Genomic DNA, 54,498 nt, shown 5'->3' with positions numbered 1-54,498 from the left:
CGTGGCGCTGGTGGCGTTGTTCTTCGCCTGGCGGCGCATCTACCGGCCGTCAGCCGCCTGCAAACCGGGTGAGGTTTGCGCGATTCCCCAAGTGCGAGCTACTTACAAGCTCATTTTCTGGGGCGTGGCCGTGCTGGTTTTGGTCGCGCTCGGATTTCCCTACGTCGTGCCATTTTTCTATTGATCACAGGAGTTCACCATGAAAAAGCTGCTTTCCGCCCTTGCCCTCGCTGCCGTTGTTGCCCCCGTGTGGGCCGCCACCCAGACCGTTACGCTGTCCGTACCGGGCATGACCTGCTCGGCCTGTCCGATCACTGTCAAGAAGGCGATTTCCAAGGTCGATGGCGTCAGTAAAGTTGACGTGACCTTCGAGACGCGCGAAGCGGTGGTCACCTTCGATGATGCCAAGACCAGCGTGCAGAAACTGACCAAGGCTACCGAGGATGCGGGCTACCCATCATCAGTCAAGAACTGATCATGAAAGACCCGAAGACACTGCTGCGGGTCAGCATCATTGGCACAACCCTCGTGGCGCTGTGTTGCTTCACCCCTGTTCTGGTCATTTTGCTCGGTGTGGTCGGCTTGTCCGCGCTGACCGGCTATCTGGACTATGTGCTGCTGCCTGCGCTGGCGATTTTCATCGGCTTGACCATCTACGCCATCCAACGAAAACGCCAAGCCGATGCCTGCTGCACCCCGAAATTCAATGGAGTAAAAAAATGACCGAAATCACCGTGAATGGCATGACCTGCACATCCTGCGCCACCCATGTCAAAGATGCTTTGGAAAAGATTCCCGGCGTGAATGCCGCTGTGGTGTCCTATCCAGAAAGCCGCGCGCAAGTCATGGCAGACACCGCCGTGAGCCACAACCAACTGCTGGCCGCCATCGCCGCATTGGGTTATCAAGGCTCGATCCGGGTTGGTGATTTCAAAGATGAACCAAAAATCCGTGATGCACTTGAGGGCGCCGGTTTGCATATCGCCATCATTGGCAGCGGCGGGGCCGCGATGGCGGCGGCGCTGAAGGCCGTCGAGCAAGGCGCGACGGTCACGCTGATCGAACGCGGCACCATCGGCGGCACCTGCGTCAATATCGGCTGTGTGCCGTCCAAGATCATGATCCGCGCTGCCCATATTGCCCATCTGCGCCGGGAAAGTCCGTTCGACGGCGGTATTGCGGCAACTGTGCCTGCGATTGACCGCAGCAAACTGCTGGCCCAGCAGCAGGCCCGTGTCGATGAACTGCGGCACGCCAAATACGAAGGCATCCTGGACGGCAATCCAGCCATCACCGTTTTGCACGGTGAAGCGCGTTTCAAGGACGACCAGAGCCTGGTCGTCCGTTTGAACGAGGGTGGCGAGCGCGAGGTAACGTTCGACCGCTGCCTGGTCGCCACCGGTGCCAGTCCGGCCGTGCCGCCGATTCCGGGCCTGAAAGAGTCACCCTACTGGACTTCCACCGAAGCGCTTGTCAGCGACACCATTCCCGCACGCCTGGCCGTGATCGGTTCGTCGGTGGTGGCGTTGGAACTGGCGCAAGCCTTTGCCCGGCTCGGCAGCCAGGTCACGATCCTGGCACGCGGCACCTTGTTCTTCCGGGAAGACCCGGCCATCGGCGAGGCCGTGACAGCCGCTTTCCGCGCCGAGGGCATCGAGGTGCTGGAGCACACGCAAGCCAGCCAGGTCGCCCATGTGAACGGCGAATTCGTGCTGACCACCGGACACGGTGAATTGCGCGCTGACAAGTTGCTGGTTGCCACCGGTCGGGCACCGAATACGCGCAGCCTCGCGCTGGACGCGGCGGGGGTCACTGTCAATGCGCAAGGGGCCATCGTTATCGACCAAGGCATGCGCACGAGCAACCCGAACATCTACGCGGCCGGCGACTGCACCGACCAGCCGCAGTTCGTCTACGTGGCAGCGGCCGCCGGCACCCGTGCCGCGATCAACATGACCGGCGGCGACGCAGCCCTCAATCTGACCGCGATGCCGGCAGTGGTGTTCACCGACCCGCAAGTCGCCACCGTGGGCTACAGCGAGGCGGAAGCGCACCACGATGGCATCGAGACCGACAGTCGCACGCTGACACTCGACAACGTTCCGCGTGCGCTTGCCAACTTCGACACACGCGGCTTTATCAAGCTGGTCATCGAGGAAGGTAGCGGACGGCTCATCGGCGTGCAGGTCGTCGCCCCGGAAGCCGGCGAATTGATCCAGACGGCTGTTCTCGCCATTCGCAACCGCATGACGGTGCAGGAACTGGCCGACCAGTTGTTCCCCTACCTGACGATGGTCGAGGGGTTGAAGCTCGCGGCGCAGACCTTCAGCAAGGACGTGAAGCAGCTTTCCTGCTGCGCCGGGTGAAGAAAAGGAGATGTTCGATGAACGCCTACACGGTATCCCGGTTGGCCCTTGATGCCGGGGTGAGTGTGCATATCGTGCGCGATTACCTGCTGCGTGGATTGCTGCGGCCAGTCGCCTGCACCACGGGTGGCTACGGCCTGTTCGATGACGCCGCCTTGCAGCGACTGTGCTTCGTGCGGGCCGCCTTCGAGGCGGGCATCGGCCTCGGCGCATTGGCGCGGCTGTGCCGGGCGCTGGATGCGGCGAACTGCGATGAAACTGCCGCGCAGCTTGCTGTGCTGCGTCAGTTCGTCGAACGCCGGCGCGAAGCGTTGGCCAATCTGGAAGTGCAGTTGGCCGCCATGCCGACCGCGCCGGCACAGCATGCGGAGAGTTTGCCATGAACAGCCCCGAGCGCATGCCGGCCGAGACGCACAAACCGTTCACCGGCTACCTGTGGGGCACGCTGGCCGTGCTGACTTGCCCCTGCCACCTGTCCATCCTCGCTGCCGTGCTGGCCGGCACAACCGCCGGTGCATTCCTTGTCGAGTATTGGGTCATCACGGCGCTCGGTTTGACCGGCCTGTTTCTTCTGTCACTGGCGCGGGCGTTGCGGGCATTCAGGGAAAGATCATGAGCGCTTCCCGGCCGGATGGATGGACTACGGCGGAGGGCCCAAGCGTTCGAGCGCGGGCAAGGCTTTCTGTTCGCAAAGCCGATGCCGGCGGCGGCATTCGCCGTCTTCGTCAGTCAATGGAGGGGTGCCACCATGAATGCAAATGATCCGACCGCCACCAGTTGCTGCGTGTGCTGCAAGGAAATTCCGCTCGATGCCGCCTTCACACCGGAAGGCGCGGAGTACGTCGAGCACTTCTGCGGGCTGGAGTGTTATCAACGTTTCCAGGCGCGGGCCAGCACTGCGACCGAAACGAGCGGCGAACCGAACGCTTGCGGTTCGCCGCCGTCAAATTGAGACAAACCACGCTTTCGCTACGTCGCCTCATGTCGGCATCAAATTCGGCTGAGTAGCTTCTCGCCATCTGGACGTAGCTCGCCCTTGGGTGAAATATGCCGATACAGGGTCTGCCGCGTGATGCCAAGTTCCTGGCACAGGTCGCCGACCTTGGTCTCTGACTGCCCCATTGCCGCCATCGCCAGCCGCAGCTTGGCGGCGGTCATCTTGAACGGCCGGCCGCCTTTCCGGCCGCGTGCCCGTGCTGAGGCCAGGCCCGCCACGGTGCGCTCGGCGATCAACTCGCGCTCGAACTCGGCCAGCGCGGCGAAGATACCGAAGACCAGCTTGCCGGCGGCGGTCGTGGTGTCAATGGCCGCGCCGTGCCCGGTCAGCACCTTGAGGCCGATGCCGCGTCCGGTCAGGTCATGGACGGTATTGATCAGATGGCGCAGGTCGCGCCCGAGCCGATCCAGTTTCCAAACGACCAACGTGTCGCCTGGCCGTAGTGCCTTCAGACAGCTCGCCAGACCGGGACGATCCTCGCGTTTTCCGGACGCTTGGTCTTCATAGAGATGCGCCGGATCAACACCGGCCGCGACCAGCGCATCGCGCTGCAAGTCCGTCGCCTGGGAGCCATCCGCCTTCGATACTCGCATGTAGCCAATCAGCATCTTGTACCTGTCACATATACGTTCGATTATGTGACAGTTTGCATCGGGAAGCTCTGCACGTCAAAATTTGTCACTTAACCCGTCATTCTGTCTAAGGCATGCAAAGGGTAGGCTAGGCTCATAATGTGACAGAAATTCCGGGGGGATGCCTTCCTTCGCGAAGGTGGCGCGCAACTGTTCCAAGGAAGCGGGGTCGCGCCGACCATAGGAAGCCAACGCGAACAGCGAGCGTGCCGTCTCGGGGTTGTGTCGTGCTTCAATGATGGCCTCATCAATGGCCTGGATTGCACGCTGCCAGTGATCGACGGGTTCGGGCTTCGGCGCTTTCGCCGGCAGGCCACTGGTGAACCCGGTTTGGGGCTCGGACCAGAATAGCTTTGCGTGCTCGCCTGGCGGGCTTATATCCCTCACCTCAATCAAGCTGATTGCCGTTGCCGCCGCCTCCAGCATCTGCAACCGTACTGCCGGGTTCAGGGTTTCATACGGTCGCCACAGACTTTGCCCAGCACGCAGCGGATGCCCGCAGCATTCCCAGATTTGGCGGAGATACCCCGCGTAGGTGCCGCACGTCGAAAGCGGGGTGTTCAGCTCATCGAGCAGCGTGCGTAGCAGCCTAAACCACAATCCGGCGTGGATGCGTCGGCGCGGCAACTCCACGTGGCCGGTCGTCAGTGCCTGCCAGGTACGCTGGTCCATCGCCGCAATCGCGTCGCTGGCAGTGCGCGGTTCGGCGTCGGCGTTCTCCCAGCCGAGAAACCGCCCTGGCACGCCCCAATAGGATTCCAGCCAGCAGCCATGCAGTGGGCAGCTCAGCATCAGGGGCAGCTTCCACGCGAGCAGTACGGCTTGGTTCTCCGGATCGTTCAGGCAGAGCGGACAGGCGCGGTGTATCGGTTGGGTGGGCAGCCAGGCACGCCAGCTCGTGATGGATCGCGTCTTACGGCGGAGTCTCGGCAGCAGTACCGAGAGCTGGAACGCATAGGTTTCCAATGCGGCTGGAATCTGATCATCAAGGCTGTCCAGTAGCCAAGGCACCCAGCCGGCGAAACTCATGCAGCGCAGCCGATCCAGCTCGATACCGCTCCGCTGGGAGAGCATCGCCAGCAGCGCCAGTGGTGGCGCGGTGTCCAGGTCATCAACCTGGCCGTGACCAAGATCGTGCTCCAGCAGCTCGGACACTTCCATGTGATAGCAAAGGGCCACGCGGTTGAGCCACGAAGACAGGGCTTCGGCTTCCCTGGGTGCCGGATGCAGTGGCCAGCGTGGCGCTGGCTTCACATCAGTTCCCGCTCGAATTGCCGCCGCCGCTCGCTGGGACCGGTGTAATCGGCCATGCTGAGCGTGCGGTGGTTGATCGCTTCCTCACCACTCTCCACGGCGGCCACGGCCGCCGCCATCAATAGGTGCGCCAGCTCGCCAATAGTGCCCTCGCTGCGCGTGAGCAGGTAGCGAGCCATGTCCAGCGTGGCAATCGACGAAGGTCGCCGCAGCGGGAGCGAAGCCGCGAAGCTGGCCAGCAGTGAACAGGAATCGTCGTTGGCCTCCCACACCGGCAGCATCATCGGCTCGAAGCGATTTTCCAACTGGTCATCCGAGCGGATGGCCAGGTAGGCGTCGCGTGTGCCCACACCGACCAGCGGGATGCGCAATTCGTTGCCGAGGAAGCGCAGCAGGTTGAGGAATTCCCGGCGGTTGACGCTGTTGCCGGCCAGGACGTTGTGCAGCTCGTCGATCACCAGCAAACGCACACCGAGCTTGCGCAGCAGTGTCAGCGCCAGTTGCTCTATTTCCGGCAGCCGTGGGCGCGGTCGCAATGGTGCTCCCATCGCCGCGAGCAGCGCGACGTAGAAGCGGATCACCGATGGCTCGGACGGCATCTGCACGACCAATACCGGGATGTGCTCCTGGTCGGCGTCGGAGCTGGCCGGGTGGGCGCGGCGGAACTTCTCGACGATCATCGACTTGCCGTTGTTGGTTGGACCGACCAACAGCAGGTTGGGCATGCGTTGTTTGTTTGGCCACGTATACAGGGCTTCCAGCCGGTTCAACGCCTCGACTGCTCGCGGATAGCCGATCCAGCGGTCGGCGCGAAGGCGATGGATGCGCTCGTCCGCCGGGAGACGGGCCAAGCCCTGGGCCGCCGGCAGCAGGTGGGACAGGTCGATGATGGGATATTCGTCCACGGCTACCACTCCTCAATCTGGTCGAACGGTTTGGCAGGTGGCTGGTTGTCCGCCTGCGGGTCTGCCATGTCCGTGTCCGCTGGTGGCGTGGTTTTGACAGGTTGTTCCGTTGACTTGAGATGCTGGCGTCGATCCGCGTCGCGCCGCGCCTTGCGCGTGGCTTTCTGCGCAGTGGTCACGATTTCGCGCATCTGCCCGATCATGCGGAACAGCGCCGACTCATCCACCTGTTCGCGCCCTTGCTGCCGCAATTTCGCCAGCGCCTGCCGTTGTTCCCAGAGGGTGACAGCCGGGTGCGACAAGGTACGGTATGGAATTTCCAGATAGTGCTGCCCCTCCGGCTCCAGCACCCAAATGCGGCTGATGTCGCGTGGGTCGCGCCGGATCAGGAACGCAGGCAGGCGGTCGCGCCGAGCTATCCACGGCTTGAGCGCATCGGCGTAGTAGTGGATGTGGTCGATGACGAAGCCAGTGCGGGTCAGGGTGCGGCGGAGGACGGGCAGGAAATCGACCAGAAAAGCCGTGGTGCGAGTGATGACGGTTGGAACGCCGGTACGCGCGACAGCTTCGGCCCAGCGTGCGGCCGGCGGTTGGAGCAGGCCGTTGTGCACGGAGCCGTGATAGGTGCCAACCGCCAATGCGAGCCAGCGTTCCAGCTCGCGCAGTGTCAGGGCGGCCATCTTCTCGGAGGCGTATTCCCCGCGCTGGTCAGGGTTGGAGAAGGTCGTCCCCGGCAATTCGTCGTGGATCATTTGCATCGCCGTGCCGATGATCCGTTCCACGATGCCGCCATAGTGCGGCTGCCCGAGAGGCCGATAGTCCAACCGGATGCCATGCTGCTCGCAGCCACGGCGTAGCGCCTCGCTCTTGAATTCGGCCGCGTTGTCCAGGTAGAGCAGCGCGGGCTTGCCGCTCATCGGCCAGTCCATTTCCACGTCCAACCTTTCCAACCAAGGGCGCTTGTCGCAACCGGCGTGTGCGAGGCACAGGCCGACCGAGACGGCAGATGGCGCTTCTAACGTGACCACCATGCCAACCACGCAGCGGGTGAACACGTCGATGGCGAGGGTCAGGTACGGACGGCCAATCGGTTGCCGGTCGCGCTCGTCCACCACGATCAGGTCGATGACTGTGTGGTCGATCTGTACCTGCTCCAGCGGTGCGGAGACTGGCGGAGGAACACCGCCAACACCTTGCAGGATGCGGGACGCATCCTGGCCTTCCCGAAGTCGAGTGGTCTTGAGTGGATCAAGGCTGGCGATCCGCAACGCGACCGTGTTGCGCGCCGGCATCCGCAGCTTTTGCAGCTTGCACACCCGCGCAACTTCACGGTGGAACGCCGCCAAGCTGCGCTTCTGCTTGGTCAGGAAGCGCTTTTGCAGTAGCTCGCGGATGATTCGTTCGACCGACTCCGGCAAGCGGCCTTTACCTTTGCCACCGCTCGACTGTCCAAGAGCCAAATCAGTGACCAGCCCCGAACCTTGCCGGGCACGGCGGATCAGGACGTAGACCTGCCGCCGGGACAGACCCAGCGCCTGGGCTGCTGCGTCGGCCGCTTCATGCCCGACCGTCTCCGACTGCGCCAACGGCCCAATGATCTCCGCGCGGCAGCGAGCACGCTCCCATGCCTGTTCTGACAGGGTGGCTACGCCGCGCTCGGCAATCGGTACGGTATCGGTCGCCATGCTCGCCTCGCTTTGGTGCACACGAGTATTGAGCATAGACGAGTTTCGTGCAGAGGAGTCCTGATATCGGGCTGTCAGGAGCCGTATGCACAGCAGGCTTCATGTCTCGTTGATTGGTGCAGTCGTCTTCTGAAAATGACATTTACTGACACATATTGTTAAGGAGGCATGTTTTGCGAGGTCAACGCATCGGCTATGTCCGGGTCAGCAGTTTCGACCAGAATCCAGAGCGTCAGCTCGATCAGGTCCAAGTGGACAAGCTGTTCACCGACAAAGCCTCGGGCAAAGACACACAGCGGCCGCAGCTCGACGCCTTGCTGTCGTTCGCCCGCGAAGGCGACACTGTGGTCGTGCACAGCATGGACCGTCTGGCCCGCAACCTGGACGATCTGCGCCGGCTGGTGCAGACGTTGACCAAGCGTGGGATACGAATCGAATTCGTCAAGGAATGCCTGAGCTTCACCGGCGAAGACTCGCCAATGGCGAACCTGCTGCTGTCGGTGATGGGAGCGTTCGCGGAGTTCGAGCGGGCGCTGATCGGCGAGCGGCAGCGCGAAGGGATCGCATTGGCCAAGCAGCGCGGTGCGTACCGAGGTCGGAAGAAAGCCTTGGTAGGCGACCAGGTTGTCGAACTGCACCGCCGCGCAGGTTCTGGCGAGACAAAAGCCGCGCTCGCGCGGGAATTCGGCATCAGTCGCGAGACCCTGTATCAATACTTGAAGGTGGCGCCAGCGGCTTAACCCGGTCTTCGGACCACTGTGCATTACATATGCAGCGAGATCGCGTCAACTATTCCACTCAACGACGCCCTCGCGCATTTGTAGCGCATCGATCCCTTGGTCGCGCAGCAGCCTGACTGCATCGGACGACATCAAGCAGAATGGACCGCGACAATAAGCGATCACAGGCCGGTCCTTCGGCAATTCGGCCAGGCGGTTCCTCAGTTCAGCCAGCGGCATCGAGCGTGCAAACGGCACGTGGCCAACCGCGTATTCCTCGCCCGGACGCACGTCAATCACGATCACTTCGCCGGATTTCGCCTTGTTCAGCAGTTCGTCGCGGCTATTGCCGACCCACTCATGGGTGGCAGCAGAAAGCTGACGCAGCGCATCCTGCAATTCAAACAATCGGTCCTCAGCGAGAAGCCGAAGCGTCACCCATAGCTGTCCCACCTCGGCGCTGGCCAGCCGGTAGATGATGTACTTCCCCTGCCGTTCAGCTTCGACAAGGCGCGCGGACTTCAATTCTTTCAAGTGCGCGCTGACCAGCTTTGCACTAATGCCCGCTTCCAGCGCCAAGGCCTCAACGGTCTTAGGGGACTGCCCCAGCAATTCGATCAGCTCTAGACGCTTCGGGCTGGCCGATGCCCTGGCGATACGTGCTACTTGCTCGTACAGGGCGTCCTTGATGGTTCTATTCGTTGTCATAGGCAGGAGTGTCAGCATTTCGTAGTCCCAGGTCAAGGCCACCGGCAATTTAGTCTTGCAGGAATGGCAAAGATCAATTAGATTCCAATGATCGTTAGATTGTTGGTTCTTTCACTTTACGAGGCAAATTCCAATGCAGGCACTGTTCATTCTGAACGTCGCGCCATACGGCAGCGAGCTCACCCACAACGGCTTGCGGCTGGCCGCAGCACTGGCCAAGCGTGGACACAATACGGTGCGCATCTACCTGATGGGCGACGCGGTTGGCACCGCAAAAAGCGGACCGAAGTTGTCGGAAGGGCAGCCCAACCTGCAAACAATACTGGGGCGGATTGGCACCACCAGCCAAGACAACATCGGCGTATGCGGTGGCTGCATGGATGCACGTGCGTTGCAGGACGGCGAACTGATCGACGGGGCACATCGCGGCACGATCGAGCAACTGGCGGATTGGTCCGAATGGGCGGACAAGGTTTTCGTATTTTAGGAGGTTGCAATGTTTTTCAAACAAAGAACAAATGACGACGCCTCGATCTCGTACTTCTTCGGTTGCGGGGGGCAAGGCAAGGGCATTGCGCTCGACGTGCTGGCCGGTGACGAAGCATGGTATATGGACCAGGCACGCAAGCTGAATGTTGAAATCGCCTATGTGTTCGATTCACATATCCACGCCGACCACCTGTCCGGCGGCCGAATGCTTGCCGAACTGAGCGGCGCGGCATACTCGCTACACGAAAGCAATATCGGCAAGACCGCATTCCCGTTCACGCCGGTAAAGGACAAACAAGTAATTGATGCGGGCAATACGCGCATCCAGGTCCTGCATACGCCGGGACACACGGAAGATAGCATTTGCTTACTGGTCTCGGATCGCCGCCGCGCGGAAGCACCATGGTTCATCCTGACCGGTGACACACTGTTCGTCGGTTCGGTCGGCCGTCCGGATCTCGCGGGACGCGAACAAGAAATGGCGGCCAAGCTCTGGCATAGCCTGCATGACCTGTTGCTGAACTTGCCGAATGAGCTGGAAGTTTTTCCAGGGCACCAAGCAGGAAGCGCATGCGGCGCAGACATCTCGGGAAAGCCGTCGTCAACGGTCGGCTTCGAAAAGCACTGGAATTCATTGCTATCCCTAGAGAAGGAGGCATTTATAACGACTCTCACGTCCACGATCCTACCGCGCCCCGCCGAGATGGAACGGTTTGTCGCCGCCAATCTCGGCCAATTTGAGTTTGTATGAGCATGGACCCGGTGATGCCATCGGCGGCGCATTCCCCGGCCGCCATTGGCCTACGACTCGGACTGCGCGCGAACTGGCGCCAATTCAGCTTGCTTGTAGTCGTCAACGCATTTGTCGGCGCCATGGTCGGGATGGAGCGCAGCATCTTACCCGCCATTGCCGAACAGGAATTCAAGCTGGTCGCCCACATGGCGATCCTGGCGTTCATAGTCGTCTTCGGTGTTGCCAAGGCCATCACTAACTATTTCGCCGGCCGTTTTTCCGACGCCTACGGACGCAAAGTAGTGCTGGTGATTGGCTGGCTGATCGCCACGCCCGTTCCCTTTTTGCTGATGTGGGCCCCGTCATGGAACTGGATCTTACTGGCCAACGTTTTTCTCGGCGTAAGCCAGGGGCTGACCTGGTCGACCACGGTAATCATGAAGATCGATCTCGCCGGTCCCAAAAATCGGGGCACGGCGATGGGCATCAATGAATTCGCGGGATATTTCGCCGTCGGCGCAGCGGCGCTGGCGACCGGCTGGATTGCCGCCCATTATGGCCTGCGGCCGCAGCCATTCTACCTTGGCGTGGCGTTTGCAATGATCGGCTTACTGCTTTCGGTTTTAGTCGTGCGCGAGACGCGCGGCCACGCACAACTGGAGGCCGCAATGGCCTCGACACGCGGTGCGGCCATCGTGCCGTCGCAACGCGCTATCTTCTGGCAGACCAGCGTACGCGACCCCAACTTGTCGTCGATTAGTCAGGCCGGACTTGTGAATAATCTCAACGACGGCATGGCGTGGGGGTTGTTCCCCTTTGTGTTCGCCGGCGCTGGCATGACCCTAACCCAAATCGGAACCCTTGCCGCGATCTACCCTACCGTATGGGGAGTGTGTCAACTCTTCACCGGCGCGCTGTCGGATCGGATTGGTCGTAAGGGATTGATCGTGGTGGGGATGTGGGTGCAGGCAGCCGGCATCGCCATTATCGCGATCCAGTCTTCGTTCGAATGGTATGCGACGGGCGCCGTGCTGTTGGGGCTCGGTACCGCCATGGTCTATCCGACGCTACTCGCGGCCATCGGCGACGTGGTCAACCCGGCCTGGCGCGCTTCGACCGTCGGCGTCTACCGTTTTTGGCGGGATCTCGGCTACGCCATCGGGGCCTTACTGGCGGGCGTTGTGGCCGACCTGTACGGTGTGGTCAGCGCGGTATGGCTAGTCGCAGCAATCACGTTCCTGTCGGGCGTGATCGTCGCAGTTCGAATGCGCCGTTGACTCTCCATTATGCTATAACGCGCGGCTAGTCGCATGGCTGCACAAGGGGCCAGAAATGACCAGCCATTGCCACCAGCGAGACACTGAATCGAATGCCACGCCGCTCACTACTTTCTGAAACCGAACGCGCCAGTTTACAAATTCTGCCCCAAAGTCAGGATGACCTGATTCAGCAATACAGCTTCACGGATGCCGACTTGGCGTTGATCCGGCAACGTCGTGGCGCCGCCAACCGCCTCGGCTTCGCGGTGCAGATGTGTTTGCTGCGCTACCCTGGTTATGCGCTGTCAAGCGACACCGCGTTGCCCGAGCCGGTGCTCCACTGGATCGCCAAGCAGGTGCGCAGCGACGCTGGGGCTTGGCATGAATACGGCGAGCGGGAAAAAACGCGCAATGAACACCTGCACGAGCTGCGCGCCTACCTGGGGCTGTCGGCGTTCGGGCTGCCGGACTTCCGTAAGCTGGTGCACAGCCTGGCCGACCTCGCGATGCAAACGGACAAGGCCATGGTGCTCGCCGCTCACTCCCTTGAAACGCTACGCCAGAAGCGGATCATCCTGCCAGCGTTGACCGTCATCGAGCGGGCCTGTGCCGAGGCCGTGACGCGGGCTAACCGGCGTATCTACCGCGCGCTGATTGACCCGCTGGAGCGCCACCACAAGCGGTCCCTGGACAATCTGCTCAACGTGGCACCTGACATGAGTATCACCTGGCTCGTGTGGCTGCGCCAATCGCCGCTCAAGCCCAATTCCCGTTACATGCGCGAACACATCGAACGGCTCAAGGTGTTTCAGTCGCTGGCCTTGCCTGAGGGGCTTGGCCGCCAGATCCACCAGAACCGGCTGCTGAAAATGGCTCGCGAGGGTGCGCAGATGACACCGCGTGACTTGGCGAAGTTCGAGGATGAGCGCCGCTATGCGACATTGGCTGCACTGGCGATCGAGGGCATGGCCACCGTGACGGACGAACTGGTCGACCTGCACGACAGAATCATGATCAGACTGTTCAGCGCGGCCAAAAACAAGCATCAGCAGGACTTCCAGAAGCAGGGCAAGGCCATCAACGACAAGGTTCGCCTGTACAGCCGAATCGGCCGCGCTCTTGTCGAGGCCAAGGAATCCTGCATGGATCCGTATGCCGCGATCGAAGCCGTGCTGCCGTGGACCGACTTCACCCAAAGCGTGACCGAGGCCGCAGAGCTGGCCCAGCCCGAGACGTTCGACCACCTGCACCTTGTGGGAGAGCAGTACAGCACCCTGAGGCGCTATACGCCCGAGTTTCTGGACGTGATCAGGCTGAAAGCCGCGCCGGCCGCGCAAGCAGTGCTTGATGCAATCGACGTCCTCCGCGAGATGAATATGACCGGGGCGCGCAAGGTGCCCGACGATGCGCCGATCACATTCGTCAAAGCGCGCTGGAAGCCGCTGGTCATCACCGACGATGGGCTTGACCGCCGTTTCTACGAAATCTGCGTGCTGTCGGAGCTAAAGAACTCGCTGCGGTCCGGCGATATCTGGGTGCAGGGCTCGCGCCAGTTCCGCGACTTCGAGGAATACCTGCTGCCTACGGAAAAATTCGGCGCCATGAAAACGGCGCGCGAGTTGCCGATCGCGGTCAACCAGGACTGCGACCAGTACCTGCACGACCGCTTGCTGCTGCTCGAACAACAGCTGGCCACCGTCAATCGGCTCGCGCTGACGAACGAACTGCCCGATGCGATGATTACTGAGACAGGACTGAGGATCAGTCCGCAGGATGCCGTGGTGCCTGACGAGGCCCAGGCGCTGATCGACTTCGCCAGCAGCTTGCTTCCCCGGGTCAAGATCACCGAACTGCTGATGGACGTGGACGACTGGACCGGATTCACGCGCCACTTCGTTCACCTCAAGAGCGGGGAGCAGGCCAAGGACCGGACATTCCTCATGTCCGCGATCCTGGCCGACGCCATCAACCTCGGTCTGACCAAAATGGCGGAATCGAGTCCTGGCGCCACTTACGCAAAACTGTCCTGGTTGCAGGCCTGGCACATCCGGGACGAAACCTATTCTGCCGGCCTGGCTGAACTGGTCAACGCCCAGTTCAAGCACACATTCGCCGCGCACTGGGGGGACGGCACAACGTCGTCGTCGGACGGCCAGCGCTTCCGCGCGGCCGGTCGGGCCGAAAGCACAGGCCACATCAACCCCAAGTACGGCGCCGAACCTGGCAAGCTGTTCTACACTCACATTTCCGACCAGTACGCGCCGTTCAGCACCAGGGTTGTCAACGTCGGCGTGCGCGACTCGACCTATGTGCTCGACGGCCTGCTGTACCATGAATCAGACCTGCGCATTGAGGAGCACTACACCGACACAGCCGGTTTCACCGACCATGTGTTCGCACTGATGCACCTCCTGGGCTTCCGCTTCGCGCCGCGCATCCGCGATCTGGGCGACACCAAGCTATACGTGCCGGGCAAGGTGGGCGATCACCCGGCCTTGCGGTCGATGATTGGCGGCAGTCTGAACATCAAGCATCTACGCGCACACTGGGACGACGTGCTCCGCCTGGCCGCCTCGATCAAGCACGGTACAGTCACCGCGTCGCTTATGCTGCGCAAGCTGGGCAGCTACCCGCGCCAGAACGGCCTTGCGATCGCGCTTCGCGAGTTGGGGCGGATCGAGCGCACGCTATTCATCCTGGACTGGCTCCAGAACGTCGAACTGCGCCGGCGCGTGCATGCGGGCCTGAACAAGGGAGAGGCGCGCAACGCACTGGCCAGAGCGGTCTTCATTCATCGGTTGGGTGAGATCCGCGACCGGACATTCGAGCAGCAGCGGTACCGCGCCAGCGGCCTGAACCTGGTGACGGCCGCCATAGTTCTGTGGAATACGGTGTACCTGGAGCGGGCGACACAGGCTTTGCGCGAGTCTGGCAAGCTGCCCGACGCCGGTATGCTGCAATTCCTGTCTCCGTTGGGCTGGGAGCACATCAACCTGACCGGAGATTACGTCTGGAGGCAGAGCAAGGCGGTCGACGAGGGCAAATATCGGGCGTTGCGGGATTTCAAGAATCGGTAATAGGCTTAGCGCCCGATTTTTTCCGTTTTCCCTATTCGCCCCATATTTACTACAATGAAAGGAGCATGACATGGTGATCAAAATTGATTTTACGGTGATTGGCGAAGAAAAAATGCACTGCGCAGGTTGCGAGTCGCGCGTGCGTCTTGCCCTTTCGCGGCTGGCAGGCGTCCAAGAGGTTCTGGCGAATGCGAAAACCCAGCATATAGCGGTCGTCATCAATCCTGACCAAGTCACAACCGAGGAAGTGCAGGCGCAGCTAAAGGATGCGGGATTTGAGGCCGCTGTCTCAACTCTCTAACGCCAAGGACGAAAGGTGTCTGAGGAAATGGTGGAAAAATGAGCAGGAAGAAACGTACTCTAGATGATGACGTATTGGCGGCATTTAAACGGGCATGTCACGAGGAAGACTGGCAGATTGCCGAGCATTTGCTCCAGGCGCTCGAGATACTGGCATGCCGAACGGACGACGAAGACGACCTACAGCGTGCTTATCTGGAGTTCACCCGCTCACTCAGCGGCAGGCCATTGCACTAACATCTTTGAGGCATTAAATGGGAGCACCAAACACAAAAATATAGCTTGCCGCTGGGATACTCGCAGTGGTCAAGGCGACGCCGCCGGATTTCCCTCTGCGGCATGGTACGGCCGTTCTCGACTCTGTTCTGACTTGCCCGAAATGTGGCTTTTCGAGGATGGAGGCAATGCCAGTCAATGCATGTTCGTTTTGCAACGAAAATCACAATCAAGCGGAAATAGCATTAATGGCGGCGATGCTCCGTTCGCGCCATCTCAATCATCTCGGCTAAGCATGGCGTCAAATTGCCTGATGACTTCTGCCGGCAGCGGATCGGCCAATGTACGAAAGTAGCGCTCATTGACTTGGTTCCGGATCCGAAATCCGGTTCTATTTAATCGGCTGAACGCTGACAACTCGTACTACCGCGCAAATGTCCTTGCTGTCCACCGACGCGAAAAACTGGCAACGCCAAGCGGAAGAAGTTAACCGCATGGTCGTAAAAATACAAGATGCGCAAAAACCGATGCGATCACGACGCAAACGGAAGGCAGAATAGGCAATCCAGCGTCTTGTTCAACTTTACCCTGCGAATCGATTAATGCTAAAAACAATATAAAAATCGCCTTCCTTATTACTTTTATGCTTATGCGTCATTACTGGCTTTTAATCCGGCTTACTCCCTATAGGGGCAGCTCACAAAACGGAAAAAATCGTACGCTAAGCCGCAGTCGCCTCTCGACTACGTCACGGTGGCACTACGAGGTTCTTTCTTCCCTTGCAGAGACGCAATCAGCGGGCAGGAAACATTCCCCTTCCGCGCATGGCAGGCGCACACCAGATCAGACAGCACGGCCTCCATGCGCGCCAAGTCAGCCATTTTCTCGCGCACGTCCTTAAGCTTGTGCTCGGCCAGGTTACTGGCTTCCTCGCAATGGGTGCCATCCTCCAGCCTCAACAGCTCGGCGATTTCATCCAGACTGAAACCCAGCCGCTGGGCTGATTTCACGAACCGCACTCGCGTCACATCCGCCTCGCCATAGCGGCGGATGCTGCCATAGGGCTTGTCCGGCTCCGGCAACAAGCCCTTGCGCTGATAGAACCGGATGGTCTCCACGCTGACCCCGGCCGCCTTGGCGAAAATGCCGATAGTCAGCTTCTCCACATTGTTTCTCATATCGCTTGACTCCGTACATAACTACGGAAATAAGCTTAAACCATTTGGAACACGTTCGCCATTGCTCTTTTCTAAGTCGAGGAACCAAGAATATGAATATATCGACCGAATCGCGACTGGGACTCAAAGCGGCGGTGACGTGTGCGCAGCAGAAGCTGGCGTACGCGTTTCCGTTGCAGGCACGGATCGAAGACGCGCATCCCACGCTGCAGTCGACCTATGCCAGGATTCTCGGTCATTGGATACACGAAGCAGCACCGCCTGCAGCGAGGATCTTCCCACAGGCGGTGCTCGACGCGCTGTGCGCGATGGACGCCATCGCCATCGGCGAGCAAGGCATCGGCTGCTATCCCTTCAGCGCTCGCCAGACTGAAATCCACGTTCATTTCGCAGGCAAGAGTGTCCATGCCATGTGCGCGATCGATGCGCTCGCGATTCCACGCATGGTGCGGCAAGCCGCGCGCATCACAGCCCGGTGCGTGGTTTGCCGCTGCCACCTCGCCTGCTCGCTGGCGGCGAACGGCAGTGTGGAGAAGGAACATCAGAATCCGGAGGCCGCACGCGTCGTCTGGGAATCTGGTGCGGGAGAAGGACAAGCATGCTGCAACAGCCTATGCGTCAATATCAATTTTGTCTGCCGGCATTGCACGACTTCCCCTGGCGCACTCATCTTTTCTTTGCCACAAGCGGCTGCCATGGGTAATGCCTTTTTCTCGTTCCAAAGGAGGCTGCTTGGCCACTATTCCACATGACGAGGCATGCGAGCGGCTATCTGTGCCCGATGCGCGAAGGATGGCGGGGTGCGTTTTCGCTGCTGTGCGTACAGCACGAAAAATGTTTCGCATATGACTTGACTCTGTACCTGACTACGGAAGTAAGCTTAGTCTACCCAATTTAGATTCGAAAGGACAAGCGCATGTCTGAACCACAAAACGGGCGCGGCGCGCTCTTCGCCGGCGGGCTGGCCGCCATTCTCGCTTCGACCTGCTGCCTCGGCCCGCTGGTCTTGGTCGCGTTGGGGTTCAGCGGGGCATGGATCGGCAACCTGACAGTGTTGGAGCCGTATCGCCCGATTTTCATCGGTGCAGCGTTGGTGGCGCTGTTCTTCGCCTGGCGGCGCATCTACCGCCCGGCGCAAGCCTGCAAGCCGGGCGAGGTGTGCGCGATTCCGCAAGTGCGCACCACCTACAAGCTCATTTTCTGGTTCGTCGCCGTGTTGGTCTTGGTCGCGCTTGGTTTTCCCTACGTCATGCCATTTTTCTACTAATCAGGAGTTCATCATGAAAAAGCTGTTTGCCTCCCTCGCTCTCGCCGCTTTCGTTGCCCCCGTGTTCGCCGCCACTCAGACCGTCACGCTGTCCGTGCCTGGCATGACCTGCGCCTCTTGCCCGATCACTGTCAAGCACGCGCTTTCCAAGGTTGAGGGCGTGAGCAAGACCGACGTAAGTTTCGACAAGCGCCAGGCCGTCGTCACCTTCGACGATGCCAAGACCAACGTCCAGAAGTTGACCAAGGCGACCGAGGACGCGGGCTATCCGTCCAGCCTCAAACGCTGATCCGTTAACCGAACTCGGGAGCGACACATGGGACTCATCACGCGCATCGCTGGCAAAACCGGCGCGCTCGGCAGCGTCGTTTCCGCGATGGGCTGCGCCGCCTGTTTTCCTGCCATCGCCAGCTTTGGCGCGGCCATCGGACTGGGCTTCTTGAGCCAGTACGAGGGGCTATTCATTGGCATCCTGCTGCCGATGTTCGCCGGCATCGCGTTACTCGCCAATGCTATCGCTTGGCTCAATCATCGACAGTGGCGACGCACGGCGCTCGGCACGATAGGCCCGATCTTGGTGCTGGCAGCGGTGTTTTTAATGCGGGCTTACGGCTGGCAGAGCGGTGGACTGCTCTATGTCGGCCTGGCCTTGATGGTTGGGGTGTCGGTCTGGGATTTCATCTCGCCAGCACATCGCCGCTGCGGGCCGGACAGCTGTGAATTGCCAGAACAACGTGGCTGACGGCAACAGCCGTAGCCACCACAGAAAAGGAAAAATACATGACCACCCTGAAAATCACCGGGATGACCTGCGACTCGTGCGCGGCTCACGTCAAGGAAGCCTTGGAGAAAGTGCCCGGCGTGCAATCGGCGCTGGTGTCCTATCCGAAGGGCACAGCGCAACTCGCCATTGAGGCGGGCACGTCATCGGATGCGCTGACTACCGCCGTGGCCGGACTGGGCTACGAGGCAACGCTTGCCGATGCGCCACCGACGGACAACCGCGCCGGCCTGCTCGACAAGATGCGCGGCTGGATAGGGGCCGCTGATAAGCCCAGTGGCAACGAACGCCCGTTGCAGGTCGTCGTCATTGGTAGCGGTGGCGCGGCAATGGCGGCAGCACTGAAGGCCGTCGAGCAAGGCGCGCACGTCTCGCTGATCGAGCGCGGCACCATCGGCGGCACCTGCGTCAACGTCGGCTGCGTGCCGTCCAAGATCATGATTCGCGCCGCCCACATCGCCCATTTACGTCGGGAAAGTCCGTTCGACGGCGGTATCGCGGCGACTGTGCCTGCGATTGACCGCAGCAAACTACTGGCCCAACAGCAGGCGCGCGTCGATGAACTGCGCCATGCCAAGTACGAAGGCATTCTGGACGGCAACCCGGCCATCACCGTTGTACATGGTGAGGCGCGTTTCAAGGATGAGCAGAGCCTGGTCGTCCGTTTAAACGATGGTGGCGAGCGCGTGGTAGCTTTCGACCGCTGCTTAGTCGCCACGGGTGCCAGCCCGGCCGTGCCGCCGATTCCGGGCCTGAAAGAGTCACCCTACTGGACTTCCACCGAGGCCCTGGTCAGCGACACCCTTCCCGAACGCCTAGCCGTGATCGGCTCGTCGGTGGTCGCGCTGGAACTGGCGCAAGCCTTCGCCCGGCTGGGCAGCCAGGTCACGATCCTAGCTCGCAACACGCTGTTCTTCCGCGACGACCCGTCCATCGGCGAGGCCGTCACAGCGGCCTTCCGTGCCGAAGGGATCAAGGTACTGGAACACACGCAAGCCAGCCAGGTCGCGCATGTGAACGGCGAATTCGTGCTGACCACGGGACACGGTGAAGTACGTGCCGACAAGCTGCTGGTCGCTACCGGACGGACACCGAACACGCGCAGCCTGGCACTCGACGCGGCGGGGGTCACCGTCAATGCGCAGGGTGCCATCGTCATCGACAAGGGCATGCGCACCAGCACGCCGCACATTTATGCGGCTGGCGACTGCACCGACCAGCCGCAGTTCGTCTATGTGGCGGCAGCGGCCGGCACCCGTGCCGCGATCAACATGACCGGAGGGGATGCTGCCATCAATCTAACCGCGATGCCGGCCGTGGTGTTCACCGATCCGCAAGTAGCAACCGTGGGCTACAGCGAAGCGGAAGCGCATCACGACGGGATCGAAACCGACAGTCGCACGCTCACGCTCGACAACGTGCCGCGTGCGCTTGCCAACTTCGACACACGCGGCTTTATCAAGCTGGTCATCGAGGAAGGTAGCGGACGGCTCATCGGCGTGCAGGTCGTCGCCCCGGAAGCCGGCGAATTGATCCAGACGGCTGTTCTCGCCATTCGCAACCGCATGACGGTGCAGGAACTGGCCGACCAGTTGTTCCCCTACCTGACGATGGTCGAGGGGTTGAAGCTCGCGGCGCAGACCTTCAGCAAGGACGTGAAGCAGCTTTCCTGCTGCGCCGGGTGAAGAAAAGGAGATGTTCGATGAACGCCTACACGGTATCCCGGTTGGCCCTTGATGCCGGGGTGAGTGTGCATATCGTGCGCGATTACCTGCTGCGTGGATTGCTGCGGCCAGTCGCCTGCACCACGGGTGGCTACGGCCTGTTCGATGACGCCGCCTTGCAGCGACTGTGCTTCGTGCGGGCCGCCTTCGAGGCGGGCATCGGTCTGGACGCGTTGGCGCGCCTGTACCGGGCGTTGGATGCTGCGGACGCCGATGAGGCGGCCGCGCAGCTTGCCGTGCTGCACCAGTTTGTCGAACGCCGGCGCGAAGCGTTGGCCGATCTGGAAATGCAGCTGGCCACCATGCCAAGCGCGCCGGCGCAGCACGCGGAGAGTCTGCCATGAACGGCCCCGAGCACTTGCCGACCGAGACACACAAGCCGTTTACCAGCTATCTGTGGGGCGCGCTGGCTGTGCTCACCTGTCCCTGCCATTTGCCTATTCTCGCCATTGTGCTCGCGGGCACGACGGCCGGCGCGTTCATCGGGGAACACTGGGGTATTGCGGCCCTCACGCTGACTGGCTTGTTTGTCCTGTCTGTGACGCGGCTGCTGCGGGCCTTCAGAGGTCAATCATGAGCGCTTCCCATCCGATTGAATGGACGGTGGCGCAACTGGTGCAAGCGGTTGTGCGCGGTCAGCTTGAATTGCACTACCAGCCGGTTGTCGATTTGCGCAGTGATCCAGCCAGTTGCGGCAAGCGGACTGCAACGCGGGACAAGGCTTCCTGTTCGCCAAGCCTATGCCGGCGGCGGCATTCGCCGCCTTTGTCAGTCAATGGAGGGCCGCGGCGATGAATGCAAATGATCCGACTGTCACCAGTTGCTGTGTGTGCTGCAAGGAAATTCCGCTCGATGCCGCTTTTACCCCGGAAGGCGCGGAGTACGTCAAACACTTCTGCGGGCTGGAGTGCTATCAGCGCTTCCAGGCGCGCGCCAAGGCAGCGAACGAAATCGGCACCGCCCCGAAGCCTGCGACTCGCTACCGTCAGACTGAAGCATCCCCTATCCTGATGTCAGGATAGGCCACTTTGCAACGTCAGAATAGAGTTAGCTTTCGTGTTTGGAGGCATCTTGCAGGATCAACGCATTGACTACGTCCGGGTCAGCAGCTTCGACCAGGACCCGGAACGGCAATTTGAGCATGTCGAAGTCGGCAGGGTGTTTACCACATGGCGTCGGGCAAGGACACCCAGCGGCCTGAACTCGATTCGCTGCTACGTACCGTTGTTGACCAAACAAAGCAGGGCCATTGACAAAATAGCCATCACAGTGCAATGTTTCGAATCCTCCAAAAGACATGACACACGATTGATCGATCACGATGAGTGGCGTCCATGAAACGGCCTATCCACGCTTAAAGCTTGAGTTCACAGAACGCGAGCTGATCGCCATTTACTCCCCAACGTCAGCCGAATTGAAATTCGTGGCCTCGCAATACCGTCAAGTCTCCCAGCAAGTATTTCTTCTCGTCCAACTGAAACTGCTCCAGCGCCTGGGCTATTTTGTGGCGTTGTCGAGCGTGCCGACGGTGATTGTCGAGCACATCTGTTCCCGCGCCCAGCTGCGCGTGCCGCGCAAGTCGGCAATGCTGAAATACGACCAGTCCGGCAGTCGCTACCGACATCACAAGTCCTTGCGTGAGTATGTTGGCATTCGTGTGCTCGACGCTGCGGGGGAGACCTGGCTGCGTGAACAGGCGTTGCAGGCGGCGCAAACCAAGCAGGAGCTGCCTGACATCATCAACGTACTGATCGAGGAACTGATTCAGCGTCGTTTTGAATTGCCGGGCTTTACCCAGCTATTCCGCCTGGCGCGCAACGCGCGGGCAACGGTCAACGATCGCATCTACAAGGCCGTCGTCGGCGCCTTGCCGGCCGAGGTGGTCGGACGGCTCGACCAACTCATGGAAACAGGCCCGACGCGTAGCTTGTGGGACAGCCTGAAACGCGAACCAAAACAGCCGAACGTGCGGGAAGTGGCCGATTTCCTGGTGCATATCGATACCATGATCGGGTTGGCCGAGGATTTACCGGACACCGACCATATTCCGGCTACCAAACGCGAACAGTTGGTGCTCGAAGCCAGGGCGCTCGACTTGGCCGAAATGCGGGCATTGAAGCCGCTGAAGCGCTACACGCTGGCGGTTCTGTTGATCCAAACGCAGTTGTGCAAGGCGATGGACGATATCGCCGAAATTTTCATCAAGTCCATACGCAGCATGCACAACGCGGCTGAGGAACGCTTGCGTCAGTATCACTTGCAGCAGTCCGATCAGGTTGAGCGCCTGATCGGACAGTTCCGCGAAGTGCTGACGGTATTGAGCGAAGACGGCACCGGCGACCAGCGCGTCGCCCGCATTGAGAAATCCCTGGATGGCGACATCGACGGTTGGATTAACGAGTGCGATGAGCATATGGCCTATGCGGGCAACAATTACTACCCGTTCATGTTGTCCGGTTACGCCGCCAAGCGCAGCCTGCTGTTCAAGTGCCTTGAAGCATTGACGCTGCGTTCAAGCTCACAGGATGACAGCGTGCTGCGGGTGATCGCCCTGGCTCAACGATATCGATCAAGCCATCGAGAGCAATTGTCCATTGCGGAGACAGGCCTCGACATTCTGACGCTCGACTGGATGCCGGAGAAATGGCGTAATCTGATATTCGGCAAGCGCCAAAGCACGCCGCCAACGCATTTCCATCGCAAATATTTCGAGCTGGCGGTATTTTCCGAGGTGATGGACGAATTGAAGTCCGGCGACCTGTACGTGGAGCATAGCGGCGATTATGATGATTATCGCAACCACCTGGTGAGTTGGGAAGAATACGACAAGGAAGTGGAGAACTACGGCGAGCTGGTCGGCCTACCGATGGAACCGAAAGCGTTCATTAGCAGCTTGAGCGAGCAGCTGAAAACCTTGTCCAGGGAGGTCGATAAGCGCTTCCCGGAAAACGGCAGCGTCGATATCGATGAAACGGGCCTGGTCATTCGGCGTGCGGAGCGGCAAAAGCCGCCGCCTGAGCTGGAAATGGTGGACGAAGCTATCCGGGCCCAGATGAACGATGTCAGCATCCTAGACGTGTTGACCGAGACGGAAAAATGGTTGGATTTGCACCGGCTGTTCGGCCCGCTGTCTGGATTTGAAACCAAGGTGGATGATCCACGCAAACGCTTTATCACGACGCTGTTTTGCTACGGCTGCAATTTAGGTCCAACCCAAACGGCGAAATCCGTCAAAGGCTTGAGCCGCAAGCAAGTGGCGTGGTTGAACCTCAAGCATGTCACCGAGCAGCGCCTGGACAAGGCAATCATGAAAGTCATCAATGCATACAATCGATTCGCGTTGCCGCGCTACTGGGGATCGGGCAAGAGTGCGTCGGCCGACGGCACCAAGTGGAATATGTACGAGCAGAATCTGCTTTCCGAGTACCACATCCGATACGGCGGTTATGGCGGCATCGGCTACTACCATGTGTCGGACAAATATATTGCACTATTCAGTCACTTCATTCCGTGCGGCGTCTACGAAGCGGTGTATATCCTCGACGGGCTGATCAACAATCAATCGGACATTCAACCTGACACTTTGCACGGCGATACGCAGGCGCAAAGCACTCCTGTCTTCGGGTTGGCTCACCTGTTGGGAATTAACCTGATGCCGCGCATCCGAAACATCAAGGATTTGCTCTTTTACAGAGCCGACCGGGGTGATCATTACGACCATATCGACAGCCTGTTCCGTGGCACCATCGATTGGGAGTTGATCGGCCGGCACATGAAAGACATGTTGCGAGTCGTCATTTCGATCAAGGCCGGCAAGATCGCACCATCGACCATTCTCCGCCGGCTGGGCACGGCCAGCCGCAAGAACAAGCTGTACTACGCGTTCCGCGAGCTGGGCAGGGTGGTACGAACGCAATTTCTGCTGAAATACATCAATGACGCGGAGCTGCGGAAAAGCATCCACGCGGCGACCAACAAGAGCGAAGAGTTCAACGATTTCGTGAAGTGGCTGTTTTTTGGCGGCGACGGCATCATCTCCGAGAACATCCGGCATGAGCAGCGCAAGGTCATCAAGTACAGCCACCTGGTGGCCAACATGGTCATCCTTCACAACGTCCACGGCATGTCGCGGGTGCTGAAGGATCTGCAGGCGAAGGGATATGTATTGACAGAGGAGATATTGCGCGGCACGGCACCATACCGGCGGGAGCATATCAATCGGTTTGGGGAATATCCGCTGGATCTCGATCGGGAGTTCGAACCAATCAATTACAAGTTAGATTTCGCCATATAAATCATCAAGTTAGATCACTTTTGGCGAAAAAAACCGTAATCCCGGCCGTCCCTCCTACAGGGTTCGCCACCAGCATTGACGCGATGGCCGTGGGCGTCAGCCTGGCTTTTATCGATAATAATATTCTGATAACGGCTGCGGTCATTGGCTTGGCGACGTTCCTGATGGTGACGCTGGGTGTCATGGTCGGCCGGTTGATTGGCAAGGTGGCCGGCAAATGGGCGGAGATTCTTGGCGGGCTGGCACTGGCTGGCGTCGGCACCGCCATTCTGTATGAACATCTGACCCTATAAAAGCCGCGAGCGGTCCGGGCTGCGCCGGGTCCTTATGTATGCAACTGGTTTATTTCCACGGTGATATGGACAAGTTCTTCATGAACGCTCAGTTGCCGCCGAATTTGGTCGGGCGTGATCGGACTCGACGTGGCGAGCGAGACGATGCACGCATATTGTCCTTTGCCGACCCTCCATACATGCAGGTCGGTGATCCGCACTGCGGGAGATTGACGCAAGACTTCGCGGATTTCGTTCACCACCGGAGCATCCATTTCCGCGTCCAACAGGACGCGCCCCGTCTCACGCAATAGCCCCCGCGCCCATAGGGTCACAAGGACCGCGCCTACAATCCCCATGACGGGATCGAGCCAGGCGGCACCCCAAAGCTTTCCTCCCAACAGCGCCACTATCGCCAGAACCGAAGTCGCCGCGTCGGTAATGACATGCAGATATGCTGAATGCAGGTTCAGATCGCGATGATGATGGTGCGCTGTCCCCTCTGCGGCGTGGTGTGCGTGATGATGTCCGTGATCTTCCCGCAGCAGCCATGCGCAAGCCAGGTTCACCACCAAGCCGGCGATGGCTATAGCGATCGCCTGGTTGTAGTGGATGTCGCTTGGAGAGAAAAGCCTTTCGACCGATTGGAAAAGCATTAAACCGGCCACGCCCAACAATATGATGGCGCTGGAGTATCCGCCTAGAATTTCGATCTTCCAGGTTCCAAAGGCGAAGCGGCCATCCCCTGCGTAGCGCCTGGCGGCGGCATAGGCAAGGACGGAGAGCCCAAGCGCCAGGGCGTGCGAGCTCATGTGCCAGCCATCGGCAAGGAGCGCCATGGAGTTGTACCACCAACCGCCTGCTATCTCGGCGATCATCATGGCTGCCGTCAACCATACAGCCCAGCGAGTCCTACGCTCGGCAACAGGATTTCCTTGATCAAATACGTGGGAATGCTGCCAACGATGGGCTGATGTGTGAATCATGGTGAAACTCTCGGGTTTATGTCGCTATATACTATACCCCAGTATCCTATTATTGAAAGTGAGATTCGAATGGCGCACACAGTCAAAGACAAGAACCGGCTCTTGGCACGGGTACAGCGCATTCATGGACAAACAGCGGCCCTGAAAGCAGCGATAGAAGCAGAGAACGAGTGTCTTGGCATCCTCCAGCAAATCGCAGCGATCCGCGGAGCGGTACATGGCCTGATGGTTCAGGTGCTGGAAGGCCAGATTCGCGAGCACATCGCCGCGGAGGGTTTGTCAGCGGCAGAGCGCGAACAGGAGGTCAGCCAACTGGCTGCCGTGCTGCGATCCTACCTGAAGTAAACATAGCCTTCGTATTACTTCCGCTCAGGCCGTTTGAGCCATTCGTTTGCACACCTCGGCACACTTTAAACAAGCCTCAGCGCAACGTTGGCAGTGGTCTGTTTGGTGCTTTGCGCATTCATCTGCGCATGCTTGGCAAACATCCGCACACAGCAGGCAAAGGACTGAAGCGAACTCGCTTTCCCTAGCCATATAACTGGCCGCCAGGCGACAAATTTGTGCGCAATCCATATCGAGCTTTATGCAGCGCGCCATGCTTTTGACATCTTGTTCCGCAAGACACGAAGCGGCACAGTGGTCGCATTCCGTAGCGCAGGCGTAACAAGCGTCGATGCACGATTGAAACTTTTTTTCATGAGGCATAGTGGTCTCCAACGAGGTTGTGCCGCAGGTAGTTGCGTGGTCCGCTTTGCGAAGCCACCGGCTTCCTCCAGCAATTTGGATGCCGGAGTCGCAAGCAGTTTGCGTTGACGGGCAAAGTATCGAGAGCTCACTTGTTAGGCCTGGCCACGCAAAGCGCGGCAAGCTTGTCGAACGGCACCAGAACGATAGCCAGGCCGACGAGGATGGCCGCCATGCCGGCAAGGCGTAAGTTCGTAAATTGTTCGCCGAACACGAATGCCGATGATGCCGCGCCGACACAGGGCGCAAGCAAGGCAAACGGCGTTACCGTTGCGGTTGGGTATGTCCGCAACAGCTTCCCCCATACGGCGTAAGCAAGCACCGTGGCCACCACGCCCAGGTACAGCGTAGATGCAATGGCTTGCCACGGAGCTGCCATCAGGGAGGATGGCAATGCGCCCCACTCCTCCGTCATTCCGGAAATGGCCAGGGCGGGAAGCGGCGGCACCAGACTGATCCAGACCACCAGATGGAGCATGTCCACTGGCGGAAGGCGCTTCAGAAGAATGTTCCCAATGCTCCAGCTCAGGGCTGAAGCCAGAACCAGCAACAGTCCGACGATAGTCAGTCCGTTGCCGACGGTCAGGCCGATCATGGCCAGGCCCGCCAGCCCGGAAATCATCCCGATCGACTCTCGGGCGGTGGGGCGCTCCTTCAGCACCAGCACCGCCAGCATCACCGTGAACATGCCTTGGGTTTGGCTGACAACCGATGCGAGCCCAGGAGGCATGCCATTGGCGATGCCGAAGAACTGAAGCAGGAACTGGCCGGTGAACAAGGTCAAGCCGATTCCAACCAGCCTATGGATTGGTACCTTGGGCCGAGGCAGCAGCAGCGCCGGCGCGCACGCAATAAGGAATCGCATTGCGGTTAGCTGAGGCGGCGAGAAACTTCCAAGCGCGATCTTGGTCGCTACGTAAGCCAGTCCCCAGATACAGGCGGCGCAGACAGCCAGGAAGATATGGAAAGGTCTCATGTTGCTGCTCCTGTTTTTTCCGATTTCAGCGCCAGCCAGAGCCATGCTATTAAAACTAATATACTAGTTTTATAGTTTTAATAGGCGATAAAAAGATCAGAAAGCGATATAGATGAAAAGGCTGAGGGTCATGGACGGCACACCCATGATGAAGCAAAGCCCGCACAGGGTTTTCACGACGAAAATACAGGCAGCGCCACACCCTTGCAGCAGTCTTTCTTGACAAAGATCAGCAGCTCGTTCAGGGCATCGAAGTTTGCCGCACACGTGATGGTTCGGCCTTCCTTTCTCTGGCTTACAAGCTTCGAGCGTACCAACTCACGCAGGTGAAAACTCAAAGTGGAGGCAGGGATATCGAGCATCGATGCGATCTGGCCAATCGCCAATCCTTCGGAACCGGCCTTTACCAGCGCCTGGAAGATTTCCAGGCGATTGATATGACCCAGCGCCGCAAAGCGGCCCGCGTAGATTTCAGTTTTCATCCCGTTATTATAACTATATTCGTAGTTATCTAGTTTTTTATCGTTTCCGCTTCCTGCTCCATGGCGCGTTCCGCCAAGCGGGCGACCTCTGCGGCCACGCCCTTGCGTTCGCTGTAGCGATTGGTCAGGTAGTCGCTGCGATCCCGGACCAGCAAGGTGAACTTGATAAGCTCCTCCATCACATCGACGACACGGTCGTAGTACGGCGAGGGTTTCATGCGCCCGCTTTCATCAAATTCCTGGTAGGCCTTGGCCACCGACGATTGATTGGGAATCGTGACCATGCGCATCCAGCGCCCAAGTACGCGTAGCGCATTTACCGCGTTAAAGGACTGAGAGCCGCCGCTGACCTGCATCACAGCCAGGCTGCGGCCTTGTGTCGGGCGCACGCTTCCCTCTTCCAGGGGCAGCCAATCAATCTGGCTCTTGAATACCCCCGTCAAGGTGCCATGGCGTTCGGGACTGCACCATACCTGCCCTTCCGACCAGTTTGACAAGGCCCGCAGTTCGGCGACCTTGGGGTGGTCGGGGGCAACGCTGTCGGGCATTGGTAGGCCATGCGGGTCGAAAATTCTGGTTTCCGCGCCCAGGCGGGTCAGGATGCGCGCCGCTTCTTCTGTAAGAAGTCTGCTGTACGAGCGTTCGCGCAACGAGCCGTAAAGCAAAAGAATGCGGGGCGGATGCATTGCCCCGCTCTGCAAGAAAAGCTTGTCGTGAGTGGGCGTATCCAATAGGGCCTCATCGACCATGGGCAGGGTCAAATCGTCGGGTGAAAAATAGGTGGACATCAATGTTCTCGGGCAAATAGAAGAAAGCTGAGCGTGCCAAATGATTTTATTTGGAATTCCTTGACGGTCAGCGCAGCCGTTGGCCGCGCTCGTCAATGACAAGTTCGCCATCTTCCTTCGTAAATGGACCTTGCTGCGGTTCCGGAAGAATGCCCAAAACCATCTCCGAAGGCCTGCATAAACGTACCCCCAGTGGCGTTACAACAAAGGGGCGATTCATCAGGATGGGATGCTCTTGCATCGCGTCAAGCAGTTGCGCGTCTGTGAGCGCCGTATCATCCAGGCCCAATTCCATGAACGGAGTGCCTTTTTCGCGCAGTGCCTGGCGCACCGTCAAACCGGCGCGTTGAATCAGATCGGCAAGCGCTTCACGTGATGGCGGCGTTTTCAAGTATTCGATTACGGTGGGTTCTATACCGGCATTGCGGATCAAACCCAGCGTGTTGCGCGAAGTCCCGCAGGCGGGATTATGGTAAATCGTGATGTTGCTCATGGGGATTCCTTAATTTCGACATTTCGAGTATTATTGATCAATGGAAACGAAAAGTATAGTCCGCGCCCTAGCCGCCATCGCCCACGAGTCCCGCCTGGAGGCCTATCGCTGCTTGGTGCAAGCCGGTCCAGCCGGATTGCCGGCTGGGCAGCTCTCGGAGCTGCTTGGCATTGCGCCCTCTTCACTCTCTTTTCATCTGAAGGAATTGGTCAATGCCGGACTGTTGTCATCCCGTCAAGAAGGACGTTTTGTCTTTTACTCAGCCGAGTACAAAGCCATGAATTTGCTTCTGGCCTACCTTACCGAGAACTGCTGCGGCGGAAACCCATGCTCGCCGGTAAGTCTTGGCACCTGTACGGGTGTTCAGAAATCCCGCTCCTAGCCACTCACTTCTGTACTGGCCGCTAAGCCGGCAACACTCAACCGAGGAACTTCTGCACCATGTCGGATAAAGCCTACAACACCCTGTTTCTATGTACAGGTAACTCGGCACGCAGCATCATGGCTGAAGTGCTGCTTAATTCTTTTGGCCATGATCGCTTTAAAGCATACAGCGCTGGCAGCCGCCCTGGCGCCCATGTAAACCCGCTTACCATCGAAGTTCTTCAGTCGGCGCGCCTGCCGGTTGATGGTTTGCGCAGCAAAAGCTGGGATGAGTTCGCTCGACCGGAGGCGCCGAAAATGGATTTTGTGATCACCCTCTGCGATAGCGCGGCCGGGGAAGAATGTCCACTATGGCCTGGCCAACCGATTACCGCGCACTGGGGCTTTGAAGATCCGTCAGCTTGCAAGGGAAGCACCGAAGAACAGCGAGGCCGCTTCGACAAGATTTTTCGCCAAATCGCAAACCGGATCAAGATTTTCAATAGCCTGCCGTTGACGACACTGGATCGTGTGGCGATCAAACGCGAACTCGATGCACTGGGCAATCAAACCACTCAATCAGGCGCCGTCGCTACTGAATAATTCCGCTGCACCCGTGGGGTAGTTCAGCGCGGGCCTCTCGCGCGGGCTAGCCTTCCCAGCGCCGGCTCCATCTTATTTTGTATCGCATATATGAATATCCTTTTCCTGTGCACAGGTAATTCCTGCCGGTCTATCTTGGCCGAAGCAACTTTTAATCATCTTGCTCCGGCAGGCTGGAAGGCCATGAGCGCTGGCAGCCATCCCACAGGCCAGGTGCATCCCCGGTCGTTGGCGCTGCTCGGGCGCGAAGGCATTGCGGCTGATGGCTACTTCAGCAAGCTCTGGGATAAGCTGCCGCTTACTCCGGATGTCGTCGTCACTGTTTGCGCCAGTGCCGCGGGCGAAACCTGCCCCGCGTACCTGGGCCCGGTCATACGGACTCATTGGGGCGTCGAGGATCCTGCCCACGCAACGGGCACCGACGAAGAGATCGATGCGGCGTTCAATACCGCGTATCGCATTCTGCGCACCCGTATTGAAGCATTCCTGGCGTTGCCGCTAACTGACTTGAAAAGCGATCCGGCACGCTTTAAGAGCGAACTGGATCGCATAGGCGGCCTTCTTCCTTAACGCATTGCCTACCCGCGTTTTGTGAACCGACGCTTTCATCTTCGGTGCCCTCTGCCCAGGGCGCCTTCCCGTTTGTTGTAAAGAGAGACCTCACGTGCTTGCTGCGCTATCGATTTTTATTGTCACCATCGTTCTGGTTATCTGGCAGCCACGCGGCTTGAACATAGGTTGGAGCGCCGTCATCGGCGCCGTGCTGGCGCTGGCCTTTGGGGTGGTCGGCTTTAGCGACATACCTGTTGTCTGGCAGATAGTCTGGAACGCAACCGGCACGTTCGTGGCCATCATTATTATCAGTCTGCTGCTGGATGAAGCCGGTTTTTTCGAATGGACGGCGCTGCACGTCGCCAAGTGGGGCGGTGGGCGCGGCCGTCGCTTATTCGCATTGATTGTCTTGCTGGGCGCCGCGGTGTCCGCGTTCTTTGCCAATGACGGCGCCGCCTTGATTTTGACGCCTATCGTCATGGCCATGCTTTTGGCGTTGGGGTTCAGCCCAGCGGCCACACTGGCCTTCGTCATGGCGGCAGGCTTTATTGCCGACACGGGCAGCTTGCCGTTCATCGTCTCCAACCTTGTCAACATCGTATCCGCGGATTTTTTCGATATCAGCTTTGCCCGCTACGCCGCAGTCATGGTTCCCGTCAACATGGTCTCCGTTGCAGCCACTTTGCTGGTTCTCCTGCTGTATTTTCACCGCAGTATTCCGGTTCGCTACGACGACAGCCAGCTTAAGCAGCCGAAAGCGGCGATTCGAGATCTGGCGACCTTTCGTGCGGGCTGGGTCGTGCTGGGGCTGCTGCTGATCAGCTTTTTTACCCTTGAGGGATTCGGCATACCGGTCAGTGCCATCGCCGCACTGGGGGCATTGGCGTTGCTCGTCGTCGCAGGCCGCGGCCATGTCATCGGCACACGCAAGGTGCTGCGTGAAGCGCCCTGGTCCATCGTGATTTTTTCCTTGGGTATGTATCTGGTTGTCTATGGCATGCGAAATGCCGGGCTGACGGAAATGATCGCGGCTTTGCTGGACTATTTGGCTGGCCACGGCTTATGGGCGGCCACCCTGGGCACAGGCGTGCTGACCGCCCTGCTCTCGTCCATCATGAACAACATGCCTACCGTCCTGGTGGGTGCGCTTTCGATCGATGCCAGCCAGGCAAGCGGAGCAATCAAGGAAGCCATGATCTATGCCAATGTCATCGGCAGCGACCTGGGTCCCAAGATCACCCCTATCGGCAGCCTGGCAACGCTGCTGTGGCTGCACGTCCTGGCGCGCAAGGGAATGACCATCACCTGGGGATACTACTTTCGGGTTGGCATCGTGCTGACATTGCCTGTGCTGCTCGTTACCCTGGCGGCGCTTGCCGTACGCCTGGGCCTGTCATGATCACTCCATACGCGCGGCGCCGGAATCCCGCGCGGCTGCCAGCGTCGCGTTGTCGATGACAAAGCGGTACTTCACGTCGCCTTTGAGCATGCGTTCGTAGGCTTCGTTGACCTCATCGGCGCGGATCATCTCGATATCCGCAACGATGCCGCGTTCGGCGCAGAAGTCCAGCATTTCTTGCGTCTCGGGGATGCCGCCGATCATCGATCCCGCCAGGCTGCGGCGCTTCGTGATCAGGCTGAACACGTCGGGCGAAGGATGCGGCGTGGCCGGGGCACCAACCAGAGCCATCGTGCCATCGCGCTTGAGCAACGCGAAGAAGGCGTCCAGATCGTGCGGCGCGGCGACGGTATTGAGGATGAAGTCGAAACTCTTGGCATGCGCCGCCATTTCGTCGGCATTGCGCGAGACCACGACCTCGTCCGCTCCCAGAGCCGTAGCCGCCTCGCGCTTGGATACCGAGGTGGTGAAAGCGACCACATGCGCACCCATGGCGTGCGCCAGCTTGATGCCCATGTGTCCCAGGCCGCCGATGCCGACCACGCCCACTTTGTGGCCGGGCCCCACCTTCCAGTGGCGCAGCGGCGAATACGTGGTGATGCCCGCGCACAGCAGAGGGGCCACGGCGGCCAATTGAACCTCGGGGTGGCGGATGCGCAGCACATAGCGTTCATGCACGACGATGCGCTGCGAATAGCCGCCCAGCGTATGGCCGGGAGCGTCCGCTGTGGGGCCGTTATACGTGCCAACCATGTGATCGCAATAGTTCTCCAGCCCGTCGGCGCAGTCCCCGCAGTGCCGACAGCTATCGACGATGCAGCCGACCCCGACCAGATCGCCCGTCGCAAACCCCGACACCTGCGCGCCCACGGCGGTGACACGGCCGACAATCTCATGCCCCGGCACGCAGGGAAACAGGGTGCCGGCCCATTCGGAACGCACTTGGTGAAGGTCGGAATGGCAAACGCCGCAGTAGGCAATGTCGATTTGCACATCGTGCTCGCCCGGCGCGCGCCGGGTAATGTCCATGGATTCGAGAGGCTGATCTCCCGCATGGGCGCCGTAGGCTTTGATGGTCATGGTGGAAAAACTCCTATATCGATTGGAAAGAGCGCGAGGTCAGCATGGCAAGCAATGCCGCTGCCAGCAATACGATTGCCGCCGCGACGAAGGTGGCGCGATAGCCGCTTCCATCGAACAGCATACCCCCAATGGTGGAGCCCAGCGCAATGGAAAGTTGAACCATGGCCACCATCAGGCCGCCGCCGGCTTCGGCATCCTTGGGCAGCGACGCGGCCAGCCACGACCACCACCCGACCGGAGCGGCCGTTCCCACCAGGCCCCACAGGCCAAGCAGAACAAACGCCATCGTCACCGAGTCGCCAAAGGCAATCAAGGCCAGACTGATGGCGGCCATCGACAGCGGGATGGCCACCAGCGTGCGATACATGCCCTTCTTCAAGAAGCCCCCGATGAACATCGTACCGATAAAACCGGCAAGGCCGATCGCCAGCAGAATCATCGACAGCGTTGACAAGTCCACGCGGGTGACGGTCTCCAGGAAGGGCCGCACATAGGTAAACAGCATGAACTGCCCCATGAAGAACGTGCCGACTGCCAGCATGCCCAGAACGATCAAACGGTTCTGGAACAGCCCGAGGACATTTCCCGAACCCGCCATGCGCGGTGCAGCCTTCATGGAAGGCAAGCTGAACCATTGCCATGCCAGGGCGATCAGCGCCACGGGCACGAGGCAAAGGAAGGCGCCGCGCCAGCCGATGACACCGCCGAGATAACTTCCCAGTGGGGCCGCCACCACGGCTGCCAGCGCATTGCCGCCGTTGAAGATGGCCAGCGCCTTGGGCACCTTGTCGGCCGGCACCAGCCGCATGGCCAGCGCCGCCGACATGGACCAGAACCCGCCGACCACCACGCCGATCAGCGCGCGGCCGAGCATGTAGGTCATATAGTTGGGCGACAGCCCGATGATCAGGCCCGAAATACCCATCAGCCCCGTCAACAGCAGCAACAGGCTTTTACGGTTCATGGAGCCCGCGAGCGTTGACATGAAAAGACTGGTCAGCACCGCGAAGGCGCCGGAGATGGCAATGCCATAGCCCGCCCAGCCTTCTCCGACCTGCAGATCGGAGGCGATGGGCGTCAGCAAGCTGACGGGCATGAATTCTGAAGCGATCAGCGTGAACACGCACAGCGTCATCGCGAAAATGCCGCTCCAGTATGCGGATTGATGTTCGAACTGATGACGGGCGGGCTTGTTGCCCGCCGAAATCTCGGAAACTGAAGTATTCATGGAACGTTTATGCCAGGTTTTGGGTGAAGAACGAGGCCAGCTCATCGGTAATGAACAATAGCGGCCCCTTCATGCAGACATCTTGACGTATCTATGGCGTTCTGATTAGTGGGTGCAATCCGGATGCGGTTGTGAGAAAATTTCATTAATGAAACACAACAAAGTCAATGACCTGCAAGCCTTCGTGGCCGTGGCTCGAGACCGCAGCTTTACCAAAGCGGCAGCAAAGCTGGGCATTACGCCTTCCGCGCTTAGCCATGCGATGCGGGCGCTTGAAGAGCGGCTCGGGGTGCGCCTATTGGCGCGCTCCACCCGCAATGTGGCGCCTACTGAAGCGGGAGACAGGCTGATGCGCTCGATCGCGCCGCTTTTCGATCAGATCAGCGCGGAGCTCGAGACGTTGAGTGAATGGCGAGACACGCCAAGGGGCACCATCCGCATTACCTGCACGGACGATCAAATCGAGCTGTGCATACGGCCCAGGCTGGCGCAATTCCTGAAAGACTATCCCGACATCACTCTGGAATTCTATGTGGACTATGGGTTCACCAATGTCATCGAGGAGCGTTTCGACGCTGGCATACGCCTGGGTGAAGCGATTGGCAAGGATATGATCGCGGCTCGCATCGGGCCGGATTGGCGTTTGGCCGTGGTCGGATCCCCTGCTTATTTCAATCGGAATCCGCCCCCAAAGACGCCTCATGATTTGACCCGTCATGATTGCGTCAATATTCGGCATCGGCCGGCCGGCGCCATTTACGCGTGGGAGTTCGAAAAGGACGGCCAGGCCTTTACCGTCAAAGTCGAAGGGCAACTGGTCTTCAACAGCATCATGCATGTCCTTAACGCCGCTGTGGACGGAATCGGCTTGGCCTACGTGCCTGAAGAGCTGGTCGCGCCTTATTTGGCCGATGGCCGGCTCAAAGAGGTCCTTCCCGACTGGTGCCCCTATTTCCAGGGCTACCACTTGTACTATCCGAACAGGCGCCAGGCCTCCCCGGCCTTCTCGGCCTTTGTCGAAGCGCTCCGGTATCGCGGCTAGGCTAGCTCCCCGGCGAGCCCGTAACCGGAAGGACGATGCCGGTGATATAGCTCGAGCAGGCGGCAGAGGCCAGAAATACATAGGCGGGCGAAAGCTCCTCGGGTTGCGCGGGCCTGCCCAGAGCCGTTTTACTGCCGAATGACTTGACTTTTTCGGCCGGCTTATCGGCGGGGTTCAGCGGCGTCCACACCGGCCCCGGCGCCACGGCATTGACCCGTATCCCCTTCTTCGCCAGATTGGCGGCCAAAGACATGGTGAATGCGTGGATGGCCCCTTTCGTCGTGGAATAGTCCAGCAGCTCGGCATTGCCGCTCAATCCGGTGACCGACCCGGTATTGATGATGGCCCCTCCTTCCTTCAAATGGCCCAGAGCCGCCCGGGCCATGTGGAAGTATCCGTAAACATTGGTACGCATGGTTTCATCGAACCGTTCATCGGTGATGTCCTCCAGCGTCGATGCATGTTCCTGGAACGCGGCATTGTTGACCAGGACATCCAGCTTGCCGAAGGCCTGCACTGTTTGCGACACGGCATCGCGGCAAAAGCCGGCGTCCTTCACATCCCCCGCGATCAGCAGGCAGCGTTTTCCTTCGGCCTCGACGCAGCGCTGCGTTTCCCTGGCGTCTTCGTGCTCGTCCAGGTAGACCACCGCCACATCGGCCCCTTCCCGCGCGAACAGCACGGAGACCGCCCTCCCTATCCCCGAATCCCCGCCGGTGATGATCGCGGAGAGTCCTTCCAGCTTGCCGCTGCCCTTGTATGCGGGCGCCTGGAACTGCGGAGCGAGTATCAGGTCCTTCTCGTTGCCGGGTTTTTCAAGATGCTGGGCGGGCAGCGGAGGTTCGGGGTGCTCCCGCGCGCCCGTCTGGACGGCGCCGCCGCCCTGGCTCGCCCCTCCTTTGCCGGATTGCCCGGCGTCCTTTTGTTCCTGTTCTCGCTGTATGGCGCGCTGCTGTTCCACTGTCTGCTCGGCGCCGCGCTCATTGCTGTCCTGGTTCTGGCCCATGAAGTCGCTCCTCGATCTGGATGTTCACCTTGGTGATGCCAGCAAATCGCAGGCCCGGTCGCGATGCGGCGTGCGCCGTCCTTGGCGGCGGCGCTGGCGCAATCGGCATCCAGGCGCGACAATTGCTGTAGCCAAGCCGGCCGATGCTCGGCCCTGTTCGCGCCATCGCGGGAGTTTCAATGAAATATGTTGATTACTATCAGATTCTGGGGATTGAGCGCAACGCCACCCAGGCCGACATAAAGAAGGCCTATCGCAAGCTGGCCCATCAGCATCATCCCGATGTATCCAAGGAAGCGGGGGCCGAAGACAAGTTCAAGCAGGTGGCCGAAGCCTATGCCACGTTGAAAGATCCTGAAAAGCGCGCCGCCTACGATGCGCTGGGCGCCCGGCCCCAAGGCGAAGACTTCGTGCCGCCGCGCGAATGGCGGGACTATTTCCACGAGGCGCCGCAAGACTTCGACGATGTGGACCTGGCGGATCTCCTTGCGGCGTTCGCGGCGGCGCAGGCCGGCGGACGGCAAGGCCAGGCACGGCGGCCCTTGCATGGGCAGGACTTCGAGATGGTGTTGCCGGTAAGTCTTGAGCAGATTTATAGCGGCGCGGAAACCGACATCAGTGTCGCGGTGCCGGATTACGACGCACAAGGCCTGCTGCACCGCGTGCCCCGGACGTACAGGGTCCGCATACCGAAAGGCGCCGCCGACGGCCAGCGCCTGCGCCTCCCGGGCAAAGGCGGTAGCGGGCTGCATGGCGGCAAGCCGGGCGATCTTTACCTGGTCATGCAAATCAGTCCGCACACGCTTTACCGCTTGGACAAGCGCGATCTGCATCTGGATCTTCCGCTCAGTCCCTGGGAAGCCGTGCTGGGAGGAAAGGTCCAGGTCCCTACGCTGGGAGGGCCGGTGGAAATGACCATACCGCCGGGAACGGTGGCCGATCGCAAACTGCGCCTGGCCAAAAGAGGCATGCCAGACGCCAGCGGGGCACAAGGCGACCTGTACGTTACCGTGCGTATCGACGTACCCCGCACGCCCACCGAACAGGAGCGCGAACTGTTCAGCCAGCTTGCCTCCGTCTCGCGTTACGACCCTCGCGCGCAACTGAATTCAGGGAAGCAGCCATGACTATTCGAACTGTAGAAGCCGTATGGTTGAACACATCCGATATCTGCTCGCTGGAACACATCATGGAGGTATCGGGGCTTGCCCGCGACGACATCCTGAACTTGATCGAAACAGGCATCCTGACGCCGTCCAACGATGATCCGCACAACTATTTTTTTCACACCGAGTGCATCGTCGTGGCGCGTACGGCCCGCCGGCTGCGCGACGACTTCGAACTGGATGAGCAGGGCCTGGCGATAGCGATGAGGCTGCTTGGGCGCATCAAGGATCTGGAGAGCGAACTGGCCAGCTTGCGCAGCCGCGTACGGCCTTTTACCCGGCAGCCTTAACGCCGGATTTCCAGTGCGCAAGCGATTTGCCCGCTACACTTGTGCTCTCACTTCTTACCGAGGCATCGTCATGGCACAAAACCATTCCTCAAGCGTCCGCCGTTTTTTTGTGGGCGCCCTGATTGCGGCCGCCGCTGTGGGCACCGTATCGATACCGGTGGTTGCAGAGGCGCAAGCACCCGCCTAGCTCATGAGCCAGGTTCCGGGATACTACCGCATGGCGCTGGGCGGAATTGAGGTCACCGCGCTGTACGACGGACACGTTTCATTGAATCCCGGGATTCTGAAAGGCGCAAGCCAGGAAACCATCCAAGACTTGCTGGCCCGCATGTTCGTCCCGCTTTCTTCGGATGGCGTCCAGACCGCGGTAAATGGCTTTCTGATCAATACCGGGAAAAACCTTATTCTGGTCGATGCCGGCGCCGCCAAGTGTTTCGGACCCACGCTGGGCGCCATCACCGGCAATATCCGCGCCGCGGGATACGAGGCCGACCAGATCGATACGGTATTGCTGACCCATTTGCATGGCGACCATGCCTGTGGCTTGAGCGCCGACGGCAAGGCGGCCTTTCCCAATGCCACGGTATATGTGGCGCAGGAAGAGGCCGCCTTTTGGCTGAATCCGGATGTGGCGGCGAAAGCGCCGGCCGATGCGCAACCTTTCTTCAAGATGGCCCAGGCATCGGTCGCGCCTTATGTTGCAACGGGCAAGCTGAAGAAATTCAAGGCCGGAAATACCGTCATGCCCGGCGTCGTATCGGTGCCGCTGCACGGCCATACGCCGGGACATGGCGGATATCTGTTCGGGTCGGAGCAACAAAAACTGCTGATCTGGGGCGATGTGATCCATAGCCACGCCGTGCAATTTTCGCACCCCGAAGTGTCCATCGAATTCGATGTCGATCAGCCGCAAGCCGTTGCGAGCCGCAAGAAGGTGCTTGAGCAGGCCAGCGGCGAAAAGCTATGGATTGCCGGCGCCCACCTGCCCTTTCCCGGGCTGGGCCACGTCCGGCGCGATGCCGCGGGCTATGCGTGGGTGCCCGCCGAATATTCCCCCTTGCCTGAGGCGGCAAAATGACGGGACTCAGGCCACCGTCTGCGGCAGCGGGATGAATTCGGCATTGTCCTGGGTGGGCAGCGCAATGCGGCCGGCGGTCCAGTCGGCCTTGGCCTGCTCTATGCGATCCTTGCGCGAGGACACGAAATTCCACCAGATATGGCGGGGGCCCAAGGGCTCGCCGCCCAGCAGCATAATCCGGGTGGCTTCCAGGGCGGTAAGGTACGGCGCTCCGCCCGCCGCGAAGACCGCCATCTGTCCCGAACGGTATTGGACGCCGTCGATGTCGACACGGCCTTGCGCCACGTAGGCGGCGCGCTCGGCGTATCCGGAAGGCAGCTCCAGCCTTGCGCCAGGCTTCAATTCCGCATGCAGGTAGAACAGCGGCGAATGCACTTTGGCCGGGCTTTGTACGCCGTAGGCGCTGCCCGCGATGATGCGGCCGCTTACGCCCGCTTCGTTGAAGGCAGGCAGCGCGTCGGCGGCATAGTGGTCGAAGGCCGGGTCGTCCTCTTCGTTGTCTTCAGGCAAGGCAACCCAGGCCTGGATGCCGTCGATGCGGCCGCCGCCCTGGCGCATGCCGTCGAAACGTTCGGAATGGCTGATTCCCGACCCTGCCGTCATCCAGTTCAATGCCCCGGGCAGGATGTCCTGCTGGACGCCCAGGCTGTCGCGATGGGTCATCTGCCCTTCGAACAGATAGGTAACCGTGGACAGTCCGATATGCGGATGCGGGCGGACATCTATCTGCTCGGAAACGGGAGCGGGCAGGTCGTGCGGGCCCATGCGGTCGAAGAAAATGAATGGCCCCACCATCCGGCGCTGGCGGTAGGGCAGGACGCGCCCCACCTCGAAGCCTCCGCCGATATCATGGACGCGTGTGTCGATAACCTGGTCGAGCATCGTGTTAACCTCATTCAAACATTATTGAAGGCCAGCCGCTTGGGCAAAAAACCCCGCCGTCTTGACCTGTATCAAGACGCCTGCCCCGATTTGGCGTTTAAATGAAGCATAGGGCATTGCCGCTTTCACGACAACAATGCCGATTATTTGTCCCACTCGTTTTTATCGGAGATCTTTCCCATGTTAGTTAAAGCCACTTTCGCCGCCCTGCTTTCGATCATGGCTGTGCCCGCCATGGCTGCCGCGCAGTGCGAAGCCACCATAGAAAGCAACGACGCCATGCAATTCAATACCAAGGAAATGACGGTCGACAAGAGCTGCAAGGAGTTCACCGTGCACCTGAAGCACGTCGGCCAGTTGCCCAAGGCCGCCATGGGCCATAATTGGGTGCTGACCAAAGAGGCCGACAAACAAGGCGTCGCGACGGACGGCATGGCCGCGGGCCTGGACAAGGATTACGTAAAAGCCGGCGATACCCGTGTCATCGCTCATACCAAAGTCATAGGCGGCGGCGAATCGACGTCGGTCACGTTCGACCCAGCCAAACTGGCGGCTGGCGAAAACTATGCCTTCTTTTGCTCTTTCCCCGGGCATTGGGCCATCATGACCGGCACGCTGAAACTGGCCGGCTGATTGTTTTTGCTTGCTCTTCCCGCCCGCCGGACGAGGCAGGCGGGAATCTAGGGTTGCTTTACCGTGATTTCAATGCTTTGGTAATAAGCCGCTAGATTCTCTATGTCGGCATCCGAAAGGCCGGCCGCCATCATCGACATCACTTCGTTCTTCCTGGCCCCCGACTTGAAGTCGCGCAAGGCCTTGGCCAGATAGATTTCACTCTGCCCGGCAAGGTTGGGCGCGTCCGGCACGGTTGCCATGCCGGACGCGCCGTGGCACACCGCGCACTGCATCGCCTTGGCGCGCCCCGCCGCCAGGTCCGCGGCCATGGACGGGCTTGCCGCCAGCAAGGCCGCCAAGATCCCAGCCATGCGCATCAAGCCAGGCTTACTTGCCCTCATATGAAATCCGGTAAATGGCCCCGGCATAATCGTCCGACACCAGCAGCGAACCGTCGGGCAGCACCGCAACATCGACCGGACGGCCCAGATATTCGTTATTCGCGGTCAGCCAGCCATCGGCGAATACCTCGGTCTTGTCCGCCGTACCGTCCTCCTTCAGGCTGGTGAACATCACACGCGCGCCTATCGGCGTGGTCCTGTTCCATGAACCATGCTGGGCCGAGAAAATGCCGCCCCGGTACTTTTCGGGGAACATCTGAGCGTTATAGAAGGTCATGCCCAGATCGGCGGCATGCGCGTCCATCTCGACCTGCGGAAAGACGACATTCGCCGGTTCCGGATCGTCCTTGTACTCCATCGTTCTGGTATGTCCGCCGCCATATATCGGGAAGCCGAAATCCTGCCCGACCTCGGTGGCGCGGTTCAGCTCTCCGGGAGGAATGTCGTCGCCCATGCCGTCGACCTGGTTGTCGGTGAACCACAGGGTCTTGTCTTTTGGATTGAAATCCAGGCCCACCGAGTTACGCACGCCATGCGCGAAGACCTCGCGGTTCTTGCCATCGGCATCCATGCGGATGATGCCCATCATGCCCACTTTGTTATAGAGCTCGAGCTTTTCCTTGGGCGGCACATTGAACGGATTGCCCATGGTGATGTACAGCTTCTTGTCCGGACCGATGCGGCAAGTCCGTGCGCCATGATTGAAGCTTTCATCGGCCACCGGAATCAGCTTGCCCTGGGGTACGACCACGCCGGCCGCCACATCAGGCCCTTCGTAGAAGAACTCCGCGGCGGGAAACGCCAGCACGCGATTATGCTCGACGCTGTACAGGATGCCGTCGGGCGAAAAGCACAGGCCGTTCGGCACTTTAAGCGAAACCGAAGGGGCAAAGCGCTTGACATCGTCCGCAACCCGGCGCTTGGTCCGGTCGGTCACCGACCAGATACTGGTCTTGCGCGTTCCGACGAAGACCACGCCGGTGGACGGACCGACAGCCATGTGCCGTGCGTCGGGTACGATGGCATACAGGGCGATCTTGAAGCCCTCGGGCAGCTTTATATTCTTCAGGTTGTTCTTGATCGAGTCGGGGCCGGGCCCTGTTTGCGGCACTGGCTGGACATCCAGCGATGCGCCCGTGGTGTTCATGTTCATCAACTTCTGGACATTATCCTGAGCCAGAGCGCCGCCTGTTGCAAGGCCGAGTGCAAGACCGGCAGCGATCGCTGATAATCGTTTTCCGATGTTCATGTTTGTCTCTCCCGTATTATCGAGGTTATGGTGCCATGCTCTCCGGCAAGCGATTCGATGCTACTCCCAATCGCTTTTTTTGAACTCGGTTATTCGGCCGGCGCGAGCGCCCCGCGCGTTTATTTTGCAAGCAAAGTTAACCGGCGCCACGGCTTATAATTCCGCCATGGCGATATCGACGGGCGCCATGGAACCTAGCAGTGGAATCCCATGAAAAAAACCGATCTGGAAAAGAACAAAGCGTTGAAAATCGTCGAAAAGATGAAAAAAGGAAGCACACCCGCCCGCTATTCCGCCGCCTCCGGCGCCGCGCCGCTGGATCGCCGCGAACAACGCAAGCTGGATCAGGCTAAAGGCCTGGTGTCCTTCCCCTTGAAGCTCAAGGAAGAAATCGTCCAGGAAATCCGCAAGCGCGCACAGGAACAGAGCGTGGATATCAACGAAGTAGTCGGCAGCCTGCTTGAAGCCGCCCTGGCTTCCCCGCAAGCAAGCACGGCCAATAAATAGAAACAGGGCCGAATCGTTACTATTTTTCGCTTCCTGTCCAATTAAGTAACAGCCTGGGCGGACGTCCGCCATCGCCCAAGGCGCCGTGCATCGGCGCCACAGTCTTGTTCAGTACTTGCATTTGTCATGCCGCCGTCATGCGGCATTGCTGTAATGCCTTTCATTGCTCATTTAGTATCGGTATCGGAGTCGATGGAAGAACACACTACAAGCCGCCTGTATCGGGCCATATGGATTTCAGACCTGCACCTGGGCACAGCCGGATGTCAGGCCGAACCGCTGCTGGACTTCCTGAAGCAGCACGAATCCCAGACGCTGTACCTGGTCGGGGACATCATAGACGGCTGGCAACTGAAGAAAAAATGGCTATGGCCGCAGTCGCATAACGACGTCATACAGAAAATCCTGCGCAAAGCCCGCAAGGGTACGCGCGTCGTATTCATACCGGGCAACCACGACTCGTTCGCGCGTCAGTACGCCGGCGAGCATTTCGGCGGCATCGAGGTGCAGCACGAGGCGGAACACACCACGCTGGATGGCAAATGCCTGCTGATAACCCATGGCGACCTGTTCGACGGCGTCATCCAGTATGCACCCTGGCTGGCCTATCTGGGAGATCGGCTGTATTGCATGGCGCTTACCTGGAACGTCTGGTTCAACCGGGCCCGCGCCCGCATGGGTCTGGGCTACTGGTCCCTGTCGCAATACTTGAAGCACAAGGTGAAGGACGCCGTTTCGTTCATTACCGCCTTCGAAGAAGCATTGGTCAAGGAGGCCAGGCGCCGAGGTTTCGACGGCGTCGTATGCGGGCACATTCATAAAGCACAGATCCGCGAAGTGGACGGCCTGCTTTATTGCAACGACGGCGATTGGGTCGAAAGCCGGACCGCCTTGGTCGAGCACCTGGACGGCCGCCTTGAAATCATTACCTGGATACCCGAAGCCACGGCAAAAGCCGGAACGTTCAAGCCGGCAGCCGCCGCCTCGCATTCCGTCGACACAGGAGCATCGCAATCTTGAAGATTCTTATCGTTACCGACGCCTGGGAACCCCAGGTCAACGGAGTGGTGCGCACACTTACGCAGACGCGCCTGGAACTGACCCGCATGGGCCACGAAGTCGATTTGCTGACGCCGCTGGAATTCCGCACCCTGCCCTGCCCCACCTACCCGGAAATCCGGCTGTCGCTTTTCCCCCGCCGCAAAGTCGCCGCCCGATTGGATGCCTTCCGTCCCGATGCGCTGCACATCGCCACCGAAGGACCGCTGGGCCTGGCGGCGCGCGCCTATGCACGGCGCCACGGCCTGCCTTTCACCACGGCCTATCACACCCGTTTTCCGGAATACGTCCATGCCCGTACGCGCATTCCCTTACCGTTGACCTACCGCTTCCTGCGCTGGTTTCACGGCCCGGCCCGCGCCGTCATGGTTCCCACTCCGACCGTCAAGCGCGACCTGATTGCTTTCGGTTTCCCGGAATCGCAAGTCGTGCTTTGGTCGCGCGGCGTCGATCTGGAAATATTTCAGCCAGGCCCTCCATTGCCCCATGTCCAGAAGCCGCCGATCTTCCTGTGCGTGGGCAGGGTTGCGGTCGAGAAGAACCTGGAGGCTTTCCTGCGCCTGGACCTGCCCGGCACCAAGTGGGTTGCCGGAGACGGACCGATGTTGGAGACGCTGAAGCAGCGCTACCCCGATGCGCATTTTACGGGCGTCCTGGATCAGGAAGGCCTGGCCAGCCTGTACAACGCCGCGGACGTGTTCGTGTTCCCCAGCCGGTCCGATACGTTCGGGCTGGTGCTTTTGGAAGCAATGGCTTGCGGCTGTCCGGTGGCGGCCTTTCCCGTCACCGGGCCCATCGATGTCCTGGGCGACTCCAGGGCTGGCGTTATGGACGAGGATTTGCGCGCCGCCTGCCTGAAAGCCATGGACATTCCGCGCAGCGAGGCGCGCGCGCATGCGGAAAAATACTCATGGCGCGCATGCACGGAAACATTCCTGTCCTACCTGCATCCAGTGGAAGGAGGCGGCCAGCGAACCGCCGCGGAGGCGGACGACGGCAATGCGCTGGCGCGCGAGCCGCAGGTCTAGTTTCCCGACTGTTTGCTTGATAAGGCCGACACGCCGTCGGGCTGGGCAAGATCAGCCAGAATAGGACAATCCGGCCGGTTGTCGCCTTGGCAGCAATCGGCCAGATGCTCCAGTTGGTCGCGTATCGACTGGAGTTTTTCGATATCGCTGTTCAGCTCGGCGATATGCTGGCGGGCCAGCTTTTTGACATCGGAGCTCTTGCGCGTGCTGTCTTTCCAGAGGCCGACCAATGTCTTGATGCGCTCCAGCGAAAAGCCCAGGTCGCGCGACCGCTTTATGAAACGCAGGGTTTGCACGTCTTTGTCGGCATATTGCCGGTAGCCCGAGTCGCTGCGATACGCGGCGTCCACCAGCCCTATGCTTTCGTAGTAGCGGATCATCTTGGCCGAAACACCGGACGCGCTGGCCGCCTGGCCGATAGTCATCATGTTCACTCCTGCCGTTGCGGGTTTGCCGCCATGACCTTGGCCATGGCTTGTGCACCGCGCTGCGCGGGCGGCCTGAATCCGCGCAGCCGCAAGGCGTTGCCCAGCACGAACACACTGGAAAGCGCCATGGCGCCGGCCGCGAATACCGGTGAAAGCAGTGTTCCATTAAGCGGGTACAGCATGCCGGCCGCGACCGGAATGAGCGCCGTGTTATAGGCGAAGGCCCAGAACAGGTTCTGGCGTATGTTGGCAATCGTCGTTTTCGACAAGGCGATGGCATTGGGAATGCCGCCCATGTCGCCCGACATCAGCACGATGTCGGCAGCCTCGATGGCGATGTCGGTTCCCGTTCCGATGGCCATGCCGACGTCGGCTTCCGCCAGGGCGGGCGCATCGTTGATGCCGTCGCCCACGTAGGCCAGCAGGCCATGCTCCTGCTTGAGCCGCTTGACCGCCTGGACCTTGCCTTCGGGCAGCACCTCTGCAATGACCTCGTCGATGCCCAGCTTGCGGGCAATGGCTTCGCCCGTGCGGCGATTGTCGCCGGTAATCATGGCCACCTTCAGGCCCAGATCATGCAGCGCCCGGATAGCGGCCTCCGTGCTCTCCTTGATGGGATCGGATACCGCGATCATGGCGGCCAGCCGGCCGTCGATAGCCGCATACAAAGGTGTCTTGCCTTCGTCGGCAAGGCGGTCGGCTTCTTTGGCGAAGAGGTTCACGTCCAGGCCCAGTTTTTGCATATAGCGATCGGCGCCGACCTGCACCGGCCGGCCCGCGACCTGCGCGCGCACGCCATAGCCGGTAACGGACTCGAAGACATCCAGCGGGTCCAGGGCCAGTCCTTCGGCCTGCGCCGCCTGGACGATGGCACGCGCAATGGGATGTTCGGACTTGGCCTCGACGGCGGCCACGGCTGCCAGCACGCCGGCCCGCTGGAAGCCGTCGGCCAGGATGAGGTCGGTCAGCTCGGGCCTGCCCTTGGTCAGCGTGCCGGTCTTGTCCACAGCCACGACCCGGACCTCCTTGAGCGTTTGCAGGGCCTCTCCCTTGCGGAACAGGACACCCATCTGCGCCGCCCTGCCCGTGCCCACCATGATGGACGTGGGCGTGGCCAGCCCCATGGCGCAAGGGCAGGCAATGATCAGGACGGCCACCGCGTTGACCAGCGCAAAGGTCAGCGCGGGCGACGGGCCAAAGATCAGCCAGACAATGAAGGTCAGTGCGGCAGCCGCCATGACGGCGGGTACGAACCACATCGTTATCCGGTCCACCAAGGCCTGGATAGGCAGTTTCGATGCCTGCGCCTGCTCGACCATGCGTATGATCTGCGCCAGCACGGTGTTGCCGCCGACCTGGGTCGCGCGCAGCATCAAGGCGCCGTTCTGATTGACCGTGCCGCCCGTCAGCGCCGACCCCACGCCCTTTTCCACAGGCAGGGGTTCGCCGCTGATCATGGACTCATCCACGAAACTGCCGCCCTCGACGACTTCGCCATCGACCGGTATGCGTTCGCCGGGGCGCAGTTCCAAAAGGTCGCCGACCGCGACCTGTTCGATGGGCACTTCCACGATCAGGCCATCGCGCGATACCCGCGCTGTTTTCGCCTGCAGGCTAACCAGGCGCTGAATGGCTTCGGACGTGCGGCCCTTGGCCCTGGCTTCCAGGTAGCGGCCCAGCAGGATCAGGGCGACGATGACCGCGGCCGCCTCGTAGTAGACGTTGACCGTGCCCGCCGGCAGCAAGCCGGAAAAGAAGGTGGCAACTACGGAAAACGCATAGGCTGCGCCGGCGCCCATCGCCACCAGCGCGTTCATGTCGGGCGCCCGCCGCAACAAGGCCGGAATTCCTATTGTGAAGAAGCGTCGGCCGGGAAAGAACAGCGCAAGAGACGTCAGGACGAATTGCACATTCCAGTTGGCCTGCCGGCCTATGGTCTGTTCGATGAAATGATGGAAGGCGGGCAGCAGATGCGAGCCCATCTCCAGGATGAATACCGGCAGGGCCAGCGCAACGGCGATCAGCACATCGCGCTTGAGCCGGGCCTGCTCGGCGGCCTGCCGCGCGGAAAGCTCATCGGCGCCGTTCTGCTCATCTCCGACGATGGTGGCTTCGTACCCGGCTTTCTGCACCGCCTTCAGCAGATCGTATGCGGGTATGCCCTCTTGAACCATGACCTGTGCGCGTTCGGTTGCCAGATTGACGCTGGCCTGCGTGACGCCGGGCACGGCTTGCAGCGCGCGTTCCACGCGCCCGACGCAGGACGCGCAGCTCATGCCGCTTACGGATAAATCGAGTGTGGACATTGTTTATGGCCCCCTGAAAGACTATGCTTGGCAGCCCATGCTGCAGCTCAGGGTTAGAATGTAAACCTTACCATGATGGTAAGGTCAAGGCCTGTAAAGCGCAAGGCCGCGGGCAAGGCTCAGGCCGTCATGCCAACGGCATTCATGATCAGCCTTAATGCGTACGCCGCCACCGCCAGGACGGCGATGCTGGCAGCCCAGATACCGACCAGCCACATAATGCGCCGGCGCCACGACGCCTGGCTTTTATGCTTGGCCTCTTGCATCAGTGATAGCCCTCGCCGGTAACCACCTTGCCGCGAAACACATAATAGGACCAGGCTGTGTACATAAGGATGAGCGGCACGATGAGCAATGCGCCGACAAGGGTGAAACCCTGGCTTTGAGGCGGCCCGGAGGCATCCCAAATGGAAATGTCGGGAGGGATGATATTGGGCCACACGCTGATGCCCAGCCCGCTGTAGCCCAGGAAGATCAGGGCGAGCGTCAGCAGAAAAGGCCCCGCGTGCGGCTCGTTGTTCAGGGAGCGCAGCAGATAGTATGCGGCCAAAAGCACCAGGACCGGCACCGGAGCGAACCAGAACATGTTGGGCAGGCTGAACCAGCGCTCGGCAATGGCGCCATGGGTAAGCGGAGTCCAGACGCTGATGATGGCGATGACGCCCAGCAAGACCAGCGTAAGCGGACGCGCCAGCTCGCGCATCCGATCGTACAGGTCGCCATGGGTCTTGAGTATGAGCCATGTGCAGCCCAGCAAGGCATACGCCGCGATCAGCCCCAGGCCGGTAAAGATGGAGAACGGAGTGATCCAGTCCAGCGCGCCGCCGGCGTAGCCCCGATCGACAACGGGCAGCCCATGCATATAGGCTCCCAGCGTTACACCCTGAAAGAACGTGGCCGTGATGGAGCCGAAAATGAATGCCTTGTCCCACCAATGCCGCCGATGCTCATGCGCTTTGAAGCGGAATTCAAAGGCCACTCCGCGAAATATAAGGCCCAGCAGCATGAAGATCAGCGGCAGCATGAAGGCGCTGAGAATCACCGAATAAGCCAGCGGGAAAGCCGCCAGCAGCCCGGCGCCGCCCAGCACCAGCCATGTCTCGTTGCCGTCCCAGACGGGCGCCACGGTGTTCATCATGATGTCCCTGTCTTCCTTGCCGGGAATGAAGGGAAACAGTATGCCTATGCCCAGGTCGAACCCGTCCATGACGACATACATCAGGATGCCGAACAGAATGATGATGGCCCACAACAGCGCCAGATCGATGCCCATGGCGTTCACCCTTGGTCTGTGCGGCTGCCTGCCGCGATGTCGTCGGAGTCGGGCGCGGCCGAGAACGGCCGGCTGGGCGTATGGGCTTCGCCCGGCCCGCCCTCTTGGGGAGCATCGGTGTGCGGTCCCTTGCCTATCAGCCGCAAGATATATACGGTGCCGGCCCCGAACACAATGAAGTAGATCACCACGAACAAGGCCAGCGTCACGCCCACCTCGAGCGCGCCGTGACGGGTAACGCCATCGGCCGTGCGCATGACGTTATAGACGATCCAGGGCTGGCGGCCGATCTCGGTGGTGAACCAGCCCGCCAGCATGGCGATCAGGCCCGCGGGACCCATGTATAGCGCGAACCGCAGCAAAGGCGTCGACGAATACAAGCGTCCGCGCCGCCGCGCCCAGGCCGCCCAGAACGCCAGTCCTATCATCAGGACGCCCAGGCCGACCATGATCCGGAACGTCCAGAACACCACAGTGGAATTGGGTCGGTCCGCACGCGGAAACTCCTTAAGTCCCGCGAACTGCCCGTCCCAGCTATGCGTGAGGATCAGGCTGCCCAGACGTGGAATTTCCAGCGCGAAATGGTTTTTTTCCTGGCTCATGTCCGGCCAGCCTATCAGCGTCAGCGGCACGCCTTCGCCAGGCTTGTTTTCCCAATGCCCCTCGATCGCGGCGATCTTGGCCGGCTGATGCTTGAGCGTATTCAAGCCATGGAAATCGCCTACGACGGCCTGCAGCGGCGCCACGAGCAGAAGCATCCACATCGCCATGGACAGCATGGTGCGTATCGCCGGAGTGTCGTTGCGGCGGAGCAGGTGCCAGGCCGCCGCCGCTGCCACGATGAGCGCGGTCACCAGGAAAGCGGCCAGGCCCATATGCACCAGGCGGTAGGGAAAAGAAGGATTGAAGATGACCGCCAGCCAATCGGTGGGAACGACTTGCCCATTGATGATTTCGTAGCCCGCCGGCGTCTGCATCCAGCTGTTGGAGGCCAGTATCCAGGTCGCCGACAGCAGGGTACCCAGCGCAACCATGATGGTGGCGAAGAAATGCAGTCCCGGGCCGACGCGCGTCCAGCCGAACAGCATCACGCCAAGAAAGCCGGCCTCCAGGAAAAAGGCCGTCAGGACCTCGTAGGCCAGCAAGGGGCCGGTGATGCCGCCGGCGAAATCCGAAAAATAGCTCCAGTTGGTGCCGAATTGATAGGCCATCACCAGGCCCGACACCACGCCCATGCCGAAGTTGACCGCGAAGATCTTGATCCAATAAAGATAGAGTTCGCGATAGACGGGATTTTTGGTTTTGAGCCAGCAGCCTTCGAGCACCGCGAGGTAGCTGGCCAGGCCGATGGTGATCGCCGGAAAGATGATGTGAAAGGATATCGTGAAACCGAATTGAATCCGGGCCAGCATCAATGCATCGAAATCCATCCACCGCTCCTTGTCCGGGCACGAAGCGCAAAACCGCCAGGCGCCAACATGCACTAGAAGGGGCCACTTTACATGATGAGGCCGGCAACCGTAAATGGATAATTGCAGGCATGCCGCTTGCTGTAAGAGATTTCCAATAATCCAAGCGGGAGAGTACCCATGTTACGCAAGACCAGCAGCCTGAAAGGCTATGCAATACAAGCCACCGACGATGAATTGGGCAGCGTCCGGGATGTGTATTTCGATGACGAGCAATGGGGCATCCGCTATCTGGTGGTGGAAACCGGCACGTGGCTGTCCAAGCGGTCCGTGCTTATCTCGCCCTATTCCATCAAGGGTGTGGACGACCTGGAGGAAACCGTGCATGTTTCGCTGACGCGCGACCAAGTGGCCAACAGCCCCGATATCGATACGCACCAGCCGGTTTCACGCCAATTGGAAAGCCAGTTTTCGCAGTATTACGGTTTCGGCAACTATTGGAATGGCCCTTACCTGTGGGGCGTCGGTGGTTATCCCGTTTACCCCTTGCCCGAATCAGGCACGGTTCCGCCAGTGGATATGCGCCCCGACGCGGTCGCCGAGCGTGCCGCCGATCGCCCCGAGGACGTGCACTTGCGCAGTTGCAAGGACGTCACCGGCTACAACATTGCCGGCACGGACGATGAGATCGGCCACGTGGAGGATTTCATTTGCGACGACGAGGCATGGGCCATCCGCTATCTGCTCGTCGATACGCGCAACTGGTGGCCCGGCGGTAAAAAAGTGCTGCTTGCCACACACTGGATAGATCGTATCGATTGGACCGACTCCACCGTCCAGACCGCGCTGACCCGCCAGCAGATCAAGGACAGCCCCGAGTACGATGAGAGCCTGCCGCTGGATCGCGACTACGAGACGCGCCTGCATCGCCACTATGGCAAAAAGGCGTATTGGGATTAAGGCAGCTTGGCGGCCAGTGTGGGCGCCGGCGACGCATCGGCCTGCAAGACGGCCGAGCCGGTGAACGAGTTGCCGCCATGCGCGGGTGGAGGCTCGAGCAGTACGGCGGCGCCCCACACGCCATGGCTGCGCGTTTGCATCCAGTAGGCCTGGCCGTCCTGGGCGGCGCGCGCCGCGATGCGCAAAACGCCCTGCCCCGAATGCAGCGCGGGAGAGGACGCCAGCCCTGTGCCCAGGCGCAGAGCCTTGCCCGCTTCCGCCAGCCATAAGGTCCCCGTCGAGGCATCCACCGCCGCGGCGACGACGTCGCCCTGTTCATTCGTGCCGACCACCGGCTGGCCGGAGTAAGAAAAGCCCATGTCGATGGCGGCCGTCCATGCATCCAGCGCTCCGCCCGGCGAGCGCTGCACCGCAGTGAGCATATGCCCGCTGACCCGATCGCGCAGGAACAGTTCGATACGTCCTTCGGCGTTAAGCATGGCCGCGAGGCCGCCGTCCGCTATTGGTAAAGGAAGCCGGCTCCACGCCGTCCATGCAGTTGTCCCGGTCTTTACATCATCGTTCGCTGTGGCGGAAACGATCTGTGTGCTGGCCCACACAGCACCTTCAGCATCGCATGCAAAGACCGCATAGGCGCCGTCCGCGTCCGTGGTCAGCGCGGCGGCGGGCCGCGCTTGAGCCAGGGCGGGCAATGCGGCCCAGTCCGGCCAGGCCTGCTTGGCGCCGTTGTATTGGCTGAAGTGAAATAAGCCATCGTTGCCCAAGCCGACCGCCGCGGGCGCTCCCCGCGTGGCAAGTGCTGGAAGCCGCAACAGGCGGGATCCCTCGATCGGGCTCCAGTCCTGCCAGCCGCCCTGGGCGCTTTGCCGCTTGGTCCACACCCGGCCATTGGCATCCCTGGCCAGGATGCCTGCGCGGCCATCTGGATATTGGGAGGCTGTAATGGGGTCCGCCGTGCGGCCGCCCACACTATTCCAGCGCCCCGGCGTGCTTGCCCAGACATTGGCCGCCCGGTTGGATTCGCCCACAGCCAGCAATAGATAGCCTCCGCCCAAGGCGGGCAGCAATATGGGCGCCGCGGCACGGCGCGACACGTAATAGCTGCGGCCCACCCATGCGGCGGCCGGGCCCGCGGGCTCCTTGCACTGGTCGGCGCCGGAGCAATAGCGGTAATCGTCCCAGGCGTAGCGCCTGAAGGCTTCGGTCTTGTCCTTGATTTCCGTGGAAGACAAGTTGGCGTCCCGCTCTTGGCTGGGGTAATCCACATAGGCCACTTCGGAAAAAAGCCCCTCCGGAAACGCCTTGAGGGCATCGCGCACCAGACGGGCGCTGGCAATGTGGTCTGGGTGGTCATGGCCTGCGCAGCGCCAGCACAAAGCGGTATAGGGAACCGCAATGGTGTCATCCATATGCCGCACCGTGGACGGCGCATAATCGCGGATGATGCCGGCTATCGTACGCAGCAGGTCCTGGCGCGTATAGGTTTGTGCAAGCGGTCCCAGGGAATCGGCCGTCGCGCCGGCCACGGATTCCACCCGGCTCAGCGGCGTCAGGCTGCCCCAGCCCTTGCCGAGCCAGGGGTCCTTGAGGCGCATGTGCAGCAGTTGCACACGCCGGTTTCCGGCCAGGGTGAAACGGGTGATTTTTCGCGTGCCGACAGTAACGTCATCTTCCAGCCATTGATTGGCGGCCTGCGCCATGTAGGCATAGGCGGCGCGCACGCCGCGCTCGCGTCCCAGCATATAGGGCTCGCCTTCGCCCCTCTCGCTGGCCGTCAGGTAGACCACCTGGACGCAGCCGCCGGCGTCTATGGTGGATTCGATGTCGGGATTCATGAAAAGCAGGTCATCGTCCTGATGGGGCACGAAGACCAGATCCTTTATCCCATTGCAGTCGGTCAACGCGGGGCCCGCCCAGGTCGCGGCGGGACCGCCCGCCAGGGCGAGCATGCCGCATACCGCCAACAACCAGCGAATCGCTTTCAAGATTTCCCAGTGAAATTTTTTCTTGCGATTCTATTCCTTTTTTACATTGCCGGCCCGGCTTGCGCCGGGCGGCCATGTTGCGGGAAGCGCTCAGGCGTGGCGATCGTCGAAAATCGTCTCCATTTCGCGACGAATCCGGTAGGCGGACGTGGTGGTGTCGATGGCGACATCGTCCCAGGACAGGCTCTGCCCCTTCTTGACCGGACGCGTGACTTTGATGTTGTGCGCCAGCCCTAAAGGCAGCCCGCCCAGCTTGCGCGATGCGGCCGCGGGCAGCAGCTTGCCCCACACGGTGTAGCCGCCTTCGCCATCGAGCGCCTCGCCGGCTTGCAGGTCGCGCTTGGCTGTGGCCACGACATCGGCGTTCCAGCAGGTCGCCACTCCGGTGGGTTCGCCGCGCAACGCCACCGACGCCACGGACATGCCGACCTCCAGGCCGATAAGGTGCCAGCGCTTGTACAAGGTGAAGTAGCGCCCGCTGGGGTCGGTATGGGCGTTGTATTCCTCGAAGCAGTTCTTGATGTAATCGGTTTCGGCCTCGACGGTCACCCACACGCCCATGCGTATGTCATAAGGAATGCGGCGCCCATCGGTTTCAAGCGAGGAAACGACCTCGACCATGCCTTTGCGTTCCAGCACTCCGCCCTCGGAAACCGGCCGGGTCACGTAGGGAATGTCCTCGATGCTGGCGGGCGGATAAAGGAGCCCATTGGAGGGCACGCCCAGACCGGTGGCGTTGGCCACGGCCGAGCTTTCTATGGATGGCTTGGAACCGTCCAGGAAGCTGTTGAACATCTTGGGATTGAGCCCGCCGCGCAAAGCCTGCTCGGGCGTCAGGCCGTAGTGGCCCCAGACGGTTTCAGGAGTGGATTCGGAAAAATGCGGCAGCCATTTATGGCCGCGGCCGGCCGCCACCACCGGAAAGCCGCAAGTACGGGCCCAATCGACCAGATCGCAGATAAGGGCGGGCTGGTCGCCGAAGGCCAGCGAATACACGACGCCCGCCTGCGCCGCCTTGCGTCCCAGCAAAGGGCCGCAAAACGCATCCGCCTCGACAGTGACGTTGACCACATGCTTGCCGTTATCGAACGCGGCCAGGCAATGCTCGACCGCGGCGATGGGATTGCCGGTGCATTCGACGATGATGTCGATCTCGTCCAGACCGACCAAGGCGGTCCAGTCCTCGGTAATCCAGGTGGAGCCCAGGCGCAGGGCTTCTTGAGCCGATGCGGCCCGCGTCCGTTCCGGTTCCCAGCCC

At 60.4% G+C, this 54,498-nt stretch carries 62 protein-coding genes and 1 pseudogene (2 of these 63 only partly in view); 38 read left to right on the top strand and 25 right to left on the bottom strand.

Annotated elements, in window-relative coordinates; translation table 11 throughout:
* The 7 genes from merT (V0R37_RS08125) to V0R37_RS08095 all read left to right on the top strand — a co-directional run.
* A protein-coding gene (gene merT / locus V0R37_RS08125; RefSeq protein WP_001294667.1) for a mercuric ion transporter MerT crosses the window boundary here: on the top strand, nt 1–184 show its 3' portion. Its footprint begins 167 nt before the window's first position; 184 of the gene's 351 nt are visible here — the last part of the coding sequence; its start codon lies off the left edge, out of view; the stop codon is at nt 182–184.
* Nucleotides 185–199: 15 nt separating this feature from the next.
* Entirely contained in the window at nt 200–475 is a 276-nt protein-coding gene (merP, locus tag V0R37_RS08120) for a mercury resistance system periplasmic binding protein MerP (protein WP_000735441.1), read from the top strand.
* Nucleotides 476–477: 2 nt separating this feature from the next.
* Nucleotides 478–723 (top strand): mercury resistance system transport protein MerF, encoded by a 246-nt coding sequence (gene merF, locus V0R37_RS08115; RefSeq protein WP_000654684.1) that lies wholly within the window; start codon nt 478–480, stop codon nt 721–723.
* The gene (gene merA / locus V0R37_RS08110; RefSeq protein ID WP_420374026.1) at nt 720–2,366 is read left to right on the top strand and encodes a mercury(II) reductase; all 1,647 of its coding nucleotides are present in this window, start codon (nt 720–722) and stop codon (nt 2,364–2,366) included. Before merF ends, merA (V0R37_RS08110) begins: the two co-directional genes overlap by 4 nt.
* A 17-nt stretch (nt 2,367–2,383) precedes the next feature.
* Nucleotides 2,384–2,749, top strand: coding sequence for a mercury resistance co-regulator MerD (merD, locus tag V0R37_RS08105; RefSeq protein WP_000995361.1), 366 nt, complete (start codon nt 2,384–2,386; stop codon nt 2,747–2,749).
* Entirely contained in the window at nt 2,746–2,982 is a 237-nt protein-coding gene (gene merE / locus V0R37_RS08100) for a broad-spectrum mercury transporter MerE (RefSeq protein ID WP_005413392.1), read from the top strand. The genes merD (V0R37_RS08105) and merE (V0R37_RS08100) overlap by 4 nt, the downstream gene beginning before the upstream one ends.
* 132 nt (nt 2,983–3,114) lie before the next feature.
* Nucleotides 3,115–3,318 carry a DUF3330 domain-containing protein gene (locus tag V0R37_RS08095; protein WP_005413391.1) on the top strand — a complete coding sequence of 68 codons (204 nt, stop codon included), beginning with the start codon at nt 3,115–3,117 and terminating at the stop codon, nt 3,316–3,318.
* A gap of 38 nt (nt 3,319–3,356) precedes the next feature.
* Here V0R37_RS08095 and V0R37_RS08090 read toward each other — a convergent pair whose 3' ends face one another.
* The 4 genes from V0R37_RS08090 to V0R37_RS08075 are packed head-to-tail and all read right to left on the bottom strand — an operon-like array spanning nt 3,357 to nt 7,875.
* Complete coding sequence (locus V0R37_RS08090) at nt 3,357–3,971, bottom strand: recombinase family protein (protein ID WP_010981357.1); 615 nt, start codon at nt 3,969–3,971, stop codon at nt 3,357–3,359.
* Between the two features lie 60 nt (nt 3,972–4,031).
* Nucleotides 4,032–5,249 carry a TniQ family protein gene (locus V0R37_RS08085; RefSeq protein WP_009288528.1) on the bottom strand — a complete coding sequence of 406 codons (1,218 nt, stop codon included), beginning with the start codon at nt 5,247–5,249 and terminating at the stop codon, nt 4,032–4,034.
* Nucleotides 5,246–6,154: a TniB family NTP-binding protein gene (locus tag V0R37_RS08080; RefSeq protein WP_166310047.1), complete on the bottom strand. Its 909-nt coding sequence runs from the start codon at nt 6,152–6,154 to the stop codon at nt 5,246–5,248. Before V0R37_RS08080 ends, V0R37_RS08085 begins: the two co-directional genes overlap by 4 nt.
* Nucleotides 6,155–6,156: 2 nt before the next feature.
* Nucleotides 6,157–7,875, bottom strand: a complete 1,719-nt coding sequence (locus V0R37_RS08075; RefSeq protein ID WP_013741669.1) for a Mu transposase C-terminal domain-containing protein — start codon at nt 7,873–7,875, stop codon at nt 6,157–6,159.
* A 137-nt stretch (nt 7,876–8,012) separates the two neighbouring features.
* Between V0R37_RS08075 and V0R37_RS08070 the strand changes: the two genes are divergently transcribed.
* Nucleotides 8,013–8,579, top strand: coding sequence for a recombinase family protein (locus V0R37_RS08070; protein WP_420374025.1), 567 nt, complete (start codon nt 8,013–8,015; stop codon nt 8,577–8,579).
* A 45-nt stretch (nt 8,580–8,624) separates the two neighbouring features.
* On the opposite strand, the gene V0R37_RS08065 is transcribed toward V0R37_RS08070, so the two are convergent.
* Complete coding sequence (locus tag V0R37_RS08065; protein ID WP_420374024.1) at nt 8,625–9,284, bottom strand: ArsR/SmtB family transcription factor; 660 nt, start codon at nt 9,282–9,284, stop codon at nt 8,625–8,627.
* Nucleotides 9,285–9,399: 115 nt separating this feature from the next.
* Here V0R37_RS08065 and V0R37_RS08060 point away from each other — a divergent pair, with 115 nt between their 5' ends.
* The 6 genes from V0R37_RS08060 to V0R37_RS08035 all read left to right on the top strand — a co-directional run bounded on the left by V0R37_RS08060 (nt 9,400) and on the right by V0R37_RS08035 (nt 15,361).
* Complete coding sequence (locus tag V0R37_RS08060; RefSeq protein ID WP_420374023.1) at nt 9,400–9,753, top strand: DsrE/DsrF/TusD sulfur relay family protein; 354 nt, start codon at nt 9,400–9,402, stop codon at nt 9,751–9,753.
* Nucleotides 9,754–9,762: 9 nt separating this feature from the next.
* Complete coding sequence (locus V0R37_RS08055) at nt 9,763–10,506, top strand: MBL fold metallo-hydrolase (RefSeq protein ID WP_420374022.1); 744 nt, start codon at nt 9,763–9,765, stop codon at nt 10,504–10,506.
* Nucleotides 10,507–10,520: 14 nt separating this feature from the next.
* On the top strand, nt 10,521–11,765 hold the full coding sequence (locus V0R37_RS08050; RefSeq protein WP_420374047.1) for an MFS transporter: 1,245 nt from the start codon (nt 10,521–10,523) through the stop codon (nt 11,763–11,765).
* A 92-nt stretch (nt 11,766–11,857) separates the two neighbouring features.
* Nucleotides 11,858–14,824, top strand: coding sequence for a Tn3 family transposase (locus V0R37_RS08045; protein ID WP_420374021.1), 2,967 nt, complete (start codon nt 11,858–11,860; stop codon nt 14,822–14,824).
* 70 nt (nt 14,825–14,894) lie between these two features.
* Nucleotides 14,895–15,125 (top strand): heavy-metal-associated domain-containing protein, encoded by a 231-nt coding sequence (locus V0R37_RS08040; RefSeq protein ID WP_041296491.1) that lies wholly within the window; start codon nt 14,895–14,897, stop codon nt 15,123–15,125.
* 38 nt (nt 15,126–15,163) lie between these two features.
* A complete protein-coding gene (locus V0R37_RS08035; RefSeq protein WP_041296490.1) occupies nt 15,164–15,361 on the top strand; it encodes a hypothetical protein in 198 nt (65 codons plus the stop codon).
* A 722-nt stretch (nt 15,362–16,083) separates the two neighbouring features.
* Here V0R37_RS08035 and merR read toward each other — a convergent pair.
* Nucleotides 16,084–16,518, bottom strand: a complete 435-nt coding sequence (gene merR / locus V0R37_RS08030; protein ID WP_012079607.1) for a mercury resistance transcriptional regulator MerR — start codon at nt 16,516–16,518, stop codon at nt 16,084–16,086.
* A gap of 92 nt (nt 16,519–16,610) precedes the next feature.
* Here merR and merB point away from each other — a divergent pair, with 92 nt between their 5' ends.
* From merB to V0R37_RS07975, 10 genes and pseudogenes are all read left to right on the top strand, one after another.
* Nucleotides 16,611–17,270, top strand: a complete 660-nt coding sequence (merB, locus tag V0R37_RS08025; RefSeq protein ID WP_012079606.1) for an organomercurial lyase — start codon at nt 16,611–16,613, stop codon at nt 17,268–17,270.
* 164 nt (nt 17,271–17,434) lie between these two features.
* The gene (merT, locus tag V0R37_RS08020) at nt 17,435–17,785 is read left to right on the top strand and encodes a mercuric ion transporter MerT (RefSeq protein ID WP_012079605.1); all 351 of its coding nucleotides are present in this window, start codon (nt 17,435–17,437) and stop codon (nt 17,783–17,785) included.
* A 13-nt stretch (nt 17,786–17,798) separates the two neighbouring features.
* The gene (gene merP / locus V0R37_RS08015; protein ID WP_004178136.1) at nt 17,799–18,074 is read left to right on the top strand and encodes a mercury resistance system periplasmic binding protein MerP; all 276 of its coding nucleotides are present in this window, start codon (nt 17,799–17,801) and stop codon (nt 18,072–18,074) included.
* A gap of 27 nt (nt 18,075–18,101) precedes the next feature.
* Entirely contained in the window at nt 18,102–18,527 is a 426-nt protein-coding gene (merC, locus tag V0R37_RS08010) for an organomercurial transporter MerC (RefSeq protein ID WP_000522996.1), read from the top strand.
* A gap of 38 nt (nt 18,528–18,565) precedes the next feature.
* Complete coding sequence (gene merA / locus V0R37_RS08005; protein WP_012079604.1) at nt 18,566–20,251, top strand: mercury(II) reductase; 1,686 nt, start codon at nt 18,566–18,568, stop codon at nt 20,249–20,251.
* Nucleotides 20,252–20,268: 17 nt separating this feature from the next.
* Nucleotides 20,269–20,634 (top strand): mercury resistance co-regulator MerD, encoded by a 366-nt coding sequence (gene merD / locus V0R37_RS08000; protein WP_012079603.1) that lies wholly within the window; start codon nt 20,269–20,271, stop codon nt 20,632–20,634.
* Complete coding sequence (gene merE / locus V0R37_RS07995) at nt 20,631–20,867, top strand: broad-spectrum mercury transporter MerE (RefSeq protein WP_012079602.1); 237 nt, start codon at nt 20,631–20,633, stop codon at nt 20,865–20,867. The genes merD (V0R37_RS08000) and merE (V0R37_RS07995) overlap by 4 nt, the downstream gene beginning before the upstream one ends.
* A gap of 214 nt (nt 20,868–21,081) precedes the next feature.
* Entirely contained in the window at nt 21,082–21,312 is a 231-nt protein-coding gene (locus V0R37_RS07990) for a DUF3330 domain-containing protein (protein ID WP_230089599.1), read from the top strand.
* 299 nt (nt 21,313–21,611) lie between these two features.
* Complete coding sequence (locus V0R37_RS07980) at nt 21,612–24,584, top strand: Tn3 family transposase (protein WP_012079600.1); 2,973 nt, start codon at nt 21,612–21,614, stop codon at nt 24,582–24,584.
* Between the two features lie 56 nt (nt 24,585–24,640).
* Nucleotides 24,641–24,877, top strand: a pseudogene (locus tag V0R37_RS07975) (manganese efflux pump); the annotation flags it as partial.
* Nucleotides 24,878–24,909: 32 nt separating this feature from the next.
* Here V0R37_RS07975 and dmeF read toward each other — a convergent pair.
* Nucleotides 24,910–25,842 carry a CDF family Co(II)/Ni(II) efflux transporter DmeF gene (gene dmeF / locus V0R37_RS07970; protein WP_420374020.1) on the bottom strand — a complete coding sequence of 311 codons (933 nt, stop codon included), beginning with the start codon at nt 25,840–25,842 and terminating at the stop codon, nt 24,910–24,912.
* 69 nt (nt 25,843–25,911) lie between these two features.
* On the opposite strand from dmeF, the gene V0R37_RS07965 reads away from it, so the two are divergent.
* On the top strand, nt 25,912–26,187 hold the full coding sequence (locus V0R37_RS07965) for a metal/formaldehyde-sensitive transcriptional repressor (protein ID WP_420374019.1): 276 nt from the start codon (nt 25,912–25,914) through the stop codon (nt 26,185–26,187).
* Nucleotides 26,188–26,211: 24 nt separating this feature from the next.
* Here V0R37_RS07965 and V0R37_RS23390 read toward each other — a convergent pair whose 3' ends face one another.
* From V0R37_RS23390 to arsC, 5 genes are all read right to left on the bottom strand, one after another.
* Complete coding sequence (locus tag V0R37_RS23390) at nt 26,212–26,550, bottom strand: four-helix bundle copper-binding protein (protein WP_489685798.1); 339 nt, start codon at nt 26,548–26,550, stop codon at nt 26,212–26,214.
* Between the two features lie 127 nt (nt 26,551–26,677).
* Nucleotides 26,678–27,565 (bottom strand): EamA family transporter, encoded by an 888-nt coding sequence (locus V0R37_RS07955; protein WP_420374018.1) that lies wholly within the window; start codon nt 27,563–27,565, stop codon nt 26,678–26,680.
* Between the two features lie 173 nt (nt 27,566–27,738).
* Complete coding sequence (locus tag V0R37_RS07950) at nt 27,739–28,047, bottom strand: ArsR/SmtB family transcription factor (protein WP_420374017.1); 309 nt, start codon at nt 28,045–28,047, stop codon at nt 27,739–27,741.
* A 29-nt stretch (nt 28,048–28,076) separates the two neighbouring features.
* Nucleotides 28,077–28,835 (bottom strand): arsenical resistance protein ArsH, encoded by a 759-nt coding sequence (gene arsH, locus V0R37_RS07945; protein WP_420374016.1) that lies wholly within the window; start codon nt 28,833–28,835, stop codon nt 28,077–28,079.
* A gap of 67 nt (nt 28,836–28,902) precedes the next feature.
* The gene (arsC, locus tag V0R37_RS07940; RefSeq protein ID WP_420374015.1) at nt 28,903–29,328 is read right to left on the bottom strand and encodes an arsenate reductase (glutaredoxin); all 426 of its coding nucleotides are present in this window, start codon (nt 29,326–29,328) and stop codon (nt 28,903–28,905) included.
* A gap of 40 nt (nt 29,329–29,368) precedes the next feature.
* On the opposite strand from arsC, the gene V0R37_RS07935 reads away from it, so the two are divergent.
* The 4 genes from V0R37_RS07935 to V0R37_RS07920 all read left to right on the top strand — a co-directional run bounded on the left by V0R37_RS07935 (nt 29,369) and on the right by V0R37_RS07920 (nt 32,245).
* Nucleotides 29,369–29,710 carry an ArsR/SmtB family transcription factor gene (locus tag V0R37_RS07935; RefSeq protein ID WP_420374014.1) on the top strand — a complete coding sequence of 114 codons (342 nt, stop codon included), beginning with the start codon at nt 29,369–29,371 and terminating at the stop codon, nt 29,708–29,710.
* 59 nt (nt 29,711–29,769) lie between these two features.
* Nucleotides 29,770–30,294 (top strand): arsenate reductase ArsC, encoded by a 525-nt coding sequence (locus V0R37_RS07930; protein ID WP_420374013.1) that lies wholly within the window; start codon nt 29,770–29,772, stop codon nt 30,292–30,294.
* Between the two features lie 90 nt (nt 30,295–30,384).
* Entirely contained in the window at nt 30,385–30,864 is a 480-nt protein-coding gene (locus tag V0R37_RS07925) for an arsenate reductase ArsC (RefSeq protein WP_420374012.1), read from the top strand.
* 94 nt (nt 30,865–30,958) lie between these two features.
* Nucleotides 30,959–32,245 (top strand): arsenic transporter, encoded by a 1,287-nt coding sequence (locus V0R37_RS07920; RefSeq protein WP_420374011.1) that lies wholly within the window; start codon nt 30,959–30,961, stop codon nt 32,243–32,245.
* On the opposite strand, the gene V0R37_RS07915 is transcribed toward V0R37_RS07920, so the two are convergent.
* Both V0R37_RS07915 and V0R37_RS07910 read right to left on the bottom strand, forming a co-directional pair.
* Complete coding sequence (locus V0R37_RS07915; RefSeq protein WP_420374010.1) at nt 32,246–33,325, bottom strand: NAD(P)-dependent alcohol dehydrogenase; 1,080 nt, start codon at nt 33,323–33,325, stop codon at nt 32,246–32,248.
* Between the two features lie 13 nt (nt 33,326–33,338).
* Nucleotides 33,339–34,463: an MFS transporter gene (locus V0R37_RS07910; RefSeq protein ID WP_420374045.1), complete on the bottom strand. Its 1,125-nt coding sequence runs from the start codon at nt 34,461–34,463 to the stop codon at nt 33,339–33,341.
* A 241-nt stretch (nt 34,464–34,704) separates the two neighbouring features.
* On the opposite strand from V0R37_RS07910, the gene V0R37_RS07905 reads away from it, so the two are divergent.
* Nucleotides 34,705–35,598, top strand: a complete 894-nt coding sequence (locus V0R37_RS07905) for a LysR family transcriptional regulator (RefSeq protein WP_420374009.1) — start codon at nt 34,705–34,707, stop codon at nt 35,596–35,598.
* Nucleotide 35,599: 1 nt separating this feature from the next.
* Here V0R37_RS07905 and V0R37_RS07900 read toward each other — a convergent pair whose 3' ends face one another.
* A complete protein-coding gene (locus V0R37_RS07900; RefSeq protein ID WP_420374008.1) occupies nt 35,600–36,604 on the bottom strand; it encodes an SDR family oxidoreductase in 1,005 nt (334 codons plus the stop codon).
* 179 nt (nt 36,605–36,783) lie between these two features.
* Between V0R37_RS07900 and V0R37_RS07895 the strand changes: the two genes are divergently transcribed.
* The 3 genes from V0R37_RS07895 to V0R37_RS07885 all read left to right on the top strand — a co-directional run bounded on the left by V0R37_RS07895 (nt 36,784) and on the right by V0R37_RS07885 (nt 39,138).
* Nucleotides 36,784–37,731 carry a DnaJ C-terminal domain-containing protein gene (locus V0R37_RS07895; RefSeq protein WP_420374007.1) on the top strand — a complete coding sequence of 316 codons (948 nt, stop codon included), beginning with the start codon at nt 36,784–36,786 and terminating at the stop codon, nt 37,729–37,731.
* Nucleotides 37,728–38,060 (top strand): chaperone modulator CbpM, encoded by a 333-nt coding sequence (locus V0R37_RS07890; protein ID WP_420374006.1) that lies wholly within the window; start codon nt 37,728–37,730, stop codon nt 38,058–38,060. The genes V0R37_RS07895 and V0R37_RS07890 overlap by 4 nt, the downstream gene beginning before the upstream one ends.
* A 190-nt stretch (nt 38,061–38,250) precedes the next feature.
* Entirely contained in the window at nt 38,251–39,138 is an 888-nt protein-coding gene (locus V0R37_RS07885) for an MBL fold metallo-hydrolase (protein ID WP_420374005.1), read from the top strand.
* 6 nt (nt 39,139–39,144) lie between these two features.
* Here the strand turns inward: V0R37_RS07885 and V0R37_RS07880 are convergent, their stop codons facing one another.
* A complete protein-coding gene (locus V0R37_RS07880; protein WP_420374004.1) occupies nt 39,145–40,020 on the bottom strand; it encodes a pirin family protein in 876 nt (291 codons plus the stop codon).
* A 180-nt stretch (nt 40,021–40,200) separates the two neighbouring features.
* Between V0R37_RS07880 and azu the strand changes: the two genes are divergently transcribed.
* Nucleotides 40,201–40,653 carry an azurin gene (azu, locus tag V0R37_RS07875; RefSeq protein ID WP_420374003.1) on the top strand — a complete coding sequence of 151 codons (453 nt, stop codon included), beginning with the start codon at nt 40,201–40,203 and terminating at the stop codon, nt 40,651–40,653.
* 47 nt (nt 40,654–40,700) lie between these two features.
* Here azu and V0R37_RS07870 read toward each other — a convergent pair whose 3' ends face one another.
* Entirely contained in the window at nt 40,701–41,036 is a 336-nt protein-coding gene (locus V0R37_RS07870; protein ID WP_420374002.1) for a c-type cytochrome, read from the bottom strand.
* Nucleotides 41,023–42,285 (bottom strand): PQQ-dependent sugar dehydrogenase, encoded by a 1,263-nt coding sequence (locus V0R37_RS07865; RefSeq protein ID WP_420374001.1) that lies wholly within the window; start codon nt 42,283–42,285, stop codon nt 41,023–41,025. Before V0R37_RS07865 ends, V0R37_RS07870 begins: the two co-directional genes overlap by 14 nt.
* A 210-nt stretch (nt 42,286–42,495) precedes the next feature.
* Between V0R37_RS07865 and V0R37_RS07860 the strand changes: the two genes are divergently transcribed.
* From V0R37_RS07860 to V0R37_RS07850, 3 genes are all read left to right on the top strand, one after another.
* Complete coding sequence (locus tag V0R37_RS07860) at nt 42,496–42,792, top strand: hypothetical protein (RefSeq protein ID WP_420374000.1); 297 nt, start codon at nt 42,496–42,498, stop codon at nt 42,790–42,792.
* A gap of 153 nt (nt 42,793–42,945) precedes the next feature.
* Nucleotides 42,946–43,812 (top strand): UDP-2,3-diacylglucosamine diphosphatase, encoded by an 867-nt coding sequence (locus V0R37_RS07855; RefSeq protein ID WP_420373999.1) that lies wholly within the window; start codon nt 42,946–42,948, stop codon nt 43,810–43,812.
* Complete coding sequence (locus V0R37_RS07850; RefSeq protein ID WP_420373998.1) at nt 43,809–44,879, top strand: glycosyltransferase family 4 protein; 1,071 nt, start codon at nt 43,809–43,811, stop codon at nt 44,877–44,879. The genes V0R37_RS07855 and V0R37_RS07850 overlap by 4 nt, the downstream gene beginning before the upstream one ends.
* On the opposite strand, the gene cueR is transcribed toward V0R37_RS07850, so the two are convergent.
* The 5 genes from cueR to V0R37_RS07825 all read right to left on the bottom strand — a co-directional run bounded on the left by cueR (nt 44,876) and on the right by V0R37_RS07825 (nt 50,316).
* Entirely contained in the window at nt 44,876–45,304 is a 429-nt protein-coding gene (gene cueR / locus V0R37_RS07845; protein WP_420374044.1) for a Cu(I)-responsive transcriptional regulator, read from the bottom strand. The two genes, V0R37_RS07850 and cueR, sit on opposite strands and share 4 nt — an antisense overlap.
* Before the next feature lie 5 nt (nt 45,305–45,309).
* Complete coding sequence (locus V0R37_RS07840; RefSeq protein WP_420373997.1) at nt 45,310–47,613, bottom strand: heavy metal translocating P-type ATPase; 2,304 nt, start codon at nt 47,611–47,613, stop codon at nt 45,310–45,312.
* Nucleotides 47,614–47,732: 119 nt separating this feature from the next.
* Nucleotides 47,733–47,879 (bottom strand): DUF2474 domain-containing protein, encoded by a 147-nt coding sequence (locus V0R37_RS07835; protein ID WP_420373996.1) that lies wholly within the window; start codon nt 47,877–47,879, stop codon nt 47,733–47,735.
* Nucleotides 47,879–48,886, bottom strand: a complete 1,008-nt coding sequence (cydB, locus tag V0R37_RS07830; protein ID WP_420373995.1) for a cytochrome d ubiquinol oxidase subunit II — start codon at nt 48,884–48,886, stop codon at nt 47,879–47,881. The genes V0R37_RS07835 and cydB overlap by 1 nt, the downstream gene beginning before the upstream one ends.
* Nucleotides 48,887–48,891: 5 nt before the next feature.
* The gene (locus V0R37_RS07825) at nt 48,892–50,316 is read right to left on the bottom strand and encodes a cytochrome ubiquinol oxidase subunit I (protein WP_420373994.1); all 1,425 of its coding nucleotides are present in this window, start codon (nt 50,314–50,316) and stop codon (nt 48,892–48,894) included.
* A gap of 159 nt (nt 50,317–50,475) precedes the next feature.
* Between V0R37_RS07825 and V0R37_RS07820 the strand changes: the two genes are divergently transcribed.
* Nucleotides 50,476–51,255 (top strand): PRC-barrel domain-containing protein, encoded by a 780-nt coding sequence (locus tag V0R37_RS07820; RefSeq protein WP_420373993.1) that lies wholly within the window; start codon nt 50,476–50,478, stop codon nt 51,253–51,255.
* Here the strand turns inward: V0R37_RS07820 and V0R37_RS07815 are convergent.
* Together V0R37_RS07815 and V0R37_RS07810 are read right to left on the bottom strand one after the other, a co-directional pair.
* On the bottom strand, nt 51,252–53,240 hold the full coding sequence (locus V0R37_RS07815; RefSeq protein ID WP_420373992.1) for a DUF8189 domain-containing protein: 1,989 nt from the start codon (nt 53,238–53,240) through the stop codon (nt 51,252–51,254). The two genes, V0R37_RS07820 and V0R37_RS07815, sit on opposite strands and share 4 nt — an antisense overlap.
* Nucleotides 53,241–53,330: 90 nt before the next feature.
* Nucleotides 53,331–54,498, bottom strand: partial view of an NAD(P)H-dependent oxidoreductase gene (locus tag V0R37_RS07810; RefSeq protein ID WP_420373991.1) — the 3' portion only. The gene runs 182 nt beyond the window's last position; 1,168 of the gene's 1,350 nt are visible here — the last part of the coding sequence; the start codon falls outside the window, past its right edge; it ends in the stop codon at nt 53,331–53,333.

The sequence above is a fragment of the Pollutimonas rozaliensis genome (genome assembly GCF_048751585.1).
Lineage (GTDB): Bacteria > Pseudomonadota > Gammaproteobacteria > Burkholderiales > Burkholderiaceae_B.
Note: the sequence above shows the minus strand (reverse complement) of the source record. Positions and strands in the feature narration are given on the sequence as shown.

Bases quoted from the DNA above. Each gene is read 5' to 3' on its own strand.
- cydB (WP_420373995.1), bottom strand. From the start codon at position 48,886: ATGGGCATCGATCTGGCGCTGTTGTGGGCCATCATCATTCTGTTCGGC.
- V0R37_RS08075 (WP_013741669.1), bottom strand. From the start codon at position 7,875: ATGCTCAATACTCGTGTGCACCAAAGCGAGGCGAGCATGGCGACCGAT.
- merC (WP_000522996.1), top strand. From the start codon at position 18,102: ATGGGACTCATCACGCGCATCGCTGGCAAAACCGGCGCGCTCGGCAGC.
- V0R37_RS23390 (WP_489685798.1), bottom strand. From the start codon at position 26,550: ATGCCTCATGAAAAAAAGTTTCAATCGTGCATCGACGCTTGTTACGCC.
- V0R37_RS08090 (WP_010981357.1), bottom strand. From the start codon at position 3,971: ATGCTGATTGGCTACATGCGAGTATCGAAGGCGGATGGCTCCCAGGCG.
- V0R37_RS08040 (WP_041296491.1), top strand. From the start codon at position 14,895: ATGGTGATCAAAATTGATTTTACGGTGATTGGCGAAGAAAAAATGCAC.
- V0R37_RS07935 (WP_420374014.1), top strand. From the start codon at position 29,369: ATGGAAACGAAAAGTATAGTCCGCGCCCTAGCCGCCATCGCCCACGAG.
- merE (WP_012079602.1), top strand. From the start codon at position 20,631: ATGAACGGCCCCGAGCACTTGCCGACCGAGACACACAAGCCGTTTACC.
- V0R37_RS07820 (WP_420373993.1), top strand. From the start codon at position 50,476: ATGTTACGCAAGACCAGCAGCCTGAAAGGCTATGCAATACAAGCCACC.
- V0R37_RS07835 (WP_420373996.1), bottom strand. From the start codon at position 47,879: ATGCAAGAGGCCAAGCATAAAAGCCAGGCGTCGTGGCGCCGGCGCATT.
- V0R37_RS07925 (WP_420374012.1), top strand. From the start codon at position 30,385: ATGAATATCCTTTTCCTGTGCACAGGTAATTCCTGCCGGTCTATCTTG.
- V0R37_RS08050 (WP_420374047.1), top strand. From the start codon at position 10,521: ATGCCATCGGCGGCGCATTCCCCGGCCGCCATTGGCCTACGACTCGGA.
- V0R37_RS07890 (WP_420374006.1), top strand. From the start codon at position 37,728: ATGACTATTCGAACTGTAGAAGCCGTATGGTTGAACACATCCGATATC.
- merD (WP_000995361.1), top strand. From the start codon at position 2,384: ATGAACGCCTACACGGTATCCCGGTTGGCCCTTGATGCCGGGGTGAGT.
- V0R37_RS07965 (WP_420374019.1), top strand. From the start codon at position 25,912: ATGGCGCACACAGTCAAAGACAAGAACCGGCTCTTGGCACGGGTACAG.
- V0R37_RS07885 (WP_420374005.1), top strand. From the start codon at position 38,251: ATGAGCCAGGTTCCGGGATACTACCGCATGGCGCTGGGCGGAATTGAG.
- V0R37_RS07930 (WP_420374013.1), top strand. From the start codon at position 29,770: ATGTCGGATAAAGCCTACAACACCCTGTTTCTATGTACAGGTAACTCG.
- V0R37_RS07840 (WP_420373997.1), bottom strand. From the start codon at position 47,613: ATGTCCACACTCGATTTATCCGTAAGCGGCATGAGCTGCGCGTCCTGC.
- V0R37_RS07980 (WP_012079600.1), top strand. From the start codon at position 21,612: ATGAGTGGCGTCCATGAAACGGCCTATCCACGCTTAAAGCTTGAGTTC.
- arsC (WP_420374015.1), bottom strand. From the start codon at position 29,328: ATGAGCAACATCACGATTTACCATAATCCCGCCTGCGGGACTTCGCGC.
- V0R37_RS07950 (WP_420374017.1), bottom strand. From the start codon at position 28,047: ATGAAAACTGAAATCTACGCGGGCCGCTTTGCGGCGCTGGGTCATATC.
- arsH (WP_420374016.1), bottom strand. From the start codon at position 28,835: ATGTCCACCTATTTTTCACCCGACGATTTGACCCTGCCCATGGTCGAT.
- V0R37_RS08060 (WP_420374023.1), top strand. From the start codon at position 9,400: ATGCAGGCACTGTTCATTCTGAACGTCGCGCCATACGGCAGCGAGCTC.
- V0R37_RS08035 (WP_041296490.1), top strand. From the start codon at position 15,164: ATGAGCAGGAAGAAACGTACTCTAGATGATGACGTATTGGCGGCATTT.
- merA (WP_420374026.1), top strand. From the start codon at position 720: ATGACCGAAATCACCGTGAATGGCATGACCTGCACATCCTGCGCCACC.
- V0R37_RS07855 (WP_420373999.1), top strand. From the start codon at position 42,946: ATGCCTTTCATTGCTCATTTAGTATCGGTATCGGAGTCGATGGAAGAA.
- V0R37_RS07990 (WP_230089599.1), top strand. From the start codon at position 21,082: ATGAATGCAAATGATCCGACTGTCACCAGTTGCTGTGTGTGCTGCAAG.
- V0R37_RS07910 (WP_420374045.1), bottom strand. From the start codon at position 34,463: ATGACGCTGTGCGTGTTCACGCTGATCGCTTCAGAATTCATGCCCGTC.
- merP (WP_000735441.1), top strand. From the start codon at position 200: ATGAAAAAGCTGCTTTCCGCCCTTGCCCTCGCTGCCGTTGTTGCCCCC.
- V0R37_RS07870 (WP_420374002.1), bottom strand. From the start codon at position 41,036: ATGAGGGCAAGTAAGCCTGGCTTGATGCGCATGGCTGGGATCTTGGCG.
- merP (WP_004178136.1), top strand. From the start codon at position 17,799: ATGAAAAAGCTGTTTGCCTCCCTCGCTCTCGCCGCTTTCGTTGCCCCC.
- merB (WP_012079606.1), top strand. From the start codon at position 16,611: ATGAATATATCGACCGAATCGCGACTGGGACTCAAAGCGGCGGTGACG.
- merR (WP_012079607.1), bottom strand. From the start codon at position 16,518: ATGAGAAACAATGTGGAGAAGCTGACTATCGGCATTTTCGCCAAGGCG.
- V0R37_RS08055 (WP_420374022.1), top strand. From the start codon at position 9,763: ATGTTTTTCAAACAAAGAACAAATGACGACGCCTCGATCTCGTACTTC.
- dmeF (WP_420374020.1), bottom strand. From the start codon at position 25,842: ATGATTCACACATCAGCCCATCGTTGGCAGCATTCCCACGTATTTGAT.
- V0R37_RS08045 (WP_420374021.1), top strand. From the start codon at position 11,858: ATGCCACGCCGCTCACTACTTTCTGAAACCGAACGCGCCAGTTTACAA.
- V0R37_RS07915 (WP_420374010.1), bottom strand. From the start codon at position 33,325: ATGACCATCAAAGCCTACGGCGCCCATGCGGGAGATCAGCCTCTCGAA.
- merT (WP_012079605.1), top strand. From the start codon at position 17,435: ATGTCTGAACCACAAAACGGGCGCGGCGCGCTCTTCGCCGGCGGGCTG.
- V0R37_RS07865 (WP_420374001.1), bottom strand. From the start codon at position 42,285: ATGAACATCGGAAAACGATTATCAGCGATCGCTGCCGGTCTTGCACTC.
- V0R37_RS07860 (WP_420374000.1), top strand. From the start codon at position 42,496: ATGAAAAAAACCGATCTGGAAAAGAACAAAGCGTTGAAAATCGTCGAA.
- V0R37_RS07900 (WP_420374008.1), bottom strand. From the start codon at position 36,604: ATGGGCCAGAACCAGGACAGCAATGAGCGCGGCGCCGAGCAGACAGTG.
- azu (WP_420374003.1), top strand. From the start codon at position 40,201: ATGTTAGTTAAAGCCACTTTCGCCGCCCTGCTTTCGATCATGGCTGTG.
- merD (WP_012079603.1), top strand. From the start codon at position 20,269: ATGAACGCCTACACGGTATCCCGGTTGGCCCTTGATGCCGGGGTGAGT.
- V0R37_RS07880 (WP_420374004.1), bottom strand. From the start codon at position 40,020: ATGCTCGACCAGGTTATCGACACACGCGTCCATGATATCGGCGGAGGC.
- V0R37_RS08065 (WP_420374024.1), bottom strand. From the start codon at position 9,284: ATGCTGACACTCCTGCCTATGACAACGAATAGAACCATCAAGGACGCC.
- V0R37_RS07895 (WP_420374007.1), top strand. From the start codon at position 36,784: ATGAAATATGTTGATTACTATCAGATTCTGGGGATTGAGCGCAACGCC.
- merE (WP_005413392.1), top strand. From the start codon at position 2,746: ATGAACAGCCCCGAGCGCATGCCGGCCGAGACGCACAAACCGTTCACC.
- V0R37_RS08095 (WP_005413391.1), top strand. From the start codon at position 3,115: ATGAATGCAAATGATCCGACCGCCACCAGTTGCTGCGTGTGCTGCAAG.
- merA (WP_012079604.1), top strand. From the start codon at position 18,566: ATGACCACCCTGAAAATCACCGGGATGACCTGCGACTCGTGCGCGGCT.
- V0R37_RS07905 (WP_420374009.1), top strand. From the start codon at position 34,705: ATGAAACACAACAAAGTCAATGACCTGCAAGCCTTCGTGGCCGTGGCT.
- V0R37_RS07955 (WP_420374018.1), bottom strand. From the start codon at position 27,565: ATGAGACCTTTCCATATCTTCCTGGCTGTCTGCGCCGCCTGTATCTGG.
- merF (WP_000654684.1), top strand. From the start codon at position 478: ATGAAAGACCCGAAGACACTGCTGCGGGTCAGCATCATTGGCACAACC.
- V0R37_RS07825 (WP_420373994.1), bottom strand. From the start codon at position 50,316: ATGGATTTCGATGCATTGATGCTGGCCCGGATTCAATTCGGTTTCACG.
- cueR (WP_420374044.1), bottom strand. From the start codon at position 45,304: ATGACTATCGGCCAGGCGGCCAGCGCGTCCGGTGTTTCGGCCAAGATG.